General features: G+C 74.7%; 58 protein-coding genes and 1 pseudogene (2 of these 59 cut by a window edge). 28 read left to right on the top strand and 31 right to left on the bottom strand.

Annotated features, from left to right (window positions below; all coding sequences use genetic code 11):
• From MTO91_RS01420 to MTO91_RS01405, 4 genes are all read left to right on the top strand, one after another.
• Positions 1-616, top strand: partial view of an MFS transporter gene (locus tag MTO91_RS01420; protein WP_073575729.1) — the 3' portion only. It extends 791 nt beyond the left edge of the window; only the last 616 of its 1,407 coding nucleotides appear in the window; the start codon falls outside the window, past its left edge; its stop codon occupies positions 614-616.
• Positions 617-658: 42 nt separating this feature from the next.
• Entirely contained in the window at positions 659-1,957 is a 1,299-nt protein-coding gene (locus MTO91_RS01415) for an amidase (protein WP_139282812.1), read from the top strand.
• Between the two features lie 8 nt (positions 1,958-1,965).
• Positions 1,966-2,517 (top strand): hypothetical protein, encoded by a 552-nt coding sequence (locus MTO91_RS01410; RefSeq protein ID WP_304580125.1) that lies wholly within the window; start codon positions 1,966-1,968, stop codon positions 2,515-2,517.
• Between the two features lie 130 nt (positions 2,518-2,647).
• Positions 2,648-3,592 (top strand): prephenate dehydrogenase, encoded by a 945-nt coding sequence (locus tag MTO91_RS01405; protein ID WP_174565871.1) that lies wholly within the window; start codon positions 2,648-2,650, stop codon positions 3,590-3,592.
• Here MTO91_RS01405 and MTO91_RS01400 read toward each other — a convergent pair.
• Positions 3,589-4,170, bottom strand: coding sequence for a putative glycolipid-binding domain-containing protein (locus MTO91_RS01400; RefSeq protein WP_073575923.1), 582 nt, complete (start codon positions 4,168-4,170; stop codon positions 3,589-3,591). The two genes, MTO91_RS01405 and MTO91_RS01400, sit on opposite strands and share 4 nt — an antisense overlap.
• A 94-nt stretch (positions 4,171-4,264) precedes the next feature.
• Positions 4,265-5,179, bottom strand: a complete 915-nt coding sequence (gene ligD / locus MTO91_RS01395) for a non-homologous end-joining DNA ligase (protein WP_476654988.1) — start codon at positions 5,177-5,179, stop codon at positions 4,265-4,267.
• Between the two features lie 52 nt (positions 5,180-5,231).
• Between ligD and ku the strand changes: the two genes are divergently transcribed.
• Entirely contained in the window at positions 5,232-6,197 is a 966-nt protein-coding gene (gene ku, locus MTO91_RS01390) for a non-homologous end joining protein Ku (protein ID WP_476653434.1), read from the top strand.
• Positions 6,198-6,206: 9 nt separating this feature from the next.
• On the opposite strand, the gene MTO91_RS01385 is transcribed toward ku, so the two are convergent.
• Positions 6,207-7,547: an LCP family protein gene (locus MTO91_RS01385; RefSeq protein ID WP_476653432.1), complete on the bottom strand. Its 1,341-nt coding sequence runs from the start codon at positions 7,545-7,547 to the stop codon at positions 6,207-6,209.
• 149 nt (positions 7,548-7,696) lie between these two features.
• On the opposite strand from MTO91_RS01385, the gene MTO91_RS01380 reads away from it, so the two are divergent.
• The 8 genes from MTO91_RS01380 (at position 7,697) to MTO91_RS01345 (ending at position 13,692) form a co-directional block, all read left to right on the top strand.
• Complete coding sequence (locus MTO91_RS01380) at positions 7,697-8,548, top strand: nucleoside phosphorylase (protein ID WP_476653431.1); 852 nt, start codon at positions 7,697-7,699, stop codon at positions 8,546-8,548.
• 11 nt (positions 8,549-8,559) lie between these two features.
• The gene (locus MTO91_RS01375) at positions 8,560-9,618 is read left to right on the top strand and encodes an NAD-dependent epimerase/dehydratase family protein (RefSeq protein ID WP_476653430.1); all 1,059 of its coding nucleotides are present in this window, start codon (positions 8,560-8,562) and stop codon (positions 9,616-9,618) included.
• A gap of 78 nt (positions 9,619-9,696) precedes the next feature.
• Complete coding sequence (locus MTO91_RS01370) at positions 9,697-10,344, top strand: glycosyltransferase family 2 protein (protein ID WP_476653429.1); 648 nt, start codon at positions 9,697-9,699, stop codon at positions 10,342-10,344.
• Positions 10,341-11,030, top strand: coding sequence for a TIGR04282 family arsenosugar biosynthesis glycosyltransferase (locus MTO91_RS01365; RefSeq protein ID WP_476653427.1), 690 nt, complete (start codon positions 10,341-10,343; stop codon positions 11,028-11,030). Before MTO91_RS01370 ends, MTO91_RS01365 begins: the two co-directional genes overlap by 4 nt.
• Positions 11,027-11,650, top strand: a complete 624-nt coding sequence (locus MTO91_RS01360) for a methyltransferase domain-containing protein (protein ID WP_253069312.1) — start codon at positions 11,027-11,029, stop codon at positions 11,648-11,650. Before MTO91_RS01365 ends, MTO91_RS01360 begins: the two co-directional genes overlap by 4 nt.
• Complete coding sequence (locus tag MTO91_RS01355) at positions 11,647-12,903, top strand: molybdopterin-dependent oxidoreductase (RefSeq protein ID WP_253069313.1); 1,257 nt, start codon at positions 11,647-11,649, stop codon at positions 12,901-12,903. The genes MTO91_RS01360 and MTO91_RS01355 overlap by 4 nt, the downstream gene beginning before the upstream one ends.
• Positions 12,887-13,327: a hypothetical protein gene (locus MTO91_RS01350; RefSeq protein ID WP_062399489.1), complete on the top strand. Its 441-nt coding sequence runs from the start codon at positions 12,887-12,889 to the stop codon at positions 13,325-13,327. The genes MTO91_RS01355 and MTO91_RS01350 overlap by 17 nt, the downstream gene beginning before the upstream one ends.
• A complete protein-coding gene (locus tag MTO91_RS01345) occupies positions 13,324-13,692 on the top strand; it encodes a PH domain-containing protein (RefSeq protein WP_062399487.1) in 369 nt (122 codons plus the stop codon). Before MTO91_RS01350 ends, MTO91_RS01345 begins: the two co-directional genes overlap by 4 nt.
• Positions 13,693-13,699: 7 nt before the next feature.
• On the opposite strand, the gene hepT is transcribed toward MTO91_RS01345, so the two are convergent.
• Positions 13,700-14,119 carry a type VII toxin-antitoxin system HepT family RNase toxin gene (hepT, locus tag MTO91_RS01340; protein WP_073575717.1) on the bottom strand — a complete coding sequence of 140 codons (420 nt, stop codon included), beginning with the start codon at positions 14,117-14,119 and terminating at the stop codon, positions 13,700-13,702.
• Positions 14,116-14,514 carry a nucleotidyltransferase family protein gene (locus MTO91_RS01335; RefSeq protein ID WP_073575716.1) on the bottom strand — a complete coding sequence of 133 codons (399 nt, stop codon included), beginning with the start codon at positions 14,512-14,514 and terminating at the stop codon, positions 14,116-14,118. The genes hepT and MTO91_RS01335 overlap by 4 nt, the downstream gene beginning before the upstream one ends.
• Positions 14,515-14,594: 80 nt before the next feature.
• Here MTO91_RS01335 and MTO91_RS01330 point away from each other — a divergent pair, with 80 nt between their 5' ends.
• The 3 genes from MTO91_RS01330 (at position 14,595) to MTO91_RS01320 (ending at position 19,771) form a co-directional block, all read left to right on the top strand.
• Complete coding sequence (locus MTO91_RS01330; RefSeq protein ID WP_251783131.1) at positions 14,595-15,878, top strand: geranylgeranyl reductase family protein; 1,284 nt, start codon at positions 14,595-14,597, stop codon at positions 15,876-15,878.
• Positions 15,879-16,036: 158 nt separating this feature from the next.
• A complete protein-coding gene (locus MTO91_RS01325) occupies positions 16,037-17,629 on the top strand; it encodes a serine/threonine-protein kinase (protein ID WP_476653425.1) in 1,593 nt (530 codons plus the stop codon).
• 105 nt (positions 17,630-17,734) lie between these two features.
• Positions 17,735-19,771 (top strand): cytochrome c oxidase assembly protein, encoded by a 2,037-nt coding sequence (locus MTO91_RS01320; protein ID WP_476653424.1) that lies wholly within the window; start codon positions 17,735-17,737, stop codon positions 19,769-19,771.
• Positions 19,772-19,784: 13 nt separating this feature from the next.
• On the opposite strand, the gene MTO91_RS01315 is transcribed toward MTO91_RS01320, so the two are convergent.
• Together MTO91_RS01315 and MTO91_RS01310 are read right to left on the bottom strand one after the other, a co-directional pair.
• Positions 19,785-20,243, bottom strand: coding sequence for an SRPBCC family protein (locus MTO91_RS01315; protein ID WP_476653422.1), 459 nt, complete (start codon positions 20,241-20,243; stop codon positions 19,785-19,787).
• A 128-nt stretch (positions 20,244-20,371) separates the two neighbouring features.
• A complete protein-coding gene (locus MTO91_RS01310; RefSeq protein WP_476653421.1) occupies positions 20,372-21,139 on the bottom strand; it encodes a DUF4190 domain-containing protein in 768 nt (255 codons plus the stop codon).
• A 291-nt stretch (positions 21,140-21,430) separates the two neighbouring features.
• Here MTO91_RS01310 and MTO91_RS01305 point away from each other — a divergent pair, with 291 nt between their 5' ends.
• Positions 21,431-22,705, top strand: a complete 1,275-nt coding sequence (locus tag MTO91_RS01305; RefSeq protein WP_476653419.1) for an MFS transporter — start codon at positions 21,431-21,433, stop codon at positions 22,703-22,705.
• Here the strand turns inward: MTO91_RS01305 and MTO91_RS01300 are convergent.
• Positions 22,606-22,851 carry a helix-turn-helix domain-containing protein gene (locus tag MTO91_RS01300; protein ID WP_476653417.1) on the bottom strand — a complete coding sequence of 82 codons (246 nt, stop codon included), beginning with the start codon at positions 22,849-22,851 and terminating at the stop codon, positions 22,606-22,608. The two genes, MTO91_RS01305 and MTO91_RS01300, sit on opposite strands and share 100 nt — an antisense overlap.
• A gap of 723 nt (positions 22,852-23,574) precedes the next feature.
• Positions 23,575-25,884, bottom strand: a complete 2,310-nt coding sequence (locus tag MTO91_RS01295) for a heavy metal translocating P-type ATPase (RefSeq protein ID WP_476653415.1) — start codon at positions 25,882-25,884, stop codon at positions 23,575-23,577.
• A gap of 149 nt (positions 25,885-26,033) precedes the next feature.
• Here MTO91_RS01295 and MTO91_RS01290 point away from each other — a divergent pair, with 149 nt between their 5' ends.
• Entirely contained in the window at positions 26,034-26,720 is a 687-nt protein-coding gene (locus MTO91_RS01290) for a DsbA family protein (protein ID WP_476653413.1), read from the top strand.
• A gap of 25 nt (positions 26,721-26,745) precedes the next feature.
• On the opposite strand, the gene MTO91_RS01285 is transcribed toward MTO91_RS01290, so the two are convergent.
• The gene (locus tag MTO91_RS01285) at positions 26,746-27,042 is read right to left on the bottom strand and encodes a hypothetical protein (protein ID WP_476653412.1); all 297 of its coding nucleotides are present in this window, start codon (positions 27,040-27,042) and stop codon (positions 26,746-26,748) included.
• 463 nt (positions 27,043-27,505) lie between these two features.
• Between MTO91_RS01285 and MTO91_RS01280 the strand changes: the two genes are divergently transcribed.
• Entirely contained in the window at positions 27,506-28,366 is an 861-nt protein-coding gene (locus tag MTO91_RS01280; RefSeq protein WP_476653410.1) for a helix-turn-helix domain-containing protein, read from the top strand.
• Between the two features lie 5 nt (positions 28,367-28,371).
• Here MTO91_RS01280 and MTO91_RS01275 read toward each other — a convergent pair whose 3' ends face one another.
• The 4 genes from MTO91_RS01275 to MTO91_RS01260 form a co-directional block, all read right to left on the bottom strand.
• Positions 28,372-28,599 (bottom strand): DUF397 domain-containing protein, encoded by a 228-nt coding sequence (locus MTO91_RS01275; protein ID WP_476653408.1) that lies wholly within the window; start codon positions 28,597-28,599, stop codon positions 28,372-28,374.
• Positions 28,600-28,953: 354 nt separating this feature from the next.
• A complete protein-coding gene (locus tag MTO91_RS01270; protein ID WP_476653406.1) occupies positions 28,954-29,241 on the bottom strand; it encodes a HigA family addiction module antitoxin in 288 nt (95 codons plus the stop codon).
• Positions 29,242-29,251: 10 nt separating this feature from the next.
• Positions 29,252-29,533, bottom strand: coding sequence for a type II toxin-antitoxin system RelE/ParE family toxin (locus MTO91_RS01265; protein WP_476653405.1), 282 nt, complete (start codon positions 29,531-29,533; stop codon positions 29,252-29,254).
• A gap of 51 nt (positions 29,534-29,584) precedes the next feature.
• A complete protein-coding gene (locus MTO91_RS01260) occupies positions 29,585-30,526 on the bottom strand; it encodes an EamA family transporter (RefSeq protein WP_476653403.1) in 942 nt (313 codons plus the stop codon).
• Positions 30,527-30,581: 55 nt separating this feature from the next.
• Here MTO91_RS01260 and MTO91_RS01255 point away from each other — a divergent pair, with 55 nt between their 5' ends.
• A complete protein-coding gene (locus MTO91_RS01255; RefSeq protein ID WP_178376746.1) occupies positions 30,582-31,151 on the top strand; it encodes a CGNR zinc finger domain-containing protein in 570 nt (189 codons plus the stop codon).
• 78 nt (positions 31,152-31,229) lie between these two features.
• Here MTO91_RS01255 and pcaD read toward each other — a convergent pair whose 3' ends face one another.
• The gene (gene pcaD / locus MTO91_RS01250) at positions 31,230-31,997 is read right to left on the bottom strand and encodes a 3-oxoadipate enol-lactonase (protein ID WP_405420298.1); all 768 of its coding nucleotides are present in this window, start codon (positions 31,995-31,997) and stop codon (positions 31,230-31,232) included.
• A gap of 95 nt (positions 31,998-32,092) precedes the next feature.
• Between pcaD and MTO91_RS01245 the strand changes: the two genes are divergently transcribed.
• The gene (locus MTO91_RS01245) at positions 32,093-33,568 is read left to right on the top strand and encodes an aldehyde dehydrogenase (RefSeq protein WP_253068196.1); all 1,476 of its coding nucleotides are present in this window, start codon (positions 32,093-32,095) and stop codon (positions 33,566-33,568) included.
• Here the strand turns inward: MTO91_RS01245 and MTO91_RS01240 are convergent.
• The 10 genes from MTO91_RS01240 to MTO91_RS01195 all read right to left on the bottom strand — a co-directional run bounded on the left by MTO91_RS01240 (position 33,555) and on the right by MTO91_RS01195 (position 43,916).
• On the bottom strand, positions 33,555-33,695 hold the full coding sequence (locus MTO91_RS01240) for a hypothetical protein (RefSeq protein WP_253068195.1): 141 nt from the start codon (positions 33,693-33,695) through the stop codon (positions 33,555-33,557). The genes MTO91_RS01245 and MTO91_RS01240 overlap by 14 nt on opposite strands.
• A gap of 428 nt (positions 33,696-34,123) precedes the next feature.
• The gene (locus MTO91_RS01235) at positions 34,124-34,582 is read right to left on the bottom strand and encodes a Rieske (2Fe-2S) protein (RefSeq protein ID WP_476653401.1); all 459 of its coding nucleotides are present in this window, start codon (positions 34,580-34,582) and stop codon (positions 34,124-34,126) included.
• A 37-nt stretch (positions 34,583-34,619) separates the two neighbouring features.
• Positions 34,620-35,966, bottom strand: a complete 1,347-nt coding sequence (locus tag MTO91_RS01230; protein WP_476653400.1) for a DUF6529 family protein — start codon at positions 35,964-35,966, stop codon at positions 34,620-34,622.
• Complete coding sequence (locus MTO91_RS01225; RefSeq protein WP_476653398.1) at positions 35,966-36,532, bottom strand: hypothetical protein; 567 nt, start codon at positions 36,530-36,532, stop codon at positions 35,966-35,968. Before MTO91_RS01225 ends, MTO91_RS01230 begins: the two co-directional genes overlap by 1 nt.
• 1 nt (position 36,533) lies before the next feature.
• Positions 36,534-37,466, bottom strand: a complete 933-nt coding sequence (locus MTO91_RS01220; protein WP_476653397.1) for a hypothetical protein — start codon at positions 37,464-37,466, stop codon at positions 36,534-36,536.
• Positions 37,463-38,437, bottom strand: coding sequence for a DUF4142 domain-containing protein (locus MTO91_RS01215; protein ID WP_405420314.1), 975 nt, complete (start codon positions 38,435-38,437; stop codon positions 37,463-37,465). Before MTO91_RS01215 ends, MTO91_RS01220 begins: the two co-directional genes overlap by 4 nt.
• Positions 38,438-38,451: 14 nt before the next feature.
• A complete protein-coding gene (locus tag MTO91_RS01210; protein WP_405420317.1) occupies positions 38,452-39,828 on the bottom strand; it encodes a ferredoxin reductase family protein in 1,377 nt (458 codons plus the stop codon).
• Positions 39,829-40,458: 630 nt separating this feature from the next.
• Positions 40,459-41,253: a tryptophan synthase subunit alpha gene (gene trpA, locus MTO91_RS01205; RefSeq protein WP_208823784.1), complete on the bottom strand. Its 795-nt coding sequence runs from the start codon at positions 41,251-41,253 to the stop codon at positions 40,459-40,461.
• Positions 41,253-42,515, bottom strand: a complete 1,263-nt coding sequence (gene trpB, locus MTO91_RS01200; RefSeq protein WP_208823786.1) for a tryptophan synthase subunit beta — start codon at positions 42,513-42,515, stop codon at positions 41,253-41,255. The genes trpA and trpB overlap by 1 nt, the downstream gene beginning before the upstream one ends.
• Positions 42,516-42,674: 159 nt before the next feature.
• Positions 42,675-43,916: a CynX/NimT family MFS transporter gene (locus MTO91_RS01195; protein WP_308292819.1), complete on the bottom strand. Its 1,242-nt coding sequence runs from the start codon at positions 43,914-43,916 to the stop codon at positions 42,675-42,677.
• 49 nt (positions 43,917-43,965) lie between these two features.
• Between MTO91_RS01195 and MTO91_RS01190 the strand changes: the two genes are divergently transcribed.
• Positions 43,966-44,736, top strand: coding sequence for a FadR/GntR family transcriptional regulator (locus MTO91_RS01190; protein WP_208823789.1), 771 nt, complete (start codon positions 43,966-43,968; stop codon positions 44,734-44,736).
• Between the two features lie 161 nt (positions 44,737-44,897).
• Positions 44,898-45,275, top strand: a pseudogene (gene mscL, locus MTO91_RS01185) (large conductance mechanosensitive channel protein MscL); the annotation flags it as partial.
• Positions 45,276-45,476: 201 nt separating this feature from the next.
• Here mscL and MTO91_RS01180 read toward each other — a convergent pair.
• Together MTO91_RS01180 and MTO91_RS01175 are read right to left on the bottom strand one after the other, a co-directional pair.
• Positions 45,477-46,895 (bottom strand): multicopper oxidase family protein, encoded by a 1,419-nt coding sequence (locus MTO91_RS01180; protein WP_476653395.1) that lies wholly within the window; start codon positions 46,893-46,895, stop codon positions 45,477-45,479.
• 139 nt (positions 46,896-47,034) lie between these two features.
• Positions 47,035-47,556 (bottom strand): DUF6220 domain-containing protein, encoded by a 522-nt coding sequence (locus MTO91_RS01175; RefSeq protein WP_405420325.1) that lies wholly within the window; start codon positions 47,554-47,556, stop codon positions 47,035-47,037.
• Positions 47,557-47,671: 115 nt separating this feature from the next.
• On the opposite strand from MTO91_RS01175, the gene MTO91_RS01170 reads away from it, so the two are divergent.
• Positions 47,672-49,084 (top strand): APC family permease, encoded by a 1,413-nt coding sequence (locus MTO91_RS01170; protein WP_476653394.1) that lies wholly within the window; start codon positions 47,672-47,674, stop codon positions 49,082-49,084.
• A gap of 9 nt (positions 49,085-49,093) precedes the next feature.
• Here MTO91_RS01170 and MTO91_RS01165 read toward each other — a convergent pair whose 3' ends face one another.
• Genes MTO91_RS01165 through MTO91_RS01150 form a run of 4 tightly spaced genes read right to left on the bottom strand, consistent with a single transcriptional unit; the run spans position 49,094 to position 53,383 of the window.
• Positions 49,094-50,074 (bottom strand): zinc-dependent alcohol dehydrogenase family protein, encoded by a 981-nt coding sequence (locus MTO91_RS01165; RefSeq protein ID WP_251783156.1) that lies wholly within the window; start codon positions 50,072-50,074, stop codon positions 49,094-49,096.
• Positions 50,075-50,132: 58 nt separating this feature from the next.
• On the bottom strand, positions 50,133-51,089 hold the full coding sequence (locus MTO91_RS01160; protein ID WP_208823795.1) for a TIGR03557 family F420-dependent LLM class oxidoreductase: 957 nt from the start codon (positions 51,087-51,089) through the stop codon (positions 50,133-50,135).
• 54 nt (positions 51,090-51,143) lie between these two features.
• Complete coding sequence (locus MTO91_RS01155) at positions 51,144-52,091, bottom strand: NADP-dependent oxidoreductase (RefSeq protein WP_405420332.1); 948 nt, start codon at positions 52,089-52,091, stop codon at positions 51,144-51,146.
• Between the two features lie 47 nt (positions 52,092-52,138).
• Positions 52,139-53,383, bottom strand: a complete 1,245-nt coding sequence (locus MTO91_RS01150; protein WP_476653392.1) for an amidohydrolase family protein — start codon at positions 53,381-53,383, stop codon at positions 52,139-52,141.
• Positions 53,384-53,608: 225 nt separating this feature from the next.
• On the opposite strand from MTO91_RS01150, the gene MTO91_RS01145 reads away from it, so the two are divergent.
• The 4 genes from MTO91_RS01145 to MTO91_RS01130 all read left to right on the top strand — a co-directional run.
• Complete coding sequence (locus MTO91_RS01145; RefSeq protein WP_083658628.1) at positions 53,609-54,019, top strand: STAS domain-containing protein; 411 nt, start codon at positions 53,609-53,611, stop codon at positions 54,017-54,019.
• Positions 53,983-54,645, top strand: a complete 663-nt coding sequence (locus tag MTO91_RS01140; protein ID WP_476654986.1) for a DUF7002 family protein — start codon at positions 53,983-53,985, stop codon at positions 54,643-54,645. Before MTO91_RS01145 ends, MTO91_RS01140 begins: the two co-directional genes overlap by 37 nt.
• On the top strand, positions 54,642-55,358 hold the full coding sequence (locus tag MTO91_RS01135; protein ID WP_476653390.1) for a hypothetical protein: 717 nt from the start codon (positions 54,642-54,644) through the stop codon (positions 55,356-55,358). Before MTO91_RS01140 ends, MTO91_RS01135 begins: the two co-directional genes overlap by 4 nt.
• Before the next feature lie 121 nt (positions 55,359-55,479).
• Positions 55,480-55,775: the start of a Pls/PosA family non-ribosomal peptide synthetase gene (locus MTO91_RS01130; protein WP_476653389.1), read on the top strand. Its footprint extends 4,165 nt past the window's final position; the window shows 296 of its 4,461 coding nt (coding positions 1-296); its start codon is at positions 55,480-55,482; its stop codon lies beyond the right edge, outside the window.

Genomic DNA, 55,775 nt, shown 5'->3' with positions numbered 1-55,775 from the left:
CACGAACTACATGCTGACCAGCTACATGCCGACCTATCTGGAGACCACGGTCGACCAGCACGGCGGCACCTCGATCGACTCCACGACGTCGTCGTGGCTGCAGATCGCGGTGCTGTGGCTGGCGGTGTTCATCATCCCGCTGCTCGGGCGGCTCTCCGACCGCACCGGGCGCAAGCCGATCATGTGGGTCGGCGCGGGCGGGCTGATCGTGCTCGGCATCCCGATGATCCTTCTGATGCAGGACGGGTCGGTGCCCGCGGTGTTCCTCGGCCTGCTGGTCATGGGGCTGCTGCTGATCTGCTTCTCGGCCACCGGGCCGTCGACGCTGCCGGCGCTGTTCCCGACACAGATCCGCTACGGCGGACTGTCGATCGCGTTCAACATCTTCGTGTCGGCGTTCGCCGGGACCGTGTCGCTGGTGATGTCGGCGCTCGTCCTGTCCACGGGCGACCTGCTGTGGCCCGGCTACTACCTGATCGCGGCGGGGGTCATCGGCGTCGTGACGCTGCTGTTCCTCCCCGAGACGGCGAACCGGCCGCTGCGGGACTCGCAGCCGTCGGCGGGGTCGGTGGACGAGGCGCGCGAGATCGCGGCGACGATGCACGCCGCGCGCTGACCACCGGTTGTCGGAGTCGGGGAGCGACGGCACGCTGAGCGCGTGCTGCCGCTCCCCGATCTGTTGCGGGCCCTCGACTCCGGGGAGCTCTCCCCCTCCGAGCACGTCGACGACGTGCTGTCCCGGCTCGTGTCCGACACCACGAACTGCGTGGTCGCCCTCGACGCCGACCGCGCCCGCGAGCGCGCCGCCGAGCTGACCGCGCTGTCCGCCGCGGGACGACGGCTGGGCCCGCTGCACGGCGTCGCCGTCGGGATCAAGGACCTGGTCGACGTCACCGGGCTGCCGACCCGGTGCGGCTCGCGGCTGCTGGCCGACGCCGCCCCCGCCACCGCCGACGCACCGGTGGTGACGATGCTGCGGGCCGCGGGGGCCGTGGTCGTCGCGAAGCTCCACACCCACGAGTTCGCCTACGGCCCCACCGGCGACGTCGCCGCCACCGGCGCGGCCCGCAACCCACACGACCCGGCCCGGATCACGGGCGGCTCGTCGTCCGGGTCCGCCGCGGCCGTCGCCGCCGGGCACCTCGCGCTGGCCGTCGGGACCGACACCGGGGCGAGCGTGCGGACTCCGGCCGCGCTGTGCGGCGTCGCCGGGCTGAAGCCGCGGCGCGGGGCCATCCCGGGCGAGCGGGTGTTCCCGCTGGCCGAGTCGTTCGACACGGTCGGGCTGCTGGCCGCCGACGCCGCCTCGCTCGCCGTCGCCCGCACCGCGCTCGGGGAGCCCGGCGCGTCGGCCGCGGCGGTGCTGCCCCGGATCGGCGTCGCCGACGACGACTGGTGGCGCCCGCACGACCCGGTGATCGCCGACGCCGTCCGGGCCGCGGCCGACGCGCTCACCGCGCTCGGCGCGCCCGTCGCCGCCCAGGACACCCCCGGCGTGGCCGAGCTCGCCGCCACCTACCCGGTGATCACCGGCGCGGAGGCCTACGCGACCCACCGGCGTTGGTTCGCCGAGCGCCGCGACGAGTACCAGCCCGCGACGGCCGCCCGGCTCGCCCCGCACGCCGAGGCGCCGGCGCACCTCTACGTCGACGCCCGGCGCGAGCGCCGCCGGGTCGGACGCGCCCTGCTCGACCGGCTCGGGGCCTCCTGCGACGTGCTGCTCTGCCCCACCACCCGGCTGCGGGCCACGCCGATCGGCGCGACCGAGCACGACGGGGTGCCGGTGCTGCCGTCGATGCTGCAGCTGACCTCGCCGTTCAACCTGCTCGACCGGCCCGTCGTCGCGCTACCGGTCCCGGTGCCGGGGCTGCCCGCGGGGGTGCAGCTGGTGGGGGTCACCGTCGGTGAGGACGTGCTGCTGGGGCTGGCGCGGGCGCTGGAGAGGGCGTTGCGGTGATCCTCCCGGTGGCGGTGGCACGCGGGGTCGCCGCGGGCGAGGTCGACCGCGTGTACCGCCGCTGGGCGCGGTCGCGGGTGGCCGTGGGCTCGACGCTGCGCACCGCCGCCGGGGTGGTCGAGGTCGTCGCCGTCGACGAGGTGGACCCGGACCGCATCACCGACGACGACGCCCGCGCCGCGGGCGAGCCCTCCGCCGACCGGGTGCGCCGCGCGTTCCGCGGAACGCGGTCCGACCCGGTGTTCCGCATCGGGCTGCGCTTCGCCGGGGCCGACCCGCGGGAGTCGCTGCGGGACGCGACCGGGGACCTCGACGACGTCGTCGCGGCCCTGGACCGGATGGACCGCCGGTCGCGCCGGGGGCCCTGGACCCGGCCGACGCTGCGGCTGGTCGCCGAGCTGCCCGGGGTACGGGCCGCCGAGCTCGCGGAGCGGGCCGGGCGGGACACCCCGGCGTTCAAGCGCGACGTCCGCGCGCTCAAGGAGCTGGGCCTGACCGAGAGCCTGGAGGTCGGCTACCGGCTCTCCCCCCGCGGGGCCGCGCTGCTCGCCGGACCATGATCACCGGTTGTGGAGTCCGGAGTGCGCTGTCCGTGCCTCTGCGCTCCACAACCGGTGATCACCGGGTCGGGCGGTGCGACGAGCGGAGTCCGCGCGGGGCCGGGAACCGCGGTCTCTACCCTCGTGACGCATGCGAGCGGTGTGTGTGCTGGGGACCGGACTGATCGGCGGGTCGCTGCTGCGGGCCGCGGCCCGCGCCGGGCGCGAGGTGTGGGGCACCGCCGCGTCCGAGCCGACCGCGGCCGCCGCCGTCGCCGACGGGTTCGACGTCACCACCGACACCGACGCCGCGCTGGCCCGGGCCGCCGAGGCCGACGCGCTGGTCGTCGTGTGCGTCCCGCTGACCGCGCTGGAGGCGGTGCTGCGCCGCGTCGACGCGGTCGCCCCCACCTGCCGGCTCACCGACGCGGTGAGCGTGAAGGTGTCGGTCGCCGACGCGGTCGCCCAGTTCGCACCGCGCACCCGGTTCGTCGGCGGGCACCCGATGGCCGGCACCGCCGAGTCCGGCTGGCCCGCCGGGTCCGCGGACCTGTTCACCGGCGCCGCCTGGGTGGTCGCCGCCGACGACGGCCTCGACGTCGAGGTGTGGCGCGACGTCGCGGAGCTGGCCTGGGACTGCGGGTCCCGGGTGGTGCCCGCGGCCGTCGACGAGCACGACGTCGCCGTCGCCCGGATCTCGCACCTGCCGCACCTGTTCGCCGCGGTGCTCGCCTCCGTCGGCGCCGGTGAGCAGGGCGACGACCTCGCCCTCGCCCTGTCCGCGAGCTCGTTCGCCGACGGCACCCGGGTGGCCGGGACCCGGCCCGAGCTGGTCCTGGCGATGTGCGAGGGCAACCGGGGCGCGCTGCTCGCCGCCGTCGACGACGCGCTGGGCAGGCTCGGCGCGATGCGCGGGGCGCTGGCCTCCACCGGTGGGCTGGCCGCGACCGTGCGCTCCGGGCACGAGGCGCGGATGCGGTGGGCCTCGACCCGCGAGCCGCTGGAGGTGCCGGTCGACCTCGGCGCACCGGACGTGTTCGCCGAGCTGCGCGAGCTCGGCCGCCGCGGCGACGTCGTCGAGCCGGTGAAGCGCTAGAGAGTCACCCGGGACGCGATGCCCGGGTAGTCGAGGACGAAGCCGTCGTCGTCGACGGTCATGTCGGCGGCGAACGAACCCGCGGCGAAGCCGACGACCGCTGGCGTGCCGGGCGACCCGGCCGTCACGGTGCGGTAGGTCTGCTCGGTGTTCTCGACGGTCAGTGTCGGGAGGTCGACGAACACCATCGGCAGCACGTGCTCGGCGGGCTCACGGTGCAGGGCGAGGCGCCGGACCGGGAGCGCGTTGAACACCGGGCTGAAGGCGAGGTCGACGTCACGGGCGCCGCCGAAGTGGCCGCGGCTGCCGCCGGAGCCGTCGTCGACCAGCCAGACGCCGTCGGTGCTGCGCGACAGCGTGAGCTGCTGCTCCCCCTCGGCGGTGGCGACGTCGACGGCGAGCCGCGACAGCGTCCCGTCGCCGGCGACGACGAGCCGGTAGGACGCGGTGAGCACCCCGCCCTCCCCGCCGCGGATGATCCGGCCGACGGCACGGAACCCACCGCCGTTGGTCGTGATGCGCGCCGACTCCATGCCCGCGGCGCCGTCGGTCTCGGGGTCGGACCGCCAGGTCAGCATGACCGCCACGCGCGTCACCTCCGGGTCGTCGATGTCGGGCACACCGAACCACATCGCCGCCGGCACCCCGCGAACGGGTGATGATCAGGCGTCCTCAGCGGGGCTCCCGGCGGACGTCGACGGCGTCGACGTCGTCGCGGATCCCGCGGAAGACCGGCTGCCGCAGCCGGCCGGCCGCCGTCCACCCGAGGTGGGCGACTTCGGCGACGACCGTCGGGGAACACCAGCGTGCGCCCGCGGCGTCGACCCGGGGCAGGACCTGCGCGAACGGCGACTCCGGTGCCCCGGTCAGCCGGGCGGTGAGCAGCTCCTGCACCGCCGCCCCGGCCAGCCCGGACCCGACCCGGCCGGCGAACTCCAGCCCGTCCGGCCCGGGGACACCGAGCAGCAGCGCCCCGATCCGCCCCGCAGCACCGGACCTCTCGGGTTTCCAGCCGCCCACCACACAGGACTGCGAGTGCCGGTGGGCGATCTTCACCCAGTCCGGGCTGCGCCGGCCCGGCCGGTACCGCGAGTCCTCCCTCTTGGCGACGACGCCCTCCAGCCCCCGCGACGCCGTCACCTCCAGCAGTGCGGCCCCGTCCGGGTAGAGCGGCGAGGTCTCGACGTGCGGGGTCGCGGACAGGTCGAGCCGTTCCAGGGTGGCCCGGCGCTCGGCCAGCGGGCGGTCGAGCAGCGGGACCCCGTAGAGGCGCAGCACGTCGAACACCATGAACGTGACCGGGCGGCCGCCTACGGGGCCGTGGATCCGGTGGGCGAGCGCGGCGAAGCTGGGGACACCACCGTCGAGCAGCACCACCTCGCCGTCGAGGAGCACGTCAGGGGCAAGGTCCACCAGACCGGCGAGTTCGGGGAAGTTCGCGGTGACATCGCGGCCGGAACGGGTACGCAGGCGCAGTGCCGGCTCACCACCGCCGTCGGTGACCTCGGCCAGCACGCGCATGCCGTCCCACTTGACCTCGAACGACCAGCCGGCCCCGGTCGGCAGGGGTCCGGGGGTGGCGAGCATGGGCTGCACACCGTCATGCTGTCACTTCGGACGGCACGCGAGGGGGGACCGTATGCGCGCGATCTGGAGCGGGGCCGTGTCCTTCGGGCTGGTCAGCGTGCCGATCAAGGTCTATTCGGCGACGTCCAACCACGACGTCCGGTTCCACCAGGTGCACGGTGAGGACGGCGGCCGCATCCGCTACAAGCGGACCTGCGAGGTGTGCGGCGAGGAGGTCACCTACGCCGACATCGTGAAGGGCTTCGAGACCCCCGACGGCGAGCTGATCACCCTCGACGACTCCGACCTCGCGTCGCTGCCCGTGAAGACGGGGCACGAGATCGACGTCATCGAGTTCGTGCCGAACGACCAGATCGACCCGATGCTGTTCGACAAGAGCTACTACCTCGAGCCGGAGACCAAGGCCGCCAAGCCCTACGCGCTGCTGCGCGAGGCACTCGAGGAGACCGACCGCACCGCCGTGGTGAAGGTGGCGCTGCGCCAGCGCGAGACCCTCGCGCTGCTACGGGTGCGCGGCAAGGCGATCGTGCTCCAGACCCTCATCTGGCAGGACGAGATCCGCGAGCCGGACTTCGACATCCTCGACAACGAGGTCGACCTCAAGCCGCAGGAACTGAAGATGGCGTCGTCGCTGGTCGAGAGCATGGGCGCGGACTTCGACCCGTCGGAGTTCCACGACGAGTACCGCGACGCGATGGCCGACCTCATCGAGGCGAAGCGCTCCGACGGCAACGCCCGCCCGGCGCCCGCCGCGGAGGCCGCCGACGACGGCGGGGACTCGATGAGCGACCTGCTGTCGGCGCTGCAGGCCAGTGTGGACGCGGCCCGGTCGACGAAGTCGGACTCCGGGTCGGGGTCCGGTTCGGGGTCCGGGTCGGCGGAGAAGAAGACCCCAGCCCGGCGGTCGTCCTCCCGGACGAAGAAGACCGAGGAGAAGGACGCCGGGACCGGCACCGACGACGCGAAGCCCGCGAAGCCGGCCACCACACGTCGGCGGTCGACGAAGAAGACCGCCTGACCGGCGCCCTCAGGGCCCGAAGCTGGACTCCGGCGGCGCCTGGTCGTTCTGCAGGGCGCCGAACAGCGCCTGGGCCCGGGCGCGGTCCCAGCGCAGGTTCGACCCGCCCGTGCTGCCGCCGATCGGGACGGTCGTCTGCACGCCGTCGCCGCTGGAGACGCCCTTCATCCCCCAGGCCAGGCCGGCGAGGTTCCAGATGTGGTCGGAGTCGTCGACGGTGATGGTGCCGGTCACCGCGGACGCCAGCGGGACCATCCGGAACGGGTTGATCAGCGTGAGCGGGCTGGTGGCCCTGCCCAGCAGCGCGGAGAGGAACTCGCGCTGGCGCTGGACGCGGTCGAAGTCCGAGCCGGGCGTCGCGCGGGTGCGGACGTAGCCGAGCGCGGTCGTCCCGTCCAGCTCCTGGCAGCCCGCCTGGATGTCGAGGCCCGCCTTCGGGTCGTCGATGGCGCGGGGGACGCACATGTCCACCCCGCCGACCGCGTCGACCGCGCCGACGAACCCGCCGAAGCCGACTTCGACGTAGTGGTCGATACGCAGGCCGGTCGCGGCCTCGACGGTCTCGACGAGCAGCTCCGGGCCGCCGAACGCGAACGCCGCGTTGACCTTGTTGCTGCCGTTCCCGGGGATCGGGAGGTACGAGTCGCGCGGGATGGAGACGAGCACGCTGCCGGAGCTGCCCGTGTGCAGCAGCATGATCGTGTCGGTGCGCTGGCCCGCCGCGTCACCGGTGGCGAGGCGTTCCTCGTCCTCGGCGGAGAGTCCCTCGCGGCTGTCCGATCCCACGATCAGGTAGTTCGTCCCCGACGACGACGCCTGGGAGTCCGCGGGCAGCGCCTGCACCCGGGTCATGTTCTGGTCGAGGTAGACGCCGAACCCGACGAACGCGACCAGCAGCAGGATCAGCACGGCCTTCCAGCGCCCGCGGGTGGCACGACGGACGCGGCGCCAGTCCGGCATCGACGGGCCGCGGGTGACCCGGCCGTCGCGGGGGGCCTGCGACGCGGGATGCACCCCGGCCCCCGCTCCCCCGGCTCCGGAACCGGAAGGGCGCGGCATGGCCGGACCACGGGGCGGCGCGGCGGCCCGGGTCGGTGGCGGCGCCCCGGCGGCCCGGCCGGGCGGCGGCTTGCGCAGCGGTCCGCGGCCCCCGCGCGACGGCGGGGCCCCGGGCGGCTGCTGCGGCGGGGACGGCGGCGGGAGCGGACGGCCCCCGTGTCCGGGCAGCGGGTTGCGGGGCTGGTTCGTCCAGCCGGGGCTGCCGGGCCGCGCGGGACGGCCGCCGCGCGGCGGCTCGCCCTGCGGCGGACGCCCGCCCGCGGGGGGCGGGCCGCGGAAGTCTCCGGCCATGCCTGTGCCACCCTCCGATCGGCCCGGATCCTGGGCATCCGCGGCCGACGATACTGCGCGCCGTCGTCACCGGGACGCCGGGCGAGAGGGTCACCCCGCCCACCTGCGGTGTTCCACCCGACCGGGTGCGCGGGGGATGATCGTCGACGATGGACCTCCCCCTGCACGAGGACGACCTGGACGCCGAGGGCGTGATCCGGGCGTCGGCGATCACCCCGCTCCGCCCGGACATGCCGGCCGCGGCGGTGCTGTGCTGGTTCCCCGAGGTCGTCGAGGACGTCGGGACCCGCTCCGAGACGGTGACCGTGCTGCGCAGCGAGCTCGGCCGCAGCCCGGTGTGGCGTACGACCGGGCCCGGCGGGACACCGGTCGCGGTACTGCACCCCGGCGTCGGCGCGCCGCTGGCGGTGATGTTCCTGGAGCACCTCGCGGCGCTGGGCGTCCGCACCGTCGTCGGGGTCGGCGGGGCCGGGGCGCTGCGGCACGAGCTGACGCTGGGGCACGCCGTCGTCCTGGGCAGCGCGCTGCGCGACGAGGGTACCTCGTTCCACTACCAGCCGCCGTCGCGGACGATCGACGCCGACCCGGACGGCGTCGACGCGGTGGTCCGGGTGCTCGACGGCGCCGGGGTGCCGCACGTCGTCGGGCGGTGCTGGACCACCGACGCCGTGTTCCGGGAGACCCCGGCGCGGGTCGCGCGGCGCCGCGACGAGGGCTGCGCGGTGGTCGACATGGAGGCGTCCGCGCTGGTCGCGGCCGCGCGCCGGATCGGGGTCGGCTACGGCCAGGTGTTCCTCGCCGCGGACTCGCTCGCCGGGCCGGAGTGGGAGCACCGCGGCTGGACCAGTGCCCGCGAGGCCCGGGCGGGCCTGTTCGGCCTGGCGCTGGCCGCGGCCGAGACCTGGGACGGGAGCCGCGGCTCCGGGGCCGGACCACGCGACGACCCGGCCGGCGCCGCGGACGGGGACGGGCGGTGGGCGGGCGGGACCGGTACGCCCTAGCGTCTGCGGGCATGCGCGTCCTCGTCACCGGCGGTGCCGGATTCATCGGGTCCCACGTCGCCGACCGCTTCGTCGCGGACGGCCACGAGGTCGTCCTGTTCGACGCACTGCTGCCGCAGGCGCACGGCGGCGAGGCCCCGGAGCTGGACCACGAGCTGGTCCGCGGCGACGTGCGCGACGCCGACACCCTGTCCCGGCTCCTGCCGGGGGTGGACGCGGTCTGCCACCAGGCCGCCATGGTCGGGCACGGTGTCTCCCCCGCCGACGCCCCCGACTACGCCTCCCACAACGACCTCGGCACCGCGGTGCTGCTGGCGCAGATGCACGCCGCGAAGGTGGACCGGCTCGTGCTGGCCGGGTCGATGGTCGTCTACGGGGAGGGCCGCTACGACTGCCCCGGCCACGGCGTCGTCCGGCCCGGGCCGCGTGCGCTCGACGACATCGACGCCGGACGCTACGAGCCCCGCTGCCCGGAGTGCGGCAAGGACCTCGAGTCCGGCCTCGTCCCGGAGTCCGCGCCGGTCGACCCGCGCAGCACCTACGCCGCCACCAAGCTCGCCCAGGAGCACCTCGCGAGCGCCTGGGCCCGCCAGACCGGCGGGACGGTGTGGTCGCTGCGCTACCACAACGTCTACGGCCCGCGGATGCCCCGCGACACCCCGTACGCGGGCGTCGCGTCGATCTTCCGGTCCGCGCTGGAGCGCGGTGAGGCGCCGCGGGTGATGGAGGACGGCCGGCAGCGCCGGGACTTCGTGCACGTCACCGACGTCGCGGCCGCCAACGCCGCCGCACTCGTCGCCGACCCGGAGCCGACCGGCTTCGGCGCCGCGAACGTCTGCTCCGGCGAGCCGCACACCATCGGCGACCTCGCCGCCGAGCTGGCCCGCGCGATGGACGGCCCCGAGCCCGAGATCATCGGCGGCGCCCGGCCCGGCGACGTGCGCCACGTCGTCGCCGATCCGGCCTACGCGGCGGCCCGGCTGGGCTTCCGCGCCCGGACCACCTTCGCCGACGGGGTGACGGCGTTCGCGACCGACCCGCTCCGTTCACCGATCACCACGAACCGCTGAGGGGCGCCGTTCGAACCTCCTGCGGGACCCTCCCGCATTCGGCGGGCGGTGGACCGGCGGAGAGGTGAAGATCGCGACGTGCACCCGGAGATCGTCCTGCCGTGCCTCGACGAGGCGGAGGCGCTGCCGTATGTCCTGAAGCGGATGCCCGACGACTGGCCGGTGATCGTCGTCGACAACGGGTCGACCGACGACACCGCGGCCGTCGCGCGCGGGCACGGGGCGCGGGTGGTCGTCGAACCGCGTCGCGGCTACGGCGCGGCCGTGCACGCCGGGCTGGAGGCGGCCAGCGGTGAGCTCGTGGCCTTCCTCGACGGCGACGGCTCCCTCGACGCCGACGTGCTGCCCGGCATGGCCGAGACCGTCGCGTCCGGCCGCGCCGACATCGCCGTCGGACGGCGGGTCCCCGACACGGTCGGTGTGTGGCCCTGGCACGCCCGCGCGGCGAACGCGGTGATCGCCGGGATGCTGCGGACCCGAGGGGTCCCGGTGCACGACATCGCCCCGATCCGGGTCGCACGCCGGCAGGCGCTGCTGGACCTGCGGATCGAGGACCGGGCGTTCGGCTACCCGCTGGAGCTGCTGCTGCGGGCGGGCCGGGCGGCCTGGCGGTTCGACGAGATCCCGGTCGCCTACTCCCGGCGTGCCGGCGGGCGGTCCAAGGTCTCCGGCTCGGTCAAGGGCACCGTCCGGGCCGGGCGCGACATGATCCGGCTGCTGCGATGACCGGCCCCGTCACCACCGTCGTCCTCGCGAAGGCACCCGAGCCGGGCCGGGTCAAGACGAGGCTGTGCCCGCCCGCGACGCCCGAGCTCGCCGCGGCGATCGCCTCGGCGGCGCTGCTCGACACCCTCGACGCCGCCGCCGGGGTGGCCGGGGACACCGTCGTCGCGCTGACCGGGGACCGGGCCGCCGCCGTCGGCGCGGCCGATCTGGCCGCCGCGCTGGACGGGCTCGCCGTCGTCACGCAGCGCGGGGAGGGGCTCGCCGCGCGGATCGCCGCCGCGCACGCCGACGCCGCCGCGCTGCACCCGGGCCGCCCCACCCTGCAGGTCGGGATGGACACCCCGCAGGCCACGGCCGAGCTGCTGTCCCACTGTGCGGACCGGCTCGCCGAACCGGGTGTGGACGCCGTCCTCGGCCCCGCGACCGACGGCGGCTGGTGGGTGCTGGGCCTGCGCGACCCGCTCGCCGCCGCCGCGCTGCACGGCGTGCCGATGTCGACCGCCGAGACCGGCGACCGGACGCTGGACGCGCTGCGGGCCGCCGGCCTGCGGGTGGCCCTCACCGAGCCGCTGACCGACGTCGACACGGGGGCGGAGGCCGTCGCCGTCGCCGCGCAGGTCCCGGGGAGCCGCTTCGCCCGCGCCGTCGCCGAGCTCAGGCTGCGATGTCCGGAGGTGTCGGTGTGACCGTGACCGCCGAGGGCTTCGACATGCCGTTGTCCGGCGCCCCCTCCCGCCTGCTCTGCGACGACGGCACCGAGATCGCGCTGGACGTCGGCCGCTGGGCCGACGCCGCCGGTGGCTGCGACGACTGGCTGCTGCGCCACTGCGCGGGCCCCACCCTCGACCTCGGCTGCGGGCCCGGCCGGCTGCTCGTCGCGCTCGCCGCGCGCGGGATCGCCGCCCTCGGCGTCGACGGTTCCGCCGTCTCCCGGGTCCTGTGCCGCCGCCGCAGCGTCGCGATGGTCCAGGCCGACCTGTTCGGCCCGCTGCCCGGCGAGGGCAGCTGGTCCCACGTGCTGCTCGCCGACGGCAACATCGGCATCGGCGGCGACCCGGTCGCCCTGCTCACCCGCGCCGCGCGGCTGCTCGCCCACGGCGGGACGGTGCTGGTGGAGGCCGACCCGCGCCCCGAACACGCGTGGCGCGGTACCGCCCGGGTGCTGTGCGGCAGCGGTGCGGGCGAGCCGATCCCGTGGGCCGCGCAGGGCGCGGTGCCCCTCGCCGTGACGGCCGGGCGTGCCGGTCTGCGGGTGACCGACGTGCACCTCGGCGCCCGGGTGTTCCTGGAGCTGACCGGGCCGTGAGGCGCGTGGTGCGGTGGCGCAGCCCGATCCGGGGCCCCTGGCTGACCTCGATGTTCGCGCTGCCGCTGCTGGTGGGACTGCCGGTCGTGGCGTTCACCGGGCTGCTCGACCGGCTCGCCTACGGCCGGGAACAGGCCATCCCGGCCGCCGACGCCGTCGGCGGGCTGCAGCTGCCGTGGTGGGACTGGCCCGCGTCACCGGCCTGGCTGTTCCGGCTCACCGAGGGCCTGCACGTCGGGCTCGGGATCGTGCTGGTGCCGCTGGTCCTGGCGAAGCTGTGGTCGGTCATCCCGAAGCTGTTCACCGCACCCGAACGCAACCCGGTGACGTTCCTGGAACGGCTGTCACTGGTGCTGCTGGTCGGCTCGATCCTGTTCCTGATCGTCACCGGCCTGCTGAACGTCCAGTACGACTACGTCTTCGGCTTCTCGTTCTACGACGGCCACTACGCCGCGGCCTGGGTGTTCCTGGCCTCGTTCGCGCTGCACGTGGTCACGAAGCTCCCGACGATGGTCCGCTCGCTGCGGGGCCGATCGCTGCGCACCGAGCTGGCCACGCCGCTCGCCGCCACCCGGCCCGAGCCGGCACACCCGCTGGTCGCGCCGGACCCGGACCCCCCGACGATGTCGCGGCGCGGCGCGCTCGCCCTGGTCGGCGGCGGGATGCTGTTCGTCGCGGCGCTGACCGTCGGACAGTTCACCGACCGGCTCCGGTCGACGGCGCTGCTGCTGCCCCGGGGCCGGACGACGGCGCCCGACAGCACCGAGCGGGGCGGCCCGAACGACTTCCCGGTCAACCGCACGTTCGTCGCGTCCGGCATCGCCCCGGCCGCGGTCGGGAGCGCCTGGACGCTGACCTTGACCGGCGGCACGGCACCGGTGGTGCTCGACCGGGCAGCGCTGGCCGCGCTGCCGCAGCACACCGCGGAGCTGCCGATCGCCTGCGTCGAGGGCTGGTCGACCTCGCAGGTGTGGACGGGGGTGCGGCTGACCGACCTGGCCCGCGCCGCGGGCGTGACCGACCCGGAGACCGCGGAGGTGCGGTCGGTCGAGGTGGGGAGTCCGTTCGCCCGCTCGCTGCTCAACCGCGGCCAGACGCTGTCGCCGGACTCGCTGCTCGCGCTGCGGGTCAACGGCGCCGAGCTGTCACCCGACCACGGGTACCCGGCGCGGCTGATCGTCCCGGCGCTCCCCGGGGTGCACAACACCAAGTGGGTCGCGACGATCGGGTTCTCCCGTGCTGCTCCTCGGTAGCCGCCTGCTCGCCGCCCTCGGCTGCTTCGCGCTCGCCGGGTGGGCGGTGTACGCGATCGTCGGCGGGTCCCCGGACCTGGTCACGATGGCCTGGTGGTTCGCCGGCGCGGTCCTGCTGCACGACCTCGTGCTGTTCCCGCTCTACGCCGCCGGGGACCGGCTGCTGCTGCTCGCGCTGCCCCGCACCCGGGTGCCGCTGGTCAACCACGTGCGGATCCCGGTGCTCGGCTCCGGGCTCGCGCTGCTGATGTTCCTGCCCGGGATCATCCGGCAGGGCGCGCTGAGCACGCTGAACGCGACCGGGCTGGACCAGGAGCCCTACCGGATGCGGTGGGTGTGGCTGACCGTCGTGCTGTTCGCCGTCTCCGCGCTGGTCTGGACGGTGCGGACACTGCTCGCCCGCCGGGCAGTATCGGAGCCATGAGCGAACCCGTCTTCGACAAGCGCGATCAGCTCGACAAGGTCGCCGCCGGCCTGCTGGAGGGCGAGCGGATCATCGCCGTCTACGACGCGATCGGTGCCGGCACCGGCTTCCTCGGACTCACCGACCTGCGGGCGGTCCTGCAGGACAACTCCTTCGTCGGCAAGCGCACCGCGATCACCTCGATCCCCTACGGCCGGATCTCCTCGGTGTCGTTCGTCGCCGACCGGAACCTGCTGGGCCGGTTCGCGAGCTCCAGCCAGATCGCGATCACCGTCGGGGCGGCCGTGCACGAGGTGGCCTTCCGCGGCGACGACAAGGCCCGCCACGCCCACGACGTGATCCTCTGGCACCTGACCCGGTCGTGACCGGAGTTCACGCGTCGCGCAGCGCCGCCAGGAACGCGAGCAGGTCGGCAGGGCCCTGCGAAGCGATGGTGTGGACCCGGCGCAGGTCGAGCTCGCCGTAGGCGTGGACCAGTAGGTTGCGGAACGCGGCCGCCCTGGCCAGCCGGTCCGCCAGTCCGGTCTCGACGACGCCGTGCCTCCCGAGCAGGCGGAACGCGTCACCGTAGGTGGGCGGCGAGCCGAGCCCCGATGTGACGCAGGCCGACACCGCCATGTCGATGACGACCTGGATGGCCTGCCACAGGTGCAGGACGACGGCGTCGGTCGCGTCGGTCATCGGGGCCAGCCCGTCCGGGTCCGACGGCAGCCGGTCCCGCACACGGTCGAGGTGCCGGCGGACCGTCGCCGCGCGCTCGGCGAGCAGTTCCGGCCGGATCGCCCCGCTCACCGCCCGAGCCCCGCGAGGACGTCCTGCTGAGCACGCCGGATCACGGGACCGGCGTCGCACCAGAAGCGGGTGGCCTCCAGCACGAAGTCGCGATACGCGTCGCCGGACGTGTACAGGGCGACGCCGTCGCGGGCTGCCTCGTACCGGAGCAGCGCGGTGGCCCGGTCGAGGTCGACGAGGTCGACGGCGTCCGTACCCAGCGCCGACGCGACCGCGTCGAGCAGCGTGGCCGGGTCGGCGTCGCCGCGATAGCCCAGGTCCCAGTCCGACCCGGCATGCTCCTGACCGCGGCTGCGCGACCCGTGCAGGAGCAGGAGCGTCAGTCCCGGTACCCGGGCCGCCACCACCCGGACGGCGTCGAGCCGGGCCGGGTCCTGTGTCTGCGGTCCGATCACGGGTGCCACGGTAGCGGCCCCGGTCATGACCGGGGGCACGCTCGGCGGCGGCCGCCCGGCCGGGTTGCGACACTGGGGTCATGAGCACCGGCCCCGTCCCGCCCGCCACCACTCCGGACTCCACCGACGTGCTCGTCGTCGGGGCGGGACCGGCCGGGTCGGCGGCGGCGGCGTGGGCGGCCCGGCACGGGCTCGACGTCGTCCTCGCCGACTCCGCCACCTTCCCCCGCGACAAGGCCTGCGGTGACGGGCTGACCCCGCGCGCGATCGCCGAGCTGGGGCACCTGGGCCTCGGTGGCTGGGTCGACTCGCACGGCACCAACCAGGGGCTGCGCGCGCACGGGTTCGGGCAGGTCCTGGAGCTGCCGTGGCCGGGCGGGTCGCTGCCGGCGCACGGCTCGGCGATCCCGCGCACCGAGCTCGACGCGGGCATCCGCCGGGTCGCCCTGGAGGCCGGCGCGACCCCGATGGAGGGCGCCAAGGCCGTCGACGTGACGTTCGCCGGGGGCCGGGTCGACTCCGTGCTGTTCGACGACGGCCGCTCCGTCCGGTGCCGCAGACTCGTCGTCGCCGACGGGGCGCGCTCCACGCTCGGGCGGGTGCTGGGCCGGGAGTGGCACCAGGACACCGCCTACGGCGTCGCCGCCCGTGGCTACGTCAGCTCCGGCCGGCACGACGACCCGTGGATCAGCTCGCACCTGGAGCTGCGTGGCGAGGCCGACGAGGTCCTGGCCGGGTACGGCTGGCTGTTCCCGCTGAACGACGGCCGGGTCAACATCGGCGTCGGCACCCTGGCCACCGACCGGCGCCCGGCGAACATCAAGCTGCGCGGCCTGATCGACCACTACGCGAACGCGCGCCGCGCCGAGTGGGAGCTCGGCCCGGAGGTCGAGCTGGTCCGCTCCGCGCTGCTGCCGATGGGCGGGGCGGTGTCCGGCGTCGCCGGGCCGAACTGGGCGCTGGTCGGCGACGCGGCGGGCTGCGTGAACCCGCTCAACGGGGAGGGCATCGACTACGGCCTGGAGACCGGCCGGCTGGTCGCGGAGCTGCTCGCGTCGGGCGCCGACCTGGACCGCGCCTGGCCCGCCACCCTGCGCTCGCACTACGGCCTGGCGTTCTCGATCGCGCGGCGGCTCGCCGGGCTCATCACGATCCCGCGGCTGCTGCCGCTGGCCGGGCCGGTCGGGATGCGGTCGCGGGCGCTGATGACCGTCGCGCTGCGGGTGATGGGCAACCTCGTGACCGACGAGGACCGCGACCTGACCGCCCGTGCCTGGCGGGCCGCCGGGAAGCTGTCGGTCCGTCTCGACGACCGGCCCCCGTTCCCCGCGGCCGACCTGCGCACACCGGTCACGGCGCGCTGAGGGCTCCGGGGCGGGAGGATCACCGGGTGGTGGCAGCGTGCCGTCCACCGGGGTGACCGGTTCCGGACGGTACGGTCGCCGCCAGGAGGTCCGCCACGACGGCGGACGGCCGGTGCACGCGCCCGCGGCCCGGCTGTACCAGCAGACCGGGAGGGCCCGTGACCCGCGGCGACGATCCGGAGCGCACCCGCAGGGATGCGTCCGACCCGTGGCGGACGGGGAACCGCCGGCAGCGGCCGCCGGGCGGCCCCGGGCCCGACCCCACCCGGCGCGTCGGCGGGGCCCGGCCCACGCCGCGCCGCGCCGACGACGACCCGGCGACCCGCAGCAACGCCCCGGACGCCACCCGCCGGGTCGGCCCGCCCCCCGGGCCCGGCCGCCCGGGCCCCGGTGGGCCCGGTACCCCCGCGGACGGCACCCGGCGCCTCGGGCCCGGAGAAGCCCCGACCCACCACCTCGGCGCCCCGCCGACCGCCGCCCACGGCGCGCCGCGCCCGTCGCGCCCGGACGCGACCCGGATGATGCCCGCCCCCATCACCGAGCCCGAGCTGCTCGGCGGCCGGTACCGGCTGGAGGGGCTGCTCGGCCAGGGCGGGATGTCCGACGTGCACCGGGCCACCGACACCCGGCTCAACCGGCCGGTCGCGGTGAAGATCTTCGGTGCGGCCGACGACCCGAGCGCGGACCAGCGCTTCGAGCAGGAGGCGCAGGTCATGGCGAACCTGCGCCACCCGGGGCTGGTCGCGGTGCACGACTTCGCCGTCGAGGCCGACCGCGCCTACCTGGTCATGGAGCTCGTCGACGGGCCCACGCTCAAGGACGTCATCGCCCGCGAGGACCTGCCGCCCGAGGACATCCGCCGGATCGGCACCGAGGTCGCCCAGACCCTGGCCTACGTCCACTCGCAGGGCGTCACGCACCGCGACATCAAGCCGTCGAACATCCTCGTCGACTCCGACGGCCGGGCCCGGCTCGCCGACTTCGGCATCGCCGCCCTGCTCGGCGCCGACGGCCACACCGCGGCCGGCGAGATCATCGGGACGCCGGCGTATTTGTCGCCGGAGCAGGTCCAGGGCCGACCGGTCGGGCCGCCGACCGACGTGTACGCGCTCGGCCTCGTGCTGCTGGAGGCCTGGACCGGGCGGCAGGAGTACCAGGGCCAGGGGCTGCAGGGCGCCGCCGAGCGCGTGAACCGCGCCCCGGTGGTGCCCGCGGACGTGCCCGAACCGGTGCGGACGGCGATCGACCGGTCCACCGCGACCGACCCGCAGCGACGCCCGGACGCCCGCCGCGTCGCCGAGATCCTCTCCGAGCCGGCCGCCGTCGCTCCGCCGGTCGTCGCGCCGGAGCCAGAGCCCGAACCGCGTGACCTCGGCTCGTCGGGGATCGGCAAGTGGATCGCGATCGGCGCGCTCGTCGTCGCGCTGCTGGTGCTGCTCCTCGGGTTCCTGCTGTTCGGCAACGGCGACTCCGACACCCAGGCCCCGCCGACCACCGAGACCAGCGCACCGCCCACCACCGAGACGACGACCGAGGCCCCGACAAGCGAGAACGACGGCGGCATCCAGCTGCCGAGCAACATCCCGGGTCTGCCGTCGGGTCTGCCCTCTCTCCCGTCGAACCTGCCGTCGCTGCCGAGCGAGCTGCCGTCGCTGCCGTCGAACCTGCCCGACCCCGGCCAGATCGGTCAGGACGCGCAGGGTTTCTGGGAGTCGATCCAGCGCTGGTGGTCCGGGATCACCGGGAACTGACGTGACCCGTCCGACCCGGTGCGGCGCGCGCCGGGCCGGACGGGGACCATCGGAGGTGACACGGGCGCGGTACGTGCCCGGTGACCACCTGCGGAGGGGTTCTCGGTGAGCGCGAGCACGGAGCAGGCGACGACCGATGCGGCCGGTGGTGCGCAGCCCGCACCGGCGGTGCCGGCGCGGCGCGACCGCCGTGCCCTCCTGACCGCGCTCACGGTCGCCCTGGTGCTGCTGTGCGCCGGCGTCGCGGTCGCCGTCTCGATCGGCGACGACGGCTTCTGGCGGCAGAGCGGGCTGCCGGTGCCCGAGCCGGGCCTGAAGGCCGCGACGGTCGTCGCGAAGGTCCTGGCCGTCGCCGCGACCGCGCTCGCCGCCGGGTCGCTGCTGGTCGGCGGCCTGGTCGCGGCGCCACAGGGGTCCGGGACGGTCGACGTCCACGGCTACCGCGCGCTGCGCCGGGGCACCCTGGCCGCCACCGTCGCCGGGGTGTCGGCGATCGCCGCGGGCTGGCTGTCGGTGGCCGACATGACCGGCAACTCCCCCGGCGTCCTGGCGTCGGTGGGCCCGTTCGGGTGGCTCGGCGCCGCCGCGACGATCGAGGAGCCGCTGGGCTGGGCGCTCGCCGGGGCGCTGCTGCTGCTCGTCGCGCTCGGGTCGGCGTTCTCGCTGAGCTGGAAGGCCGTCGCCGCGCTCGGGCTGGTCGCCGCGTGCGCGATGGCGGTGCCCGCCGCGGTCCACCCGGCCGCGACCGGGGCCGGGCACGACTGGAGCGGCGATGCGAACGTGCTGCGCGCCGTCGCCGGGACCGCCTGGCTCGGGCTGGTCGCCGCGCTGGTCGCGTTCCGCGCTCACGGCGGCGTCGTCGAGGGACGGACCGCGGGCCGGGTCCGCGGGCTGCTCGCCGTCGGCGGGGTCGTGTACCTGGCCGGTGAGATCGTCTTCCAGCTGGTGGTGACCGACGCCGGTCCGCTCGGCGGGTCGGCCTACGTGCAGGTCGCCGTGGCCGTCGCGGTCCTGCTCGCGGCCCTGGTCCCGCTGACCGCGCTGCTGGTCCGCGGACTCGTCACCGCCCCGGGCGGACCGGCGCCGGGCCGGCTGCTGCCGGTGGTCGCGGTGCTGGGGGCGGTGGTGGCGACACTGGGCGTCGCGAGCATCCGGCTGGTGCCGCCGCGGTTCGTCGTCGCCGACGACTCGGCGCTGCAGACCCTGATCGGCTGGGACATCGACCGGCCGTTCTCCGCGCTCGCGGTACTGACCGACTGGCGCTGGAACCTGCTGTTCGGCACCGGTGCGCTGGTGCTGGCCGGGCTGTACCTGGTGGCCGTGCGCCTGCTCGCGTCCCGCGGGGTGGTGTGGCCGGTCGGGCGCACCGTCGCCTGGCTGCTGGGCTGCGCGACGCTGCTGCTGGCGACGTCGTCGGGGCTGGGCTTCTACTCCCCGTCCATGTTCAGCGTCCACATGATCAGCCACATGACCCTGAACATGCTCGCGCCGATCCTGCTGAGCCTCGGCGGCGCGGTCACGCTCGCGCTGCGGGTGCTGCGCCCGGCGGGCCGCGGCAACCCACCCGGCCCGCGCGAGTGGCTGCTCGCCGCGGTGCACTCGCGCGTCGCGAAGGTCATGACCCACCCGGCGTTCGCGGCGGTGCTGTTCGTCGGCTCGTTCTACGTCCTGTACTTCACCCCGCTGTTCGACGGGGCGCTGCGGTTCCACTGGACCCACCAGCTGATGAACCTGCACTTCGTGCTGGTCGGCTACCTGTTCTTCTGGCCGCTGATCGGCGTCGACGCCGCCCCGCACCGGCTGCCGCACCTGGGGCGGCTCGCGGTCATGCTCGCGACGATGCCGTTCCACGCGTTCTTCGGCGTCGCGGTGATGAGCTCCTCGACGGTGCTCGGGGAGAACTTCTACCGCCAGGTCGGGCTGCCGTGGCTGGACCTGCTCGACGACCAGCGCACCGGCGGCGGCATCGCCTGGGCGACGGGCGAGATCCCGATGCTGCTGGTGATGGTCACGCTGGTGGTGCAGTGGTCGCGCGACGACTCCCGGGAGGCGGCCCGCAAGGACCGGCAGGCCGAGCGGGACGACGACGCCGAGCTGAAGGCCTACAACGCGATGCTGGAGCAGATGCGCCGGGGCGGCTGAGCGCCGGTCGCGCTCACGCCGTCGCGGCGGTCGCCCTCAGCCGGGTCAGGCACTTCTCGAGGTCCCCGCCGAGCAGCCGGTCCATCGGCACGATCCGGCCGACCAGCGCGGCCACCCCGGACTGCTCACCCGTCATCCGCCAGACGACCTCGGTCCCGGCACCGGCCGGGGCCAGCAGGAACGCGGAGGTACTGGTGGAACGGAACGGCTTCTCGAAGCTCACGAGGATCTCGATCCGCTCCGGGGTGTCGCCGACGACCTCCATCGTGCCGCGGCCGGCCTTCCGGTTCCCCGACCAGGAGTAGCGGGCGCCGGTGCCGCGCTCGGCACCGTCGTAGCGGCGTTCCAGGGCCGGGTCGAGGTCCTCCCACGGCGACCAGGACCGCCAGGCGTGGAGGTCGGCGACCAGGTCGTGGATCCGGTGCGCGGGGGCGTCGACGACGGTCCGGCGCTCGACGACGTAGCTGCTCACAGCCGCAACGTAGTCCTGGACCGGACACAAGGGGAGCCCCGCCGGCGTCCCGGTGGGGCTCCCCTTGTGTCCGGCACGGGTCGTACGTGACCACCTCGGGCCGGGCACGGTGCGAGAGCGGTTCGGGGTCAGCCCATGGTGTCGCAGTCGACGTTCGCCGAGCTGTACTCGCTGTCGTCGAGGGAAGTCGAGGTCTTCGTGTCAACGACCTGCCCGGTCGCCACCTCGGTGATGGTGCAGGTGATGGAACCCGGACCGAAGCTGCTGGCGTTGACGTGGGCGAACCCGTACTCGCCGCTCACCTCGACGGTCTTGCTCCATGGCAGCGTCTGGTAGTCCGACGACGAGCTGGTGGCGCTGTCCGTGCCGTAGCCGACCATCATCTTCTTCGCGTCACCGGTGATCTCGAGCCGATAGCTCGCGGGCCCCACCGTGTACGGGGTCGACACGTCGGTCGGTGTGGCCCCCGTCCCGGAGGCCGTGACCGGCGCCGGCGGCGCCGAGAGTGCACTCAGGTCCTCGGACAGCTGGTTCAGACCGGTGAACACGATCACCATGCCCCAGACCCCCAGGGCGATCGCGATCGCCGAGAGCGCGGTACCGGCGACCGAGGTCTTCAGATTGGTCGCGCTCCGGCGACGTGCACGACCGAAACCGACGAGGCCGAGGATCACCCCGACTGCGCCGAGAGCGAACGCGATGAAGCCCGTGAACGGGACCAGGCCGAACAGCAGGCCGACGATGCCGAGGCAGAGCGCAGCGATGCCCAGACCGTTCCGGGGCGCGGGGACGGGCACCGCGCCCCAGAGGTTCGGCTGCGGGCCGGTGCCGGCCGGAGGGGTCCACTGCGGGGGGACGGCAGCCGCCGGAGCGCCGTACCACTGCTGCCGCGGCACGGGGCCGGACTGGTGCCACTGCGGGCCGGCGGGGTGGCCGGGCTGCACGGACGGGGACGTGGGTGCGCCCTGCTGCGGGCGGTGCGAGGTGGTCACGACCACCGTGTCGCTGGGCCGAACGGACTTATTTCGACTCGCCCGTTCGGATACTCAATTCTGGCGAAAGGGTCGGTACCGTGCGCTCCGGCTCGAAGATCGCCTGCGTCGACCACGATCCGGATCCGGACGCTCGGTCTGCTCCGCCGGACGATCCGATGGGCCGACGACCGTTCCGGAGCGAAACCTGGGGGCATGACCGACACCCTCGTACCGACGGCCCGCCCCGGACGCACCGCCTGGGGCGCGGTCGCCGTGATGGCGATGACGAGCTTCGTGCTCGTCCTCGCCGAGTTCCTCCCGCCCGGCCTGCTGACCCCGATGGCCGCCGCGCTCGGGATCACCGAGGGCCAGGCCGGGCAGGCCGTGTCGGCGACGGCGTTCGTCGGGCTCCTCGTCGCCCCGACGATCGGGGTGCTGCTGCCCCGGCTCGACCGCCGGGCCCTGCTGACCGCGCTCGCCGCGGCCGCCGCGGCCTCCAACCTGGCGGTCGCGGTGGCGCCGAACTTCGTCGTGCTGCTCCTGGCGCGGCTGCTCCTCGGGGCCGCGATCGGCGGGTTCTGGGCGATGTCGCTGGCCGTCGCGGCCCGGCTGAGCACGCCCGGGCGGCTCGGCCGCGCGGTGATGCTCGTGAACACCGGGACGACCGTCGCGACGGTGGCGGGGGTGCCGCTGGCCGTCCTGCTCGGGTCGGTGGCCGGGTGGCGGGCCGTGTTCGTCGGCGTCGCCGTGCTGTCCGCGGTCACCGCGGTCGCGATCCGGTCGGCGCTCCCGGCCGTGGCCCCGGACGCCTCGGACGGTCTCCGTCCGCTGCTCGACACCCTGCGGGCGCCCGGCATCGGGCGCGGGCTCACCGGCCACGTGCTCACCGTCCTGGGGCACTTCGCCGCGTTCACCTACATCCGCCCGGCACTCGGGACCGTTCCGGGTCTCGACGCCGGCGGGGTGGCCGTGCTGCTCGCGGTGTTCGGCGCGGGCGGCGTGGTGGGGAACGTCGTCGTCGGGCTGGTGGTGGACCGCCACCTGCGGGTCGTGCGCTTCGCGGTCCCGGCGACGCTCGCGGCCGGCGTCGCCGCGGTCGCCGCGTTCCCGGCGGCGCTGCCGGTGGTCGTCGTCGGCGTGGCCGTCTGGGGGCTGTCGTTCGGGGCGTGGCTGACGGTGGTCACGACCTGGATCGCCCGGGTCGCGCCGACCCGCATGGAGGCCGGGGGCGGCCTGCTCGTCGCCGGGTTCCAGCTCGCCATCACGATCGGGGCCGCCGCCGGCGGGCTCCTCGTGGACGGCCTCGGGGTGCGCGCGACCCTCGCCGGTGCGGCCGTCGCGGCCGCGGTCGGCGGCCTGACCTTCGGCTCCGCCCCGCAGGACCCGCCCTACGGCGCGGGCGAGGACCGGACCGACGAGCGCCACCGGGACGGCGACATCCCGGACTCCCGGCGGAACGCCCGGGCGAACCCGAGCTCGGAGCGGTAGCCCACCCGGTGGGCGACCTCGGCGACCGTGGCGCTGCCGTCGGCCAGCAGCGCCCGGCCGGCGTCGACCCGGGTGGCGGCCAGGTAGTCCGCCGGGGTCCGGCCGATGACCTCGGCGAAGCGGGCCGCGAAGACCGCCTGCGACATGGTCGCCTCCCGGGCCATCTCGGGGGCGGGCCGGGTCGGTGTGGATGGCGTGCAGGGCGCGGGCGATACGGGGGTCGAGCGCCGAGGCGAGCCACCGGTCGGTACCGGCCGGCTGCTGCTCGACCCACATCCGCACCGCGGTCACGGCGATCGTGGTGGCGATCCGGCTGCAGATCACGGTGTCGCCGCTGCGGACCCGCCCGCCGACGGTGCTCCACCCGCACTCCATCCCGCGGACGAGCGTCGCCATGCCGGGCTCGGCGGGCCCGAACGCGCGGGCGACGAGTGCGGGCGGGAGCATGCCCTCGTCGCGGGGGCGGGCCGGGGCACCGGCGAACACGACGGCGGTGAGGTCCGCCCCGTCCTCGCCGCGGAACGTCAGGTCCCCCGGCCGCGGGACCAGGACGAGGTCCCCCGCCGCGACGGCCGTCCAGCAGCCGGTCGTCGTGCGGACCGAGGCGCGGCCGTCGTGCAGGAAGACGAACCCGGCGGCGTCGCGGAGCAGCGTGGCCGTCGCGCCGTCGGTCACCCGGGACCGGCGGGACCGTTGCAGCTCCCACTCCATGCCGGCCAGCATCCGGTCGAGACGGGTGTCGATCGCATCGGGCAGGGGTGCGGTCACCCCCGGATCAGCCGCGGGACGGGTCGCCGTATTCCGGCGACCACGCCCGTCCACACCCTCCGGCGGTCGTCCACACCCGCTGCGACGGGTGTGGAGACCGGTCAGGGGGTGTGGACCGTGGGCTCCACGTAGTCGGTCGACTCCTCGCCGACCGGGGTGCGCGTCCCGCCGAGGGTGCCGTCGGCCCAGCTCGCCGCCTTTCGCAGCCGCAGGCTGTTGGTGACCACCAGGAACGACGACAGCGCCATCGCGGCCCCGGCGAGCAGGGGGTTCAGCAGGCCCGCCATCGCGATGGGGATCGCCGCGGTGTTATAGCCGAACGCCCACCACAGGTTCCCGCGGATGGTGCCCATCGTGGCGCGGGCGAGCTCGACGGTCGCCGGGAGCACGCGCAGGTCGTCGCGCACGAGCACGACGTCGGCGGCCTCCAGGGCGACGTCGGTGCCCGAGCCGACGGCGATGCCCAGGTCGGCCGCGGCGAGCGCGGCGGCGTCGTTCACGCCGTCGCCGACCATGGCGACGGTGCGGCCCTGCGCCTGCAGCGCACGGACCTGGTCGACCTTGCCGTCGGGCAGCGCCCCGGCGACGACCTCGGTGATCCCGCAGGCCCGGGCGACGGCGTGCGCCGCGGCGGGCCGGTCACCGGTCAGCAGCACCGGGCGGAGCCCCATCGCGACGAGCTCGGCCACCGCGACCGGTGCGGACTCCTTCACCGGGTCGGCCAGCGCGACCAGCCCGGCGAGGGCGTCGTCGACGTGCACGGCGACGACGGTGTGCCCGGCCGCCTCCCACTCCACGAGCCGCGGCGCGAGCGCGTCCGTGTCCTCCGGAGGTCGCCCGACGGAGACGGTGCGGCCGTCGACGGTGCCGCGGGCGCCGAGCCCGGGCAGCGCGACGAAGTCCTCCACCGCCGGGACGTCCGGCCCGGCGTGGGCCCGGATCGCGGCGGCGATGGCGTGTTCGGACCCGCTCTCGACCGCGGCGGCGCGGGCCAGCACCTGCGCCGCGTCCGTACCCGGGAGGGCGGCGACCTCGACCACGGCCATCCGCCCGGTCGTCAGCGTGCCGGTCTTGTCCAGGACGACGGTGTCGGCGGCCCGGGTGGTCTCCAGCGCCCGGTGCCCCTTCACGAAGATCCCCAGCTCGGCGCCGCGGCCGGTCGCGACCATCAGCGCGGTCGGCGTCGCCAGCCCCAGCGCGCAGGGGCAGGCGATGATCACCACGGCGATCGCGGGCGCCAGCGCGCCGGCCCAGCCGGCGCCGGCCAGCAGCCAGCCCCCGAGGGTGAGCAGCGCCAGTGCCAGCACCACCGGCACGAACACCGACGACACCCGGTCGACCAGCCGCTGCGTCGCGGACTTCTCGGTCTGCGCCCGCTCGACGGCCGCGATCATCCGCGCGAGCCGGGTGTCCGCGCCGACCTGCTCGGCGACGACGACCAGCCGCCCGCCCGAGGCGATCGTGCCGCCGGTGACGGCGTCGCCCGGCCCGACCTCGACCGGGACCGGCTCGCCGGTCATCGCACTCGTGTCGACGGCGGCCCGCCCGGTCTCGACGACGCCGTCGGCGGCGACCCGCTCGCCCGGCCGCGCCAGGAAGCGGTCGCCGACCCGCAGCCGTCGCACGGGGATGCGGGACTCCGTCCCCCCGGACAGGACGGTGACCTCGTCGGTCTCCAGCGCGGCGAGCGAGCGCATGACACGCCCGGCGGTACGGCGGGCGCGGGCCTCGAAGTACCGCCCGGCCAGCACGAACGTCGTGACCCCGGCGGCGACCTCGAGGTAGAGCGGGCCGGAGGGGTGCAGCACCGCGTCCCACCCGGTGAGGGTCTGGCGGGTGTCGAGGAAGGCCATCTCCCCCAGCGACCAGGCCGACGCCGAGATCACGCCGAGCGAGACGAGGGTGTCCATCGACGTCGTCCCGTGGCGCAGGTTCAGCACGGCGGTGCGGTGGAACGGCCACGCCGCCCAGCCGACGACGGGCAGCGCCAGCGCGACGACCACCCACTGCCAGTACGGGAAGCGCAGCGACGGGACCAGCGACATCGCCAGCGACAGGTCGGCCAGCGGGATGAACAGGATGAGCGCGACGGCCATCCGGGTCCGCAGCCGTCGCAGCGCGGAGTCGTCGGAGGTGGCCTCGTCGCCGGTGTCGGTCGGGCGGATCTCGGTGGCGCCGTAGCCGGCCTTGCGGACCGTCTCGACCAGGGTCGAGACCGGGGTCGCCGACGGGTACCGGACCAGCGCGCGCTCGGTGGCGAGGTTGACGGTCGCGTCGACGCCGTCGAGCTTGCCGAGCTTGCGCTCGACCCGTCCGACGCAGGCCGCGCAGGTCATGCCGTCGATCTTGAGCTCGACCGTACGGACGTCCGTCTCCCCCAGGGTCCGGTCCACGGCGCTGTCGGTACTCACAACCCCATGGTTCTACACGCGATCGAAGATCCGCCACCCGGGCCCCTGACCTGCGGCGGACCGGCGCCCCGCCGAACCGTTGCGGGGCGACAGGGCGTACAACTGGTCGTCGGGAGTGGGGGTACGCGGACGTCCGAGGAGGAACCCTGATGGCCACCGGGAAGCGGAAGGCGGCGGCGAAGAACCCGCTCACCGCGAAGGAGGGACCGTCGCAGTTCACGGTGATCGCGCTGATCGTCGTGGTGGCCTTCGCCGCGGTCGTCGGTGTCGGCGTCTACTGGAAGAACTCTGGCGGCGGGATCGCGGTCCCGGCGAACGCGTCCGCGCAGGGCGTGACCGTCGGCAACGAGGCGGCCCCGAAGACGATCGACATCTACCTCGACTTCCAGTGCCCGATCTGCAGGCAGTTCGAGGCACAGGCCGGGCAGACGCTCGACCAGATCGTGTCCTCCGGCCAGGCGAAGATCGTCTACCACCCGATCGCCATCCTGGACCGGGCGTCGTCGACCCGGTACTCGACCCGTGCGGGCGCCGCGGCCGGATGCGCCGCCGCGGCCGGGGTGTTCCCGCAGTTCGAGAAGGAGCTCTACGACAACCAGCCCGCCGAGGGCGGCGCCGGGCTCCCGAACGAGCAGCTGGTCGCGCTCGGGCAGAAGGTCGGCGCGGGCGGCGACTTCGCCCAGTGCGTCGACGACCAGCGCTACGCCCCGTGGGTCGGCCAGATCACCCAGCAGTCGCTGCGCGACGGGGTCTCCGGCACCCCGACCGTGAAGGTCGACGGCACCCAGGTCGACGCGACCGCGCAGGCTCTCCAGCAGGCGGTCGCCGCGGGCTGAGGCCGCGGCCCTCCGGCGGCGCGGCTCAGTCCGTCACGCCGCCGGAACGCCACGCGGCGACGGCCTCGGTCACCTCCCGCCCGCGGACGCGCGTCAGGTCGCGGTCCCGGTACGGCGAGCGGACACGCTGGGCGACGGCTGCGGCGAGGTCGTCCAGATAGCCGTGTCCGCCCTCGCCGAGGGCGCGCTGCTCGTCCTCCGCGAGCTCCAAGAGCACCGAGTACCCGACGGGGCCGTCCGAGCAGTTCACGTCCAGGTAGCTCCGGGCGCCGTCGTGCAGGAGGAACCAGGCGTGCGGCTCGTGGTCGACGACCTGCATCACGGTGCTCTCCCCTGCTGGCAGACATGCCCGACCGATCAGGCACGACCGGTGTCGCGGAACGGGCAGGTCGCACACAATCCGTCCTGCTCTGCCTCCGACCTACGCCGACGCTCAGCCGCAACCTGAGCCCAGACCCTTCGCTGGGCCTCGGTGTCCATCTGCGTCCCGATGAGGACGGCGAACCAGAGAAGCAGCAGCACACCCCCGACGAGGATCAGCCAAGTGATCATCCCGACCACCCCCGGACGGTCGATACGTGCCCGTACGTGCGAATCATGCGTCGTCGGAACATCTCGCACCCCCGTTCGTCGGGCGGGGTGGCCGCCCTCCCAGGTGAAAGGCGAGTATGCGACGCGAACGACTGCCTGCACCAGACCAGATGCAAAATCAGTCCTGCAATTGCATCCGGCGGCGGCGTCCGAGTACTACTCTCAGCTCAGGTTCGCGCTGAGGAGGTCGTGACATGACCGTGACGCACGGTCCGATAGTCGTCCGCAAGCGGCTCGGTCACGCTCTGAAACAACTCCGCATGGCTCGTAATCTTCAACTCGCGCCAGTCGCCAAGCAGATGGAGATCTCACCGTCCAAGCTGTCCCGGATCGAGACCGGGCAGGTTGAACCCAAGTTCCGGGACATACGGGATCTGCTGACGATCTACAAGGCCTCCCCCGCGGAGAGCGAGCGCATCCTGGAGTGGGCCGGCGAAGCCAAGTCGCCTGCGTGGTGGCAGCCCCTGGCGACGAACGTCGCAGGTGGAAATCTGGATCAGCTGCTGTCCCTCGAGACGGAGGCTCGGAGGAAGCGGACCTTTGCGATGCCGATGGCCGGACTCCTGCAGACCGAGGCCTACGCACGGAGCCTCCTCGGATCAGGTCAGCTCGATCTACCCAGAGCCGAGATAGATCGAATCGTCGAGGTCCGGATGCGTAGACAGAACGTCATCAATCTCGATCGAACCGACGCACCCCCACTGGAACTGCACGTCGTCCTCGACGAGGTCGCCCTGCATCGGGTGACGGATCCAACCATCATGCGCGATCAGATCGCCCTCCTCCTCCGCCGCAGCGCGCAGTCGAACGTGAAGCTCCAGATCCTCCCGTTCTCGGCCGGGTGGACTCGCGCCGTCAGCACGTTCTCGATCTTCGATCCGCGAGACCCGACGACCGACTGGCCGGTCATCAACGTCGAGAGCACCGAGAGAGATTCGTACTATGACACTGCAGCCGACGTAGCCGAGTACGAGAACGTCTGGAAGAACGTTCTTCCGAGCGCGCTCGACGTCGACGCCACGCGACAGAGGCTGCTAGATCACCTGGAAGCGTGATCGGATCAACTACGCAGGCGACTCAGATCGAATTCGGCGTTCCGGACCCCGGCGACGAATGCGACCCACTCCGAGTCGGAGAAGCCGACCTCTGCCCCCGTCGTCGTCGAGCGGACGACAACGCCCTCGGACGTTGCCGCGACCGCGACACACTCACCGCCCATACAGAAAGAGCTAGTGACGAACTGCGAGCCGGATTCGCGCTGCGGGCCCTCGTGGCCTGGGTTCGACACGCTCGACCTCTACTGTTCATGCCCGCACACGTCTTGCGGGGCCCTCTCCTGACCTGCCGAAAGGCAAAATTCGGAGTGTGATCACCCTCCCACGAAGATCGTGTACACCCGTCGGCGGGCACGGCGGCAGCGACGGTCACCGGCTCGTTCTACCGCTTGACTTACGAGATCGGCCGCTAGACCACTCCGTCACTCACAGCCGGTACAGCTCCCGTCCAGTCATCGGAACGGAGTCGACAGCCCGTTCGAAGGGTGCGTCATCCGATCGCGAGAGTCCCGACGAGGCGCGGCCACGCCCGCCGCGTCAGGATGCTGCCCCCCGGGCTTCGAGACCTGACCGCGCGAGGCGCGAACTCAGGCACTCGCCCGTGGCATGATCGTGGTCAGGTCGACGGACCGCTCCGCCGTCCGCAAGTCGTAGTTGTCCTGCAGGTTGAGCCAGAACTGCGCGGTCGTCCCGAAATAGCGCCCCAGCCTCAGCGCGGTGTCCGCGGTGATGGCCTGACTGCCGCGCAGGATGCGGTTGATACGCATGGGGTCGACATGAATGGCCTTGGCCAGCGCGTTCTGGCTCAGCCCCAGGGGTTCGAGGTACTCCTCGGCGAGGATCTCGCCAGGAGTGACCGGTGCCAACTCGTCCACGATCTCCTCCTCAGTGGTAGTCCACGATTTCGACGTCCTCGGGGCCCGCCTCGGTCCAGTGGAAACAGATCCGCCACTGGTCGTTGATGCGGATGCTGTGCTGCCCGGCCCGATCACCCCGCAATGCTTCGAGCCGGTTCCCCGGGGGACTCGTCAGGTCCCCGAGCGTGACCGCGGCGTGCAGCACGGTCAGCTTGCGCAGCGCGACACGGGCCAGCTTCGGGTCGAACCGCCGAGGCCTGCATCCGTTCCAGATCTCCTCGGTGAGGCTCCCGTTGAACGACCGCAGCACCGCACAATTATAGCGCGTCACGCTATAGCTGCCAACGACTCCGGCCCGAGCTCAACCCTGGGTGGCGATCTCACCCGGCGTCGCCGCGACCCGGTTCTCCGCCCGCCGGATCAGCACGATCCCCCCGAGGATCAGCACCCCACCACCCACCTGGACCAGGGTCGGCACCTGAGCGATCAGCACCCAGGCCGCCAGCACACCGAACATCACCTCGGACAGCCCCACGAACGACGCGACGCGCGTGTCGAGCCGGCGGATGGCGATGATCCCCGTGAGGTACGGCAGCGCCGTCGCGAGCACGACGAGCATCCCCAGCAGCACCGGCCAGGGCACGTCGACGCCCGCCAGCCGGCCGCTGGACTCCCCCACCCGCCACGGCGTGATGCCCAGCAGACCGGTCACGGTGAGCGTCACCGCGCCCACGACCATCGCCCCGGAGATCATCAGCAGCGGCGGGACGCCGCCCTCGCCGCCGCCGGGCAGCAGGAAGTAGACGCAGACGCACACCGCCGCGCCGAGACCCCACAGGATTCCCGTCAGGTCGACGCGCTGGGGCCCGAACGGGTCGACGACCAGCACGAGTCCGGCGAGCGAGACCAGGCAGCCGACGAGCGTCACCGCCGCCGGCGCGCGCCGGGTCCGCACCCAGGTCCAGCCGACGAGCAGCACGGGCGCGAGGAACTCCAGCAGCAGCGCGACGCCCACCGACAGGTGCTGCAGCGCCTGGAAGAAGCACAGCTGGACACCGGCGACGGCGGCGAGGCCGAAGAGCAGGACCTTGCGGGCGTCCGGCGTGCTCAGCGGGTGCCGGCGCAGCATCACGACCGTCACCGGGAGCAGCAGGACGGCGGCGCCCGCGATGCGCAGCAGCGTCGTGAGTCCGGGCGACCAGCCCGCCTCCAGGAACGCCGCGCCGAGCGGCCCGGAGAAGCCGTACGCGGCGGCCGAGACCAGCGCCCACATCAGCCCGCGGACCATGTGATCCCGTGTCACGACCGAAGTACCCATAGACTCCTGACACTAGGAACCGACCATGTCAGGGGTCAACATGGAATTCGCCCATGACACCCAGGTGCTGCTCGCGGCGGCCGCGGCGCTGGTGAACACCCGTCGGGCCGAGCCGGACCCGCTCGACGACGTGCCGGGCTTCGCGGCGTGGCTGGCCGAGCAGCCGTACTCGGGGCGCCGCGCCGGCTCCGACGACGAGCGCCGGGCCGTCCGTACGCTCCGCGAGCGGCTGGCCGGACTGTGGCCCGCCCACGGCGACGACGACGGCCCCGATCGCGACGGCACCGTCACGCTGGTCAACGCGATCCTCGCCGAGACCGACGCGCGCCCCCACCTCGCGCGGCACGACGGCTGGGACTGGCACCTGCACGTCACGCCCCAGGACGCGCCGCTCGCGGACCGGATGGGCGCGGAGATCGCGATGTCGGTCGTCGACCTGGTGCGCGGCGACGACCTGTCCCGGCTGCGTCGCTGCGCCGCCGAGGACTGCGACGCCGTGCTGGTCGACCTGTCCCGCAACCGGTCCAAGCGGTTCTGCGACACCGGCAACTGCGCGAACCGCGCGCACGTCGCCGCCTACCGCGCCCGCCGCGCCACCCGGACGCCCTGACACCCCGGCCTCGCCGTGTCGATCAGTACCTGAGCGCGGTGCGCCCCGGTCGGGACCGCGCTCAGGTACTGATCGACGTCAGCTGCCGGGCAGGTGCTCGGTGAGCAGGGCGTTCACCTCGTCGGGGCGCTCGTAGTTCAGCAGGTGTGCCGAGTCGGCGACCTCGGCGTAGCGGGCGCCGGGGATCGCGTCGGCGATCTCGTGCAGCGACGACGGCGGCGTCGCCGGATCGTCCGCCCCCGCCACGACGAGCGCCGGCACCGACACCGCATTCAGCTCGGCGCGGATGTCGAAGGCGCCGATGGCGGCGCAGCAGGCGGCGTAGCTCTCGTCGTCCGCGGCGCGCAGCATGTCCAGCAGGCGCTGCTCACCGGCCGGGTCTCGCTGCGCCCAGGTCTCGACGTACCAGGTCCCGGGCCGGGAACCGACCATCGCGGCCGTGCCGTCGGCCCGCACGGTCGCCGCGCGCTGCGGCCACGAGTCCGGGTTCGGGAAGCGCGCCGCCGTCGCCAGGACCGCGATGCTGCGCACCCGCTCCCCGCCGTGCACGCCGAGCCACTGGCCGATCGCCCCGCCGATCGAGACGCCGACGTAGTGGAAGTCCCCGATCCCGGCGGCGTCGGCGGCGGCGAGCGCGCCGCGGCCGAGCTCGGAGATCGTGAGGTCACCGGTGACGGGGGCCGAGTCGCCGTGGCCGGGCAGGTCGAACCGGACGCAGCGGAAGCGGTCGGACAGGGCCGCCACCTGGGCGTCGAACAGGTGCAGGTCGGTCCCCAGCGACGGGCCGAACAGCACGGCCGGTCCGTCGGCCGGACCGTCCACGACATGGTGCAGATCGAGTGCCATGTGCCCATCCTGCACCGGCTGCGGATCGCGGCCCGGGTTCGTAGGGTCACCGGCGAGGACGTGCGCCGTCGGAGCCGCTGGAGAGAGGACCGTCCATGGCCGAGCTCGAGACCTTCAGGATGCTCATCGGCGGGAAGCCGTCCGACGCGGCGTCCGGCCGCACCTTCGAGACGCAGAACCCGTTCACCGGAGCGCCGTGGGCGACCGTGCCGGACTGCGGCCCCGACGACGTCGACACCGCCGTCGCCGCCGCCCGCACCGCGCTCGACGGCGAGTGGGGCGCGATGACCCCGTTCGCCCGCGCCGCCTGCCTGCGCCGGCTGGGCGACCTGATCACCGAGAACGCCGAGGCGCTGGCCCGGACCGAGGTCAACGACTCCGGGAAGCTGTACCGGGAGATGATCGGCCAGCTCAACGGGCTGGGGGGCTGGTACCACTACTACGCCGGGATCGCCCCGACGATCGAGGGCCGCCAGATCCCCGCGCCGAACCCGAACTACCTGGTCTACACGCGCAAGGAGCCGGTCGGCGTCGTCGCGGCGATCACGCCGTGGAACTCCCCGCTGCTGCTGATGACCTGGAAGGTCGCGCCCGCGCTGGCCGCGGGCTGCACGATCGTCGTGAAGCCGTCGGAGCACTCGCCCGCCTCGACGCTCAGGTGGGCCCAACTGATCGAGAAGGCCGGGATCCCGGCCGGTGTGGTCAACGTCGTCACCACGAACGACCGGGACACCGCCGCGCACCTGGCCGGTCACCCGGGCGTCGACAAGGTCGCGTTCACCGGCTCCACCGCGACCGGTCGGTCGATCGCGAAGGCGGCCGCTGCGAACCTGAACAAGGTCACCCTGGAGCTGGGCGGCAAGTCCCCGCAGGTCGTGTTCCCCGACGCCGACCTGGAGTCGGCCGCGAACGGGATCATCGCCGGCGTGTTCGCCGCGACCGGCCAGACCTGCATGGCGGGGTCGCGGCTGATCGTGCACGCCGACGTCCACGACGAGCTCGTCCGGCTCATCGCCGAGCGCGCGGCGACGATCACGCTCGGCGACCCGAACGCCGAGGACACCGAGATGGGTCCGGTTGCGAACGGGCCGCAGTACGAGAAGGTCCTCGGCTACCTGGAGACGGCGAAGGCGGAGGGCAACACCGTCGCCTACGGCGGGGCCGCGGAGTCCGGGCTGGGCGGCTACTTCGTGCAGCCGACCGTGATCACCGGGGTGACGCCCGAGTCCACGGTCTACCGGGAGGAGGTGTTCGGCCCGGTGCTCGCGGCGCTCACCTTCACCGACGAGGACGAGGCCGTGAAGCTGGCCAACGACACCCCGTACGGCCTGGCCGGCGCGGTGTGGACGAAGGACGTGCACCGGGCACACCGCGTCGCCGGACGGATCCGGGCCGGCACGGTGTGGATCAACGCCTACCGGGTGGTGGCGCCGAGCGTCCCGTTCGGCGGGTTCGGGCACTCCGGGCTCGGCCGGGAGAACGGCGTCGCGGCCGTCGAGGAGTACCTGGAGAACAAGTCGGTGTGGGTGGAGCTGTCCGGCGGCACCCGCGACCCGTTCACCCTCGGCTGACCCGGGACCCCCGGGCCGGGGACTCCTCCCAGCCCAGCCGTTCGGTCCAGCGCTCGCCGCGGTCGGCACGACGCGGGGCGGGCACGCGGGCGGCGGGGGTGTCGGTACGGGTCTCGGACGTGCTCATGGGGGGCCTTCCGTCAGCGGTGTGCACCGCCGTGCCCGGGGTCGAGGTCCCGGGCACGGCGGTCCTCCGGCACCGCGGCCAGGACGCGCGGGGCCGGCGACGGGGAGCGTCGCCGGATCCGGCGACGTGTCGCGCGGCGCGGAAGTCGGGGAGCGGCCACGGAACCGGTGCGGACCGCACGCTACGGACCGACGGGGGCCGCTGTTCGCGAGCTGAGACCCCGACCGGTAGACGGACCCGCGAGCGCGACGGATGGGAATGCGTTCGGCCGTCGGGACCAGCCGAGTCCGTCGTTCGCCCGCGGGGCTCTCAGCGGGCGGCCGCTCTCCTGGGCGAACGCGAACGCGAACGCGCAGACAGAGCTCCGACCCGCGACGATCACGACGGTGTGGGTCCGCCGGGCCGGGGCCGGTCCCGCGGGCTGCCGGTCAGGCCAGGACCACCTGCCCTCCCTCGACCCGCACCGGTCGCGCGGTGAGCGGGGCCCGGGCGGGGCCGTCGAGCGGGGCCCCGTCGGAGACGGCGAACAGGCTGCCGTGGCAGGGACAGGAGATGCCGGCCGGGGAGACCTGGTCGACGAGGCAGCCCTGGTGCGGGCAGGTCGCGTCGAACGCCAGGACGGTGTCCGCGTCCGGGCGGGTCACGACGACCTTCTGCTCGGCGAAGACCCGGCCGCCGCCGACCGGGACGTCGTCGACGGCGGCGATGCCGGCCGGTGCCGCGGCGGCGCTGCTGCTCGGGGCGGCCGCCGCGGGGGCGGGGGTGGTCGGTGCGGGCGCGGCGGGTGCCGTGTCGCGCGGGGTTCCGTAGGTGGCGCAGCCCGCGGCGCAGCAGGCCACGGCGGCACCGGCGCCGGCGAGGAGCCGGCGGCGCGGGATCGGGGACACGGGGGACCTCCGGAGGACGGTGGGAGCGGTCGGGGGGTCAGAACGACAGGCCGTGGCCGGCGAAGAACCACAGCGCCGAGGTCAGCCAGACCCCGGCGAGGACGGCGAGCAGCACCCCGCCCGCGACGGCGAGCAGCCACCCGGGCACGCCGGGGCGGCGCAGGAGCAGCATCTTGGTGACGAACGCGCCGTAGAACAGGCAGCCGAGCGCGGAGTGCAGCAGCGCCGACGTCGTCGCGCCGGACCAGCCGAACGCGTAGAGGCACTGCACGGCGACGGGCACGGTCACCAGCACCGCGGCGCGGCCCGACCAGCGGTGCGCGACCGCGGTGACCGGGTCGGCGTAGCCGCGCATCATCATCCGGCCGGTGACGCCCTGGACGATCGCGAGGACCAGGGCGGCCGAACCGAGCCACGCCTTGGCCGCGGCGCCGCTGGAGAAGCCGGCGAGGTTGACCGCGACGCCGGTGCCGACGTGCTGGCGGGCCCAGACGCCGAGCGCGACCGCGACCAGCGACCCGACCACGACGGGGACGGCCACGACCCGCCACGACAGGCCCTCCGCCGGGACCGCGACGTCGTGGGCCGCCTCGGCGTCGGGGCGGCGACGGGCGCGCGCCGGGTCGGGTGCCGTCGCGCGGGACCGTCGACGGCCGGGGCCGCGCCGACCGGGCCTGCGGGCGGGGCCGTCGTCGCCGTCGGCCCGGTCGCGGACGGCGGGGCGTGCGGGGCGCTCGCGGTACGCGGCGGCCGGGTCCTCGGCCGGGGCGCCGGTACGGACGTCGGCATCGGTGGTCGCCCCGTCGCCCGTCCCGTAGCCCGTCCGGTCGTAGCGGCCGGGTTCGGCGTAGCCGGCGAGCGGTTCGTAGGCGTCGGGGTGGTCGGCCGTGCCTGCCGGCCGGCCACGGTGATCGGCGTGGTCGGCGTGGTCGGACCAGTGCAGCCGGTCCGCACCGGCGGGCCGGGAGCGGCCGGGGGTGCTCCCGGACCAGGCCGTGTCGTCGGCGCCCTCGGACCATCCGGAGGGCGGGTCGTCACCGGCGGCCCGGCGCGGGCGGCCGGGACGCGCGGCCCCGGCGGCGGGCGCCGGGCGGCGCGGCGTGGTGACCCCGTGGGTGCCCGAGCCGCCGCCCGGGGGCGGGGTGAGCGGGCCGGTCGGGGTGAACAGGTCCCCTGCGACGGCGTCGCGGCGACGGTCGGCGGTGCCCGCCCACCGGTCCGCGCCGCCGTCGGGGTCGTGGTCGGGTGCCCAGGACGGCTCCGGGACGGCGGCCCAGCCGCCGCTGTGCTCGGGGCCGCGTGGGTTCGGGATGTCCGCGGAGACCGGGGCGAACCCGACCGGGTCGGTGAGCTCGCGGTCCGCGTGCCGCGCGCGGGGGGACATCAGTACCCACCGCCGTAGCCGCTGCCGCCGGTGGACGGGGCCGGCGCCTGGGCCGGGGCCTCGGCGGGTGCGGGGGCCGGCGTCGCGGCCGGGGCCGGGTCGGAGGCGTCGGTCCGGGTCGCGGTGAAGTCCCAGGACCTCCCGTCGGCGCGGGCGGTGCCGGTGGCGACGCCGTCGGCGACGGTGTACTCGACCTCGGCGCCGTCCTTGCCGGTCAGGCGGGTGGTGCCGCCGGGGGTGGCGGTGCCCTTCGTCCAGGACTCGATGCCGCGGTTGTCGCAGACGTAGGCCTTCGCGGCGCCGTCGGTGACCCGGATGTCGACGGTGACCTTCCCGTTCGTCGACCGGCCCGTGTAGACGACCTCGCCGGTCGCGGCCGGTGCCGGGGCGGCCGTCGGAGCGGGCGCCGCCGGGAGGGCGGACGAGCCGGCGGCCTGTTCGACGGCGGCGGGGGCCGCCGCGGGCAACGGTTCCGGTTCCGCGGTGAGCACGACGTTGGCCGTCGCGGCCCCGGCGGCGACCGCGCCCACGGCGACCATGGTCAGGAGGGGTCCGGAGAGTCGCATGTCAGCCCACCTCGATCCGGACCGAGTCGAACGCGGGCGTCTGGTTGGCCCGCTGCATCATCGGGGTGCGGTGCGACCCGTCCCCCGCCCACGACGAGCACTGCAGCTCGCCGGTCTGCTCGACCCCGGGCACGTCGATCGTGACGCTGTCCGGCCGTGCCCCTCCACCGCCGTCCTCGGTGGCCTGGAAGAACAGCGGATCGGGCGACGAGTCCGGTGCCTCGCCCGGGTCGGGCAGGATCCGGCAGGCGGTGTGGAAGTGGCCGCGCTGGAGTCCCTGGCCGTCGAGCAGGGACGCCTCGGCGTAGTAGCCGCCCTGGGCCGCGGGGAGGAACCGGTCGCGGACCAGGTTCCGGGTGCTGACGGTCAGGCGGAACGACTCCCCGGACCGGACCTTCGTCGGGGCCTGGGTGATGAGCAGCGACGGGCTGCGGTCGGCGTCGGCGACCTCGCCGAACGCGGTGGACACGCAGCGGGGCGCCTTCTGGAAGCCGTCGTGGGCGGTGAGCCGGCTGCCGGAGCAGTCGACGGCGAGGATGTCGAGCGCCGGTTGCGCGCCCTTCTTCTCCCCGTCGCCCGCGCCGCCGGCACCCTGGTCGGCCGAGCCGCCACCGGCCCCGGCGCTGTCACCGGCCCCGTCACCGGAGCCCGATGAGCCGGAGCCCGATGAGCCGGAGCCCGTGTGCCCGGCGTGGTCGTGCTCCCCGCCCCCGGAGGAACTCCCGGATCCGGAGGCACCCTCGGAGGAGCCGGAGGAGCCGGAACCTCCGGACGAGCCGGTCGAGTCGGACGGCCCGGCGGCGACGTTCGCCGGCCGGTCGCTCCGGTCGGCGGAGGCGGCCCCGGCGGCGTACGCGGCGGGCCCGGCGACGAGCAGGCCCAGGGCGAGCGCGGTGACCGCGATCGTCCTGCTGCGGCTGGTGGTGGATCTCATCGGTATCGGCTCCTCGGGGCGGTGCGGTGCGCTCCGGTGGTGCGGGAGGGCGGCGCTCCGGTGTCGGTGTCCAGGTCGAGGTCGTGGGGGGTGGCGTCGGTGAGGCCGGGCCCGGGATCGGGCTGCGGCCGGACGGGTGGCACGTGCGCCAGCTCGTCCCAGGGGTCGGGTGGGCCGACCGGCAGGGCCCGCCGGGCGCCGTCGCGGGGGTGGCGCGGGGCGGGGACGAAGGCGGCGGCCGGGCCAGGGGCGGGGCGGCCGCGCCGGTGCAGGGTCATGAGCAGCCCGCCCGCGGCGAGCAGCGCGACCCCGACCACCAGCGCCGGGACGACGACGTCGGACGCGGTGCGGGTCCCGGTCGGCACCGGATCGGGCGGGGCGGGCAGCGCCGCGTAGTCGACCAGACCGGTCGACTCCAGATAGCCGATGTGCCGGGTGACGTACACCGACGCCTCGTTCGCGAACTGCCGCATGAGCTCGTTGCGGGTGCCGACCTTGACGTCGGTGATCACCGGCAGGACCGAGCCGTGCGCGGCGCGCAGGATCTGCACGAACTGGCGGTCGTAGTCGGTCCCGGTGCGGGCGGTCAGGTCGTTCATCCAGCCGATCTGCTGGTCGTTGGGCCTGCTGGGCAGCAGGACCCCGAGCTGTTCAGCGGTGGAGCGGACCAGCTCGTCGAGGTCGTGGTGCTCGACGCCGAGCTTGCGGGCGACCTCGCGGACGGCGGGCGAGGTGGCCTGCTGCTCGCCCTGCTGCCCGGTCGGGGCCTCCCAGAGACCGGCGAGGCGCACCTTCTGGAGCAGGTCGCGGTCGGCGGGGCCGAGCGGACCCCACCGGGTCTGCGTCCACCCCTGCTGCTGGTCGGTGGCGGCCGAGGTCGCCACCCAGTACTGGGCGAGCACGACGGCGGCGACCGCGGCCAGTGCGGCGAGCACCGACCAGCGGAGCGGGCCGGGGATCCGGCGGGACATGGGTTCTCCCCTTCTCAGACCTGGGCGAACTGCTCGGTGTGCACCCGGTCGTCCGGGACCCCGAGCGCGGTGAGGGTGGCGAGGACGTCGCCGACGAGCTGCGGTCGGCCGCAGACGAAGTAGTCGAGCCGGCGGGCCGGGTCGTCGAGGTCGGTCAGGACGGCGGCGAGCAGCGCGGTGTCGATCGGCCCGGTCGCCCCGGACCAGTCCGCCGACGGGCGGCGCAGCACCTCGGTGACCTGCAGGTCGATCAGCGTGCGCAGGTGCGCGAGCTCGGCCCGGAACAGCAGGTCGGCGCGGTCGCGGGCGTGCACGACCAGCCGGTACGGCCGCCGGTCGCCGCGGTCGGCGGCGGTGCGCAGCATGCTCATCATCGGGGTGATCCCGACGCCGCCCGCGATCAGCACGAGCCCGGTGGACGGCACCGAGTCCGGGGTGAACGAGCCGTACGGGCCGTCCACCCAGACCGGGTCGCCGCGGCGCAGCTCGCGCAGCCGCCCGGCGAAGTCACCGGTGTGTCGCACGGTGAACTCGACCCGCCCGCGGTCCGACGCCGACGACGCGATGGTGAACGGGTGCTCCTCCACCGACATCCGCTCCAGCCGCAGCCAGGCGAACTGGCCGGGCCGGAACCACGGTCCGGCGTGCCGGCCGGGCCGGGCGAGGACGAGCGTCGACACGGTCGGGCTCTCCGGGCGCACGACGTGCACCCGGAACTCGCCGGTCGCCGCGCGGGCGCCCCAGCGCAGCACCAGCACCGCGACCAGCAGCAGGCCGAGACCACCCAGCACGGGCCCCATGACGGCGTCGCCGACCAGGTTGTTCAGCCACAGCACGTGCAGCGACGACGCGCCGACGACGACCGCGGCCAGGCTCAGGTGCAGCCAGCGCCACACCTCGTGCGAGCCGGACCGGACACCGCGCAGTGCGAGCAGCAGCAGCACGACGACCGCGATCGTCGCGAGGGTGGCGGCCTGGCCGCGGGCCGGTGCGGCGAGCGGTACGAGCAGCCCGACACGTTCGGGGTGGTCGGCCACCACGCAGGCGAGGTGCAGCGCGACCAGCACCCCGGCGAGCACGCCGAGCCTGCGGTGCAGGCCGAGCAGGGTCTCCAGGCCGAGGGCGCCGGAGAGCCCGCGCACCCGGGACGGCAGCACCGCGACGATCACCATCGCCGACAGCGCGAGCAGCCCGGTCAGCACCGAGAGCTGGTGCAGCAGCGGCTGTGGTCCGGAACGGAGCATCCAGATCAGCGACGGGCCGACGAGGACCGTGACCAGCACGGATCCCCACACCGTGCGGGCGCGGCGGTGCGCCAGCCAGGCGTCGGCGGGCGGCGGGGTGTCCCGCCGCAGGGGTGCGGTGACCGGATGCGGAACCGGGCGGGTCACCGGTCGCCGGGCGTGCGCCCGGCCGGTGAGGGTGCCCGCAGCGGGCGGGGGTGGTGGGTGCGCGAGCGGTGGACCGTCACGGACCGGCCTCGGGCCGGTCGCGGGTGCGACGCTACGGTCGGGCGGACGCCGGGGGCGCGTCCGCGCAGGGCGGGGCGGGTCATCGGATCACTCCGGTTCGTGGAACCGGCCGGGTGGGGAGGCCCCGGCCACCGCCGCGGCATCCAGGGGGAGCGGGCCGCGGTGCGGTGACACGAACATAGGAACCCCACCGGGACGGGGTTGCGTTCCTGAGAACGCGCGCCGCCGTCCGGTCGCCGGTGTCCGGCGGGCGGGGACCGATCGCTCCGGTCGGAGTACGGACGTACGACCGACCGGCGCGATGACTCTCAGGGACACGACGTTCACCGCGCGCGACCACCGCTGGTCCCGCGCAGTCGGCCTCCGGCGGCGCGATCGGGCACGCCGGCACAGCCGGAGACGGCAGCCCCGGGCACCCCGGAGCCCGGCGGGACCGCTGCGACGGCCGGTCGATCGGCCGGTGGCCGGTCGGGAGCTGCGACCGACGGCCCGACGACACACGACGGCCGCGCCCGCCCACGCGGGGCGGACGCGGCCGTCGGAGGAGAGTCAGGCGGAGACGCGCTCCGCGGCGCGGACGCCCTCGGCGAGCTCGCGGGCGAGCGACTCGACCGCGGACGGCCCGCCGGACTCCAGCGCCTGCACGAACGCCGTCCCGACGATGACGCCGTCGGCGTAGCCGGCGACGTCGGCCGCCTGTTCGGCGGTGCGGACGCCGAGGCCGACGCACACCGGCAGGGTCGCGACCTCGCGGGTCCGGGCGACCAGGTCGCGGGCCTCGACGCCGACCGAGCGGACGCCGGTGACGCCCATGAGCGACGCCGCGTAGACGAACCCGCGGCTGGCCTCGACGGTCATCCGCATCCGCTCGGGGGTGGTCGTCTGCGCGACGAGGAACACCCGGTCCAGGTCGTGGGACTCCGAAGCGGTCAGCCAGTCCTCGCAGTCGTCGGGCAGCAGGTCCGGGGTGATGAGCCCGGAGCCGCCGGCCTCGGCGAGCTCGGCGGCGAACCGCTCGACGCCGTAGCGGTCGATCAGGTTCCAGTAGGTCATGACCAGCGCCGGGGCGCCGGCGTCGACGACCGCGCGCACGGCGGTGAAGGCGTCCCGGCTGCGGGCGCCGTTGTCCAGCGCCTGCTGGGTGGCGCGCTGGATGACCGGGCCGTCCATCAGCGGGTCGGAGTAGGGCAGGCCGATCTCGACGACGTCGACGCCGCCCGCGACCATCGCCCGCATCGCCTCGACCGAGCCCTCGACGGTCGGGTAGCCGACCGGCAGGTAGCCGACCAGCGCGGCCCGGCCCTCGGCGCGGACCTGCTCGATCCGCTGCGCCACGCTGCCCATCAGACCGCTCCGTCCGTCACGGCGTTGCCCTCGTCGTCGATCAGCTGGAAGTACTTCGCGGCGGTGTCGACGTCCTTGTCGCCGCGGCCGGACAGGTTGACCAGCACGACCTTGCCCTCGCCCAGGCGCGTCGCCTCGCGCAGCGCACCGGCCAGCGCGTGCGCGCTCTCGATGGCCGGGATGATGCCCTCGGTGCGGCAGAGCAGGCGGAAGGCCTCCATGGCCTCGGCGTCGGTGACCGACTCGTAGCGGGCGCGCCTCATGTCGTGCAGCCACGAGTGCTCCGGGCCGACGCCCGGGTAGTCCAGGCCCGCGGAGATGGAGTGCGAGTCGCGGGTCTGGCCGTCCTCGTCCTGGAGGATGAAGCTGCGCGAGCCGTGCAGGACGCCGACGTCACCGCCGCCGATCGACGACGCGTGCCGCGGGGTGTCGACGCCGTCGCCGCCGGCCTCGAAGCCGACCAGCTCGACGGAGGTGTCGTCGAGGAACGCGTGGAAGATGCCCATCGCGTTGGAGCCGCCGCCGACGCAGGCGCAGACCAGGTCGGGCAGGGCACCGGTGAGGTCCTGGACCTGCTGCCGCGCCTCGACGCCGATGATCCGCTGGAAGTCGCGCACCATCGCCGGGAACGGGTGCGGCCCGGCGACCGAGCCGATGAGGTAGTGCGTGTCGGCCACGTTGGTGACCCAGTCGCGCATGGCCTCGTTCATCGCGTCCTTGAGGGTCCGCGTGCCCGAGGTGACCGGGCGGACCTCCGCTCCCAGCATGCGCATCCGGGCGACGTTGAGCGCCTGGCGCTCGGTGTCGACCTCGCCCATGTAGACGACGCACTCCAGGCCCATCAGGGCGGCGGCCGTGGCCGAGGCGACGCCGTGCTGGCCCGCACCGGTCTCGGCGATGACCCGGGTCTTGCCCATGCGCTTGGTGAGCAGCGCCTGCCCCAGCACATTGTTGATCTTGTGCGAGCCGGTGTGGTTCAGGTCCTCGCGCTTGAGCAGGATGCGCGCGCCGCCGGCGTGCGCGGCGAACCGCGGCGCCTCGGTGACCAGGCTCGGGCGGCCCGAGTAGGTGCGGTGCAGCTCGGCGAGCTCGGCCTGGAAGGCCTCGTCGGACATGGCCGTGTGATAGGCCTGCTCGAGCTCGTCCAGTGCGGCGACCAGCGCCTCCGGGACGTAGCGGCCGCCGAAGCGGCCGAAGTACGGGCCGGTCTGGTCGACCAGCCGCGCCGTGTCCCCGGCCGGGGGAAGGGCGGTGTCGGTCACGAGTACTCCCTGACGGATCGAGGACCCCGATCTCGGGCCGCCGCCGGGCGGGGATGCGCCGGGAGATCGGGCGGTAACGACGGTACACCGGGCCCACGACGACGGACGCGGCACCGGGGGCTCTCATATATCAGCGGCCCGGCGCCGCGCGGGCGGGACTCAGACGTAGCGCGGGCGTCCCGCGACCCAGCCCAGCACCATCTCGGCGACGATCACCGCGCCGAGCAGCACCAGCGACGGCGTCCAGGACCCGGTGAGCCCGTGCAGGATCCCGAACAGGAACGGGCCGGTCGCGCCGATGAGGTAGCCGAAGCCCTGCGCCATCGCCGACAGGTCGGTGGTCTCGGCGGCCTCGCGGGTGCGGAGCGCGATCACGCCGAGCCCCAGCGGGAAGACCGCCATGCCGACGCCGAGCAGGACCGTCCACAGCCAGGGCGCGGTGGCCGGGGCGATCGCGAGCCCGGCGACGGCGGCCAGGGAGCAGCAGGCGAGCCCGACGATCCAACCCGACTGGGACGCCCGGTTCAGGGCGATCGGCGGGATGACGAAGCTGAGCGGGATGCCGATCAGGTTGATCAGGGCGAGCATCAGCCCGGCGTCGGTGCGGGTGACCCCGACCGAGACGAACAGCTCCGCGAGCCACCCCATCGCGACGTAGGCGACACAGGCCTGGAGCCCGAAGAACGCGGTGACCACCCAGGCCAGCGGCCGGCGCACCATCGGGCGCCGCTCCCCCGCGTCGGTGCGCACGACCGGCTCCGGCTCACCGTGCCGGGCCCCGATCGTCCAGACGACCAGCGCGGCCAGCGACAGCAGCGCCCACGCCCCGACCGCACCGCGCCAGCCGCCGAGCAGCGGCTCCAGCGGCGGCGTGAACGCGGCGCCGATCCCACCGCCCGCGGCCAGCGCGGCGGTGTAGACGCCGGTGACCCGGCCGACGGCGTGCGGGAAGGACTGCTTCACCACGACCGGGATCAGCACGTTGCCGATCGCGATGCCCGCCGCGGCGACGAAGGTGCCGCCGAGCACGACCCACGGGCCGTCGACGACGCGCAGCACGAGCCCGGCGGTCAGCACCGCCATCGCGAGGCCGATCGCGCGGGCCATGCCGAGCCGGCGGGAGAGCAGCGGGGCGGCGATCGCGGCGAGGCCGAAGCAGATGGTGGGCACCGCGGTGAGCACACTGGTCCAGACCGCGGAGGCGCCGAGGCCGTCACGGACCTCGCCGAGCACCGAGGACATCGAGGTCACGGCCGGGCGGAGGTTGGAGGCGGCCAGTGCCACCCCCACGACGAGCAGCGGAGTCCCGACGAGCGCACCGCGGCGCGACGGCCCGGTCTCCTCGGCCCGTCCGGTGGCGATGGTCTCCTCCGCGCGTGTCTCCTGCTCAGCAATGCTCACGAAACAGTATTGTTACAGACATAGGATGTTCGGATGGAAGGATGATCCGGTGCCTCTCGTCACAGCGCGCCGCGGTGGCCTGGTCGACCAGGTCATCGACCAGCTCCGTTCCGCCATCACCGGCGGGGAGTGGCCGGTCGGTGCCCGGATACCGCCGGAGTCGGAGCTCGCCTCGTCGTTGGAGGTCGGCCGCAACACCGTCCGCGAGGCCGTCCGCGCCCTCGCCCACGGCGGCCTCCTGGAGGTACGCCAGGGCGACGGCACCTACGTGCGGGCCACCACCGAGCTGTCCGGGGCGCTGCGCACGCTGTGCGGCCCGGAGCTGCGCGAGGTGCTGGAGGTCCGCCGCACCCTGGAGGTCGAGGCGGCCCGGATGGCGGCCGCCCGCCGGACCGACGCCGACCTGACCGTCCTGCGGGCGGCGCTGGCCGGGCGCGACCGGGCCGTCGCGGCCGTCGCGGCGTACGGCCGTCGCGGGGAGGAGCCGGACACCGCGGACCTGGAGCGCGCGGCCCGTGCGGACACCGACTTCCACGTGGCCGTCGTCCGGTGTGCGGGCAACGACCTGCTCGTCGAGCTCTACCGGGGTGTGGTGGAGGCGGTCGCGGACAGCGTGAAGACCACGATGCCCGGCACCGCGGGCACCGAGGACGACATCTCCCACACCGGGATCGTCGAGGCCATCGCCGACGGCGACGTGGACCGCGCCGCCCGCGAGGCCGGGGACTTCCTGGACCGGCTCATCGCGGCCCGCCCGGTCACCCCGCAGGGCCCCGCCGGGGAGCGCGGCCCGGACGCCGGGGCCGGGCCCACCGCCTGACCCGCGCCCCCGCACCCGGGCCGCCCGTCGACCGGCGCGTCCCGTCCGCCGCGCCGGGCCGCACCGTGCGGGCGCAGGCCCGGCACGGAGGTCACGGTCCGGTTAGCCTCCTTCGCCGGACCCACCCCCGCCCCCGACCCGATCTCGAGGAGTGCTCCGGCGTGCTGAAGGGCTTCAAGGAATTCCTGCTGCGTGGCAACGTGATCGACCTGGCGGTCGCCGTCGTCATCGGTGCGGCGTTCACGGCCGTGGTCACCGCCTTCACGAAGGCGTTCCTGGAGCCGCTGCTCCGGCTGTTCTCCGGCGGGGAGAACGCCGTGCCCCCGGGCACGATCCCGCTGACCGACGAGGTGCAGCTCGACTACGCGAGCTTCCTCAACGCCGTCATCACGTTCCTGATCACCGCCGCGGTCATCTACTTCCTGGTCGTCTTCCCGATGAAGTGGCTCCAGGAGCGCCGCAAGCGCGACGTCGAGGACCCGGCCCTGGAGACCGACCTCGACCTGCTGAAGGAGATCCGCGACCTGCTCCGCGACCAGGCCGAGCGGGACCGCGAGCGGGCCCTCGCCCCGGCGCCCCGCGCCGTCGGGCAGCCGCCGGCGCAGCCGATGCCGCCCGGCCCGCCGCAGGGCCGTCCGATGCCCCCGCCGCACGCGTCGCAGCCCGGCCCGGTCGACGACGGCTCCCCCGAGCCCTACCCGGACACCCCGCGTCGGCCCCGGCACCGCGGCTGAGCCTGCTCACTCCGGGTCGCTGCCCGACGGCCCGCCGACCCGGTACGGCGTGGTCACCCCCTCGTACATGAGGTGCGCCGTCAGGCCCTCCGACGGGTGCGTCAGGTTGTGGCAGTGGTCCATCCAGACCCCGGGGTTGTCGGCGACGAAGGCGATCTCGTAGCTGTCGCCGTCGGCGACGTCGAGCGAGTCGATCCACCAGGGGCTGCCCGTCGCGGGCACCCCGTTGCGGGACAGCACGACGGCGTGGTGCCCGTGCAGGTGCATGGGGTGCACCTCGCCGCTGCCGTTGGCGATCCGCATCCGCACCACGTCGCCGCGGGCGACCATGAACATCGGCACGTCCGGCCACATGTGGCCGTCGACCGTCCACCACAGACCGGGCACGCCGTCGACGAAGCCGGGGCGGCGGCCGATGTCGTAGTCGAAGCGGCGGTCCGCGGCGGCCGGGTCGAACCCGAGCGGCGCGGGCGTGCCGTAGCCCAGCGGGTCGAGCACGCGGTCCGGCCGTGGTGCCGCCGCCGGGCCGGGGCCGTCGCCGAGGACGACCGCGGCGTTGCCGCCGATCTCCACCCGGGCGCCGCCGGGTGGGACGGTCACCTCCAGGTCCAGCCGGCCGCCCGCGGTGAGCAGCACCGACTCCCCCGTCACCGGGGGCGGGTCGTGCACCTCGGTCCCGTCGATCGCGACGAGCCGGTACGGCGCCCCGGTCACCCACGCCGAGGTCGGGCCGTTGTCGGTGTTGACCATCCGGACCCGGATGCGGGTGCCGGGCGCGGCGGGGACGGGCAGCACCGCGCGGCGGCCGTCGAGCAGGCGTGCGCCCTCGTGGACGTGGGCGGCGGCGACCACGTCCGGCCCGGTGGGGCCGTCGCGCGGCTCGACGACCAGCACCCCGTACAGGCCGCGCTGCACCTGGGTGTTCGCGACCTGGTGCGAGTGGTACCAGTAGGTCCCCGCGTCGCGGGCGACGAAGCGGTAGACGAACTCCCCACCCGGTCCGACGGCGTCCTGGGTGACGCCGGCGGTGCCGTCGTCGCCGTTCGGGACGTCGACGCCGTGCCAGTGCAGCGTGATGCCGTCCGGCACGTCGGCGTTGACCAGCCGCACCTGCAGCACGTCGCCCTGCCGGATCCGGATCAGCGGGCCGGGCGACGTCCCGTTGAGGGTGTAGCCGTCGAGGGTGCGGCCCGAGGGCAGCGGGATCGCCTGCCTGCGGGCGGTGAGCGTCAGCGACACGGCGGGGGCGGCCGCCGAGGTCTCGCGCAGGGTGTCGACGCCCACCCCGTGGTGGTCGTGCGTCTCCGGGGCCGGGGCGCCGCCGGTGTCGACGTGGCCCATGTCGGTCACCGCGTACGGGGTCGGCAGCAGGCTCCCCCACCACAGCCATCCGACCGGAGCCAGTAGGGCGAACGTCGCCAGCACCGCCACGGCCACCCGGCGGCGCCCGGGCCGCGGCGCAGCGGGCGGACCGTCCGGCGGTTCCCCGGGGGGACCGGGCGGCTCGCCGGGCTCCGGCCGTGCCGTGGGGACGGGGTCGGCGGCGATGGCGGCGCTCCCGGGCTCAGGCGACCCGCTCGCCGGCCGTCGCGGCGGCACCGGACCGCGAGCCGGCCCGCTGCCCCGCGACCACGGCGCAGGCGAACAGCGCGAGCGCGCAGATCCCGTGCAGCGCCCCGAGCCCGGTCACCGAGTGCCCGAGGATGCCGAGCAGGACCTGCAGCGCGACCAGCACGACGACGATCCCCGCCCACCGCACCCCGCCCGGGACGCGGGCGAAGAACGCGACGACCAGCAGCGCCAGCGCCAGCACCGGGACGACGATCTGCCCGTTGATGCCGTGCAGCGCGAACCCGCCGACCCCGGTGAAGTCGGTCGTCTCGCTCTCCATCCCGGCCTTGTCGAGGACCCCGCCACCCTCGATCCAGGTGCCGAGACCGAACACGGCGTAGGCGATCGCGGCGGCCTGGATCAGGACCTCCAGCGCGACGAGATGGGCGATCACTCGGTAGGCGGTACGCACGGCGACCTCCGGCTCCTGCGACGAGCGGACGCCGGACAGTGAACGCCACGTGAGCGGGGTCACACATGCTCAATCCAGATGAAACACTCCACCCTTTCGACTCGACACGGCACGAACCCCCCACCAGGCTGAGCCGGTCGCGGGCGGCACGGGCCGTCGCGGAGGGGAGCGCACCACGATGGCGGACGCCACGACGCCGACGGCGGAGGACGGGCCGGCGCTGAAGCGGGTCATGGGGCCCAAGCTCCTGCTGCTGTTCATCATCGGCGACATCCTGGGCACGGGCATCTACGCCCTGGTCGGCCAGGTCGCCGAGGAGGTCGGCGGGGCGGCGTGGGTGCCGTTCCTGGTCGCCTTCGCCATCGCCATGATCACCGCGTTCTCCTACCTGGAGCTCGTCACCAAGTACCCGCAGGCGGCGGGCGCGGCGCTCTACACGCACAAGGCGTTCGGCATCCACTTCCTGACGTTCATGGTCACCTTCGTGGTGATGAGCTCGGGGATCACCTCGGCGTCGACGGCGTCGCGGGCGTTCGCGGCGAACCTGAACGAGGGCTTCGGGCTGGACCTGGGCAACGGCGGGATCGTCCTGATCGCGCTCGGCTTCATGCTGCTGGTCGCGCTGGTGAACTTCCGCGGCGTCGGCGAGAGCGTGAAGCTCAACGTGGTCCTCACCCTGGTCGAGCTGTCCGGGCTGCTGCTGGTGATCCTGATCGGGATCTACGCCATCGCCGGCGGCGACGCCGACTGGTCGCGCGTCGTCGCCTTCGACACCCCCGAGGACAAGGGGGTGTTCCTGGCGGTCACCTCGGCGACCTCGCTGGCGTTCTTCGCGATGGTCGGCTTCGAGGACTCGGTGAACATGGCCGAGGAGTGCCACGAGCCACGCCGGATCTTCCCCAAGATCATGATCACCGGGCTGACCATCACCGGCGTCATCTACGTGCTCGTCGCCATCTGCGCGGTGGCGCTGGTCCCGGTCGGCCCGCTGGCGGCGAGCGAGACCCCGCTGGTCGAGGTCGTCCGCGCCGGGGCGCCCGGCATCCCGGCCGACCTGGTCCTGCCGTTCATCTCGATGTTCGCCGTCGCCAACTCGGCGCTGATCAACATGTTGATGGCCTCGCGGCTGCTCTACGGGATGGCCAACCAGGCCGTGCTGCCCAAGCCGCTGGCCCGGGTGCACCCGTTCCGCCGCACGCCGTGGGTGTCGATCATCTTCACCACGCTGATCTCGTTCGCGCTGATCAGCTACGTGTCGCTGGACTCGGACTCCGACGTCGTCTCCGCGCTCGGCGGCACCACGTCGCTGCTGCTGCTCGCGGTCTTCACCGTCGTCAACATCGCGGTGCTGGTGCTGCGCCGCGACCGGATCGCCGAGGACCACTTCCGGGCCCCGCCCGGGCTGCCGGTCGTCGGCGCCGTCGCGAGCCTGTACCTGGTCCTGCCGTTCTCCGGGCGCGACACGATCCAGTACGAGCTGGCCGGGCTGCTGCTCCTGCTCGGCCTGGTGCTCTACGCGATCACCCTGCTGCTCAACCGCAGGCTCGGGGTGAAGAAGGCGGCCCTGGACCCGTCGAAGCTGGACGGCTGAGCCGCCCGGTCAGGGCCGCAGGACGATCTTCCCGACCTGGGCGTTGGACTCCAGGTGCTCGTGCGCGGCGACGACCTGGTCGAGCCCGTCGAACACCCGGTCCACCTGCGGGGTGAAGTCCCCACCGCGCATCCCCGCGGCGACGAACGCGGCCGCCCGGCGCAGGCGTTCGGCATCGCGGGTCATCGCGAACAGCGTGAACGAGCGGACGACGAGATCGGGCAGCGTCGCCGTCGGGAAGATCGTCGGTTCACCGGAGAGCCTGCCGTGGATGACGATCGTGCCGTCCGGGCGGACCGCGTCGGCCATCGTCTCGACGGCGGGTCCGGCGACGGCGTCGAACACGACGTCCAGGCCCCGCCCGCCGGTGATCTCCCGGCAGCGCGCGACCAGGTCCTCCTCCCCGGTGGCGACGACGTGTGCGGCCCCGGCGTCGAGCAGCGCCTGCGCCTTGGCGCGGCTGCGGCTGGTGGCGATCGGGACGGCGCCGATCCGGTTCGCGGTCGCGATCGCCGCCAGCCCCACGCTCGACGACGCCGCCGTGACCAGCACGTGGTCGCCCGGCTGCAGGACGCGCGGTTCGAGCAGCCCGGCGTAGGCGACGAGGAACGGCATCCAGGTCGCGGCCCCGGTCACCGCGTCCACCGGCCGCGGGACCAGGGCACGGGCCGGGACGAGGGCGTGGTCGCCGTAGACGGTGTGGTCGTTCATCGAGAACGCCGGGACGATGCTCACCGGGTCCCCCGCCGACCAGCGGTCCACGCCCGCACCGACGGCGGCGACGGTGCCCGCGGCCTCGTAACCCAGACCGGCCGGGAGCCGGGTCGGCTCGATGTACTCACCGCGCCGGAACATCGACTCGGCCCGGTTCAGCCCGATCGCCTCGACGGCGACGACGGCCTCCCCCGGCCCCGGCTGCGGCACGGGCTCCTCGACGACCGTGAGCACCTCGGGCCCGCCGAGCTCGGTGAAACGAACGACCCTGTTCATGCCCTCCACTCTGCCGGTCGGGCCGGTCCGCGCACCCCGTCCGACCGGCCGGGATCGCTCAGAGCGCGCGCAGCCGGCCCGCGAGCTCACCCTCGTAGAAGGCGAAGAACTCCTCGACGTCCGGTCCGGCGCTGATCAGCGCGAGCCGGTCGTAGCCCGCGTCGGCGAAGCCCTTCGCCGTCGCGACGTGGGTCTCGACGTCCGGGCCCGCCCCGAACGCGTCGGCCATGTCCTCCCTGCGGACGAAGGCCGTCGCAGCCTCGAAGTTGCGCACGTTCGGCAGCTCGGCCTGGATCTTCCAGCCGGTCGGGCCGAACCGGAACAGCCGGTGCGCGGACTCCAGCGCGGCGTCGACGGTGCCGGCGTAGGCCAGCGGGACCTCGGCCCAGCGGGAGCCGGTGCCGCCGGCCGCGGTGTAGGCGTCGATCAGGTCGGTGCGGGGCTCGGTGGCGAACAGACCGTCGCCCAGCTCACCGGCGATCCGGGCCGCCTTCGGCCCACCCGCGGCGACGACGATGTCCGGCAGCGTCTCCGGCAGGTCGAACACCCGCGCGTCCTCGACGGACAGGTGGGTGCCGCGGTAGGTGCGGTAGCCGCCGCTCCACAGCAGACGGATGATCTCGAGTGCCTCGCGGAGCATGGCGTGCCGCACCCCGACGACCGGCCACGGGTGCCCGGTGACGTGCTCGGACAGCTGCTCGCCGGAGCCGACGCCGAGGGTGAACCGGCCGTCGGACAGCAGTGCGGTCGTCGCCGCGGCCTGGGCGATGATCGCCGGGTGGTAGCGGATCGTCGGGCAGGTCACCCCGGTGGCCAGGCCGATCCGCTCGGTCCGCATCGCGATCGCGGCGAGGATCGACCAGGCGAACCCGGAGTGCCCGTGGCTCTCCAGCCACGGGTGGTAGTGGTCGGAGATCTCGACGAAGTCGAAACCGGCCTCCTCCGCCCGGACGGCCTGGCGGACCATCTCCTGCGGCGTGTGGGCCTCGGCGAAGAGCTTGAAGCCGATCTGCACGACGGGTGTCCTCTCCTCGGGGGTGCCCCGGCGGGGTTCCCGGCAGGCGTCGGATCACTCCTGCGGCAGCAGGACGATCTTCCCCGCGGTGTGCCGCTTCTCCAGCTCGGTGTAGGCCTCGCGGACCCCGTCGAGGGGGTACCCGGCCGCGATCGGGACCTGCAGGGCCCCGTCGGCGACGAGCGCGCCGAGCGCGGCGAGGTCGTCGCGGCCCGCGGAGTCGGCGGTGCCCCGGGTGGCGGCGCCGTGGGCCTGCGCGCCTTCGAAGTCGATGATCGTGTTGATCCGCTCCGCGGGGACACCGAGCTCGCGGGCGAGCGCCACGTAGCCGCCGCCGACGAGGTCGACGACGGCGTGCACCCGGTCCGGCGTCGCGGCGCGCAGGTTCGCCAGCGTCTCCTCGGGCGAGGACCCGTAGGCGACCGGGGTCACGGCCAGCTCGCGGAGCCGGTCGTGGTTGCGCTCGGAGGCGATCCCGACGACCTCCACGTCGCGCAGCGTCAGCAGCTGCACCGCGATCTGCCCCACCCCGCCCGCGGCACCGGCGACGACGACCGTCTCCCCCGGCTGCGGATCCACCGACGCGACCGACGCGGCCGCGGCCGTCCCGGCGATGTAGAGCACCCCGGCCGTCGCGACGTCGAGACCGGCCGGGCGGCGCAGGACCTGCTCGGCGGGCACGTCGACGTGGGTGGCCTGGGAGGCGCGGTCGTCGGTCCAGCCGAAGACGTCGTCGCCGGGCTCGACGTCGGTGACGCCCTCCCCGACCGCCGCGACGACCCCGGCCCAGTCGCTGCCCTGCCCGCTGGGGAACGTGCTGGGCCAGGACTCGGCGAACACGCCTTCGCGCAGCGCGGTCTCGCCCGGGTTGATCCCGGCCGCGTGCACCTCGACCAGAACGCGGCCCGGACCGGGGTCGTCGAACCCGACGCCGGCCACGTACAGCTCGTCGACGCCGCCGTAGCGGTCGTACCGCACGGCCCTGCCCTCACGTGTGCTCATGTCGGGCAGCGTTCCCGCTGCGCGACGGCCTGCACCGATGAGCCGGGTCACACCGGTGGGTGCAGCTCCACGGCCGCGCCGGTGACGGTCCGGCGACCGCCCTTCAGCACCCAGCGGACCGGTGCGACGGCGGCGACCGCCGTGCCCGGGTCGGGCGCGTCGAGGCAGACCAGGTCGGCCGGGGCCCCCGCGACGACCCCGGTGGCGGCGGCCGGGGTGCCGAGCACCCGGGCGGCGCGCGGGCCGACCAGGTCCAGGCAGGCCGCCAGCTGCTCCGGCGACGCCTGGTGGGTCAGGTTGGCGTAGAGGTTCGCCATCCGGACCAGGGAGCCGTCGCCGTAGGGGGTGAAGGCGTTGCGGACGTTGTTCGTGGCCACCGCCGCCGCGGCGTCGCGCTCGACGAGCCGGTCCAGCACGACGACCCCGCGCGGCGCCCCGGCGCCGGTCTCCCGGCCGGTGAGGAACAGGTCCGTCGACGGCAGGGAGACCACGCCGACCCCCGTCCCGGCGCACCGGTCCAGCACCGCGGCGCGCCGCTCTGGCTCCAGGAACGACCACGCCGTGCCGTGGCCCGCGGTGACCCGGCCGCCGAGGCCCGCCCGTTCGGTCAGGTTGCACAGCGTGCCGATCAGCACGCCCTCGGCGGTGCCGTCGAACAGGTCCAGGTGCAGGTCGACGTCGGCGTCGTGGTCCGCCGCCAGCCCGAACACGCGGTCCAGCTGGCCCGCGGGGTCGTCGTCGGCGTGGGGGGCGCCGCCCACGACCGCGCGCCGGCCCGCCGCCCGGGCCCCGCCGAGCGCCTCGTCGAGCAGACGGGCCGTCTCCGGCGAGCCGGTCAGGCCGTCCTGGGCGAAGACGCAGACCTCGACGTCGACGGCCCAGGCCCAGTCCGCCGCGGCCGCCAGCACACCCTCCAGCCCGCGGCGCCCGACGGTCGGGTCGAGCTCGACGTGGGTCCGCACCCGGGTGGTGCCGTGCGCGACGCAGGACGCCAGGACGGCCCCGGCGCGGGCGGCGACGTCGTCGACGGTGAAGTCCGCCTTCATCGCCGCGGTCTCGGCCATCGCGTCGTCGACGGTGCCGCCGGACCACGAGCAGCGGTCCGCGGTGAGCGCCTTGTCCAGGTGCAGGTGCGCGTCGACGAGGCCGCCGACGACGAGCCGGTCCCCCGCATCGGTACCGGGTGTCCCGGCGGGCGCCGGGGCACCCACCGACCGGATCCTGCCACCGGACATCACGATGTCGACGGCGCCGTCGTGGCCGGGGACGCGGGCGCGCCGCACGACGGTCACGGCTCCGTCGTCGGCCGGGTCCGGGGGTCGCGGTGATGTGGAGGTGGTCACCCGGTGAAGACTCTCTCCCCGGACAGGATCCCGCAGGTCGACCGGTGGACAACGGCCCGGGGCCCGGTACGGTGAACCCATCGGAAACTCGGCCGTACGTCCCCGGACATCCGGCCCCGCACCATCCGGCGGGCGGGGTCGCGGGCGAGGCGTGCCCGAAGCCGGGTGGCCGTCGTGACGTCGGCCGAGCCCGGTCGCCGGCGGCTCGGCCACACGGGCAGCTGGCCGGAGCCGCACTCCCGGGTGAGCCTGCGCGAGCACACCCCGGCACCCGGTGTGACCGTCCTCGAGGTGATCGGTGACGTCGACCTCGCCGAGGCCGAGGCGATCCGGGCCCGGATGTCGGAGATGCTCCACCAGACGCGACCGGCGCGGGCCCTGCTGGACCTGTCCGGCGTCGGGTTCCTCGGGTCGCACGGCCTGACCGCGGTGGTCCGGTCCTCCCGGGCGGCCGGTGAGGCCGGGGTCCGTCTCGACGGGGTCACCGGCCCGGGCAACCGTGCGGTGATCCGGCCGGTGCGGATGACCGGGCTGGACCAGGTCATCACCTGGTACCCGGATCTCGACACGGCCCTGGGGGCCTGAGCCTGCACCCCGACGATCTCGTCCGGCGCGCGCCGCGCCTGTTCCACACCACGCCCGCCGCGTCGTGGCAGGGGATCGCCACGCACGGGCTGCTGCCGGTCGCGGGGCTGCTCGACCTGTTCGGGGTGACCGGCGACGAGCGGGAACGGCTGCTGACCACCCGTCGCCCGCGGGCGGTGCGGCTGCACCACCCCGAGCACGGCACCGCCTGGCTGCGTGACCAGCGTCCGCTCAACCCGGCAGCCCTGGGACGGATGCTCGACCCGGCGTCCGGGTTCGGTGTGGCCGACTACCTGCGCCGGATCAACGGCTGCGCGTTCCTGTGGGCGGACCCCGCCCGCCTGCGCCGGCTGCACGCGCTGCCCCGCTACGCCGACACCGAGCACGTCGTCCTCACCGTCGACACCGCGTCCCTGCTGGCCGCGCACGGCGACCGGGTGCTCGTGACCCGGATCAACTCCGGAGCCGCGCTGTTCGCGCAGGGGCGGCGCGGGCCGGACACCTTCCTGCCGGTGGGGCGGGTGCCGTCGTCGTGGCGGCCGGTGGAGGTGGCCGTGCCCGGCGGCGTCCGGGACCTGCTCGCGCACCTGGTGGACGCCCCGGCCGTACCGGAGCGCTCCGCATGAGCCGGCCGGTCGCCGTCGTGCTCGCCGACGCCTGGACCCGGCCGTCGGCCGGCGACCACACCGACGACACCGAGGCCGTCGCCGACCTGCTGCGCCGCAGTGGGCACGGGTTCGACGTCCGGACCGCAGGCCCGGCGGGCGACCGTCCGCTGCGGGAGGCACTGTCCGACCCGGACACGGTGCTGTTCGCCCACCCCGGTGCCTCCGGCGACGACGAGGCCGCGTTCCGGCGGCTGCGCGCGGACAAGGGCGCGATCCGCCGGTTCGTCCACGGGGGCGGGTGCTACCTGGGCGTCTGCATGGGCGCGTTCCTGGTGGAGCGCGGCTTCCTCAACCTCGTCGGCCTCGCCGTCGACGAGTACTGGTCTCGTCCGGGGGCCGATCCGTCCACCCCGGCCCCGGCCCTGGTCACGGTCCGGTGGCGCGGAACCGAACGGCGGATGTTCTTCCAGGACGGGGGCGTGATCCGGCCGACACGCAGGACGCTCGCGGAGACCGAGATCCTGGCCACATACGCCGACGGCACGGTGGCCGCCTGCGTCACCCGGTGCGGTGACGGGGCGGTCGGTGTCGTCGGCCCGCACCCGGAGGCCCCGCCCTCGTGGTTCCACGACCACGGCGTCGACCTCCCGGCCGACCATGATCATGACCTGGGGATCGATCTCGTCGACACGCTGTTCAGGACGGTCCACGGGCCGTTGTCGCCCCCCTGACGACGGCGGACCCCTCGTCTGGCTACGCACTCCACCCGACCGGGGTTCACCGGTTTGCGAGTGACGATCGCCACGCCCGACCTGCACTTTTCGTCCCCTCGGGATGGGGTAGTCCGGAGTCATGTCCGACGTGTCCAACCGGTCGGCCCTCACCGGTGGGGTCGACGGCGGCGACAGCCGCAACACACAGCCGGGACAGCCCCAGGTGATCCGCCGGGACCTCCCCTACCGCCCGTCGCCGACCAAGCGACCTGTACCGACCCCGCGTCCCCGGACGCTCGACGACCGTGTACTAGTCCCCGGACCGACCCTGGAGGCCTCGCGGGCCCGGCCCGGCGAGCAGCTCGCCGAGGTGTTCGAGGAGGCCGTCGACCGCCATCCGGGCGCCGTCGCCGTCGACACCGGCGACGCCACGCT

Source organism: Pseudonocardia sp. 2-7, from assembly GCF_056341085.1.
The sequence above is the reverse complement of the archived record's forward strand: the minus strand, read 5'-3'. Positions and strand labels throughout refer to the sequence as shown.

What these genes read in the sequence shown, in the direction of transcription:
- MTO91_RS01165 (WP_251783156.1), bottom strand. Translation starts at nt 50,074, where the DNA reads ATGAACAGGGTCGTTCGTTTCACCGAGCTCGGCGGGCCCGAGGTGCTC.
- trpA (WP_208823784.1), bottom strand. Translation starts at nt 41,253, where the DNA reads ATGGGCAGCGTGGCGCAGCGGATCGAGCAGGTCCGCGCCGAGGGCCGG.
- MTO91_RS01380 (WP_476653431.1), top strand. Translation starts at nt 7,697, where the DNA reads ATGGACCTCCCCCTGCACGAGGACGACCTGGACGCCGAGGGCGTGATC.
- MTO91_RS01225 (WP_476653398.1), bottom strand. Translation starts at nt 36,532, where the DNA reads ATGCGACTCTCCGGACCCCTCCTGACCATGGTCGCCGTGGGCGCGGTC.
- MTO91_RS01405 (WP_174565871.1), top strand. Translation starts at nt 2,648, where the DNA reads ATGCGAGCGGTGTGTGTGCTGGGGACCGGACTGATCGGCGGGTCGCTG.
- MTO91_RS01345 (WP_062399487.1), top strand. Translation starts at nt 13,324, where the DNA reads ATGAGCGAACCCGTCTTCGACAAGCGCGATCAGCTCGACAAGGTCGCC.
- MTO91_RS01330 (WP_251783131.1), top strand. Translation starts at nt 14,595, where the DNA reads ATGAGCACCGGCCCCGTCCCGCCCGCCACCACTCCGGACTCCACCGAC.
- ku (WP_476653434.1), top strand. Translation starts at nt 5,232, where the DNA reads ATGCGCGCGATCTGGAGCGGGGCCGTGTCCTTCGGGCTGGTCAGCGTG.
- MTO91_RS01400 (WP_073575923.1), bottom strand. Translation starts at nt 4,170, where the DNA reads ATGCTGACCTGGCGGTCCGACCCCGAGACCGACGGCGCCGCGGGCATG.
- MTO91_RS01135 (WP_476653390.1), top strand. Translation starts at nt 54,642, where the DNA reads ATGAGCCGGCCGGTCGCCGTCGTGCTCGCCGACGCCTGGACCCGGCCG.
- pcaD (WP_405420298.1), bottom strand. Translation starts at nt 31,997, where the DNA reads ATGGCACTCGATCTGCACCATGTCGTGGACGGTCCGGCCGACGGACCG.
- MTO91_RS01155 (WP_405420332.1), bottom strand. Translation starts at nt 52,091, where the DNA reads ATGAGCACACGTGAGGGCAGGGCCGTGCGGTACGACCGCTACGGCGGC.
- MTO91_RS01230 (WP_476653400.1), bottom strand. Translation starts at nt 35,966, where the DNA reads ATGTCCCCCCGCGCGCGGCACGCGGACCGCGAGCTCACCGACCCGGTC.
- MTO91_RS01375 (WP_476653430.1), top strand. Translation starts at nt 8,560, where the DNA reads ATGCGCGTCCTCGTCACCGGCGGTGCCGGATTCATCGGGTCCCACGTC.
- ligD (WP_476654988.1), bottom strand. Translation starts at nt 5,179, where the DNA reads ATGCTCGCCACCCCCGGACCCCTGCCGACCGGGGCCGGCTGGTCGTTC.
- MTO91_RS01300 (WP_476653417.1), bottom strand. Translation starts at nt 22,851, where the DNA reads ATGTCGCAGGCGGTCTTCGCGGCCCGCTTCGCCGAGGTCATCGGCCGG.
- MTO91_RS01220 (WP_476653397.1), bottom strand. Translation starts at nt 37,466, where the DNA reads ATGAGATCCACCACCAGCCGCAGCAGGACGATCGCGGTCACCGCGCTC.
- MTO91_RS01305 (WP_476653419.1), top strand. Translation starts at nt 21,431, where the DNA reads ATGACCGACACCCTCGTACCGACGGCCCGCCCCGGACGCACCGCCTGG.
- MTO91_RS01280 (WP_476653410.1), top strand. Translation starts at nt 27,506, where the DNA reads ATGACCGTGACGCACGGTCCGATAGTCGTCCGCAAGCGGCTCGGTCAC.
- MTO91_RS01245 (WP_253068196.1), top strand. Translation starts at nt 32,093, where the DNA reads ATGGCCGAGCTCGAGACCTTCAGGATGCTCATCGGCGGGAAGCCGTCC.
- MTO91_RS01240 (WP_253068195.1), bottom strand. Translation starts at nt 33,695, where the DNA reads ATGAGCACGTCCGAGACCCGTACCGACACCCCCGCCGCCCGCGTGCCC.
- MTO91_RS01290 (WP_476653413.1), top strand. Translation starts at nt 26,034, where the DNA reads ATGGCCACCGGGAAGCGGAAGGCGGCGGCGAAGAACCCGCTCACCGCG.
- MTO91_RS01385 (WP_476653432.1), bottom strand. Translation starts at nt 7,547, where the DNA reads ATGGCCGGAGACTTCCGCGGCCCGCCCCCCGCGGGCGGGCGTCCGCCG.
- MTO91_RS01365 (WP_476653427.1), top strand. Translation starts at nt 10,341, where the DNA reads ATGACCGGCCCCGTCACCACCGTCGTCCTCGCGAAGGCACCCGAGCCG.
- MTO91_RS01215 (WP_405420314.1), bottom strand. Translation starts at nt 38,437, where the DNA reads ATGTCCCGCCGGATCCCCGGCCCGCTCCGCTGGTCGGTGCTCGCCGCA.
- MTO91_RS01255 (WP_178376746.1), top strand. Translation starts at nt 30,582, where the DNA reads ATGGAATTCGCCCATGACACCCAGGTGCTGCTCGCGGCGGCCGCGGCG.
- MTO91_RS01170 (WP_476653394.1), top strand. Translation starts at nt 47,672, where the DNA reads ATGGCGGACGCCACGACGCCGACGGCGGAGGACGGGCCGGCGCTGAAG.